This is a genomic window from Parabacteroides sp. B2-S-102 (assembly GCF_023656665.1).
GTDB classification, from domain to species: Bacteria; Bacteroidota; Bacteroidia; order Bacteroidales; family Tannerellaceae; genus Parabacteroides; species Parabacteroides distasonis.
In genome coordinates, this window is sequence record NZ_JAMOKM010000027.1 from 1 (window position 1) to 55,952 (window position 55,952).

A 55,952-nucleotide genomic window follows, 5' to 3' on the forward strand; every position below is an offset into this window, starting at 1 on the left:
TAAATAGAGCTGTAATTTTATTCCAAGATGATAGTCAGATAGTGATTGGATGTTATAGGAGGAAGAAGATAATGAAGGAAAATTATGTTAATTGAAATTTGTTGTTAGTTTCATTAGAACTAAATCAAATTAACATATTTAATTTATTGAGGCATGATGAAAATTTGACTATGTGTTATCGCAAACACCTGAAAAAGTGAGGAACATACTGATTTTTGTTACGTTTTAACTTGTATGTATAGTTATTATATATATATTTGTCTGTCAAAACATGAAAACGACTTAGTTCTAATGATACTACGTTGTTATTATTATTTAAAATATAACCGTTTGATTTTAAATAGAAAGAGATTTTTGTATGAATATAATAATAACTTTAAACAAAAAAGAGTAAATGCCTATGCACTAAAAAAGAAAGAAAAGAGAGCCCGATCTCTCTAAAAAGAGTATGAAAATTAAAAAAGCACAAATGTAGAATCACTTAAATCAAAAACGATTTTTCATGAGAAAGTCATTTATCTTATTATTGGCGTTTTTTCTGTGTGTTACAGGATATGCACAGAAACTAACGATTAGTGGTGTCGTCATTGACAAGGATCTAAATGAACCACTAACAGGAGTGAACGTGTTAGTAAAAGGTACTACAACCGGTACCATTACTGATTTTGATGGAAAATATACCTTAGAGGCTGACGCAAACTCTATTTTGGTATTCTCTTATTTGAGTATGAAAACGATTGAGGAGCCAGTGAATGGCCGTACGAAAATCGATGTTACGATGGTTTCAGACGCAGAGGCTTTGGATGAGGTTGTCGTAACAGCGATGGGTATCAAACGTGAATCAAAGACTTTGACTTATTCCGCACAAACGGTAGGCGGTAAGGACTTGAACGAGATTAAGAATGTGAATATGATCAACTCTTTACAAGGAAAGAGCGCTGGTTTGCAGATTACCCCGAACTCTACGGGTGCGGGTGGTTCTTCTAAGATCTTGTTCCGTGGTAATAAATCTATTAGTGGTAATAATCAGCCGTTGATCGTTGTGGATGGTGTTCCTATGATGATGAATGTCTCGGATTCACAGATTGATGGATCTTATGGTGGTGGTCGTGACGGTGGTGATGCCATGTCTACTATCAACCCGGACGATATCGCTCAGATTACCTTGTTGAAAGGTGCTTCCGCCGCTGCTTTGTATGGTGCGGTCGCTGCCAACGGAGCCATTATGGTTACGACTAAGTCGTCGCAGTCTGGAAAAGTCGCTATAAATGTATCTAGCAATACGACGGTTGAGACTCCGATGGTGTTACCGAAGTTCCAGAATTCTTATGGCGTAAGTAACCAAGGAACGTTTAGCTGGGGCGATAAGCTTGCTTCTTCTTCTCCAAACTATGCGAAGGATTATTATAATCTTGGCTATACGACCAACAACTCTATCTCGTTGGCTGGTGGTAATGATAATATCTCATCTTATTTTTCTTATGCGAATGTATCTTCTAATGGTATCGTTCCGGAGAATACATATATGAGCCATAACTTGCTAGCGAAGGTTGGCTTTAACCTATGGACAAAACTTCATGTAGACGTGTCTGCTCGTTATAATAATCAGCATATTGAAAACCAGCCGACTGCCGGTTATGTAGGTAATCCTACTTTGGGCGCTTACTTGTTTCCAAGAGGAGAGGACTGGGATTATTATAAGAGTAACTATGAGGTGTACGATGGTACAAGAAATATAAATGTACACAATTGGACAAATACCGCTCAAGAGCAGTTCTCCAATCCATACTGGATGTTGAATCGCCAAAAACCGGTTTCTTATCGTAATCGCTATGAGTTTGGCGGTAGTGTCAAGTATGACATAATGGAAGGTCTTTCCGTTACAGGTCGCCTGCGCTATGAACGTGGTGATGAGACATGGAACTTGAATGAATATGCGTCTAGTACGGCAGGCCGTAACTTGCTGGGTACGATGAAAGACACACGCGTGAATAGCGAGCAGACTTATGGTGACTTGTTGGCCCAATATAATAAGACTTGGGAGGATACTTATTCTTTGTCTGTAACTGCAGGTGGAAGCTACCAAAAGACAAAAAGTTCTTCTTTAGAATTGATCGGTTGGGGTGATTCTCAGTTCTCTGTTAACGATGCGGGCGTGATTACAAGTGGTGCTTACTATCCTAATATCTTCTCTCCGGCTAACTATTATAAATTACAGACTACAAAGACTTTGGCCGAGAAACGTTTGAATTCAGTGTTTGCTACTGCCCAATTTGGTTATAAGGAAGGTCTGTTTATCGATGTTAGTGCCCGTAACGACTGGTCCTCAACATTGGCGTTTACAGATGGTGTTTCATTCTTCTATCCGTCTGTTGGAGCAAGTGTTTTGTTGGATAGATTTATTGATTTCGGCAAGAACGTGGATTTATTCAAGTTACGTGCTTCTTATTCTATTGTAGGTAACGATGTGCCTATCGGTGTGACCAACGAGCGTTATACATTAGGAGATCAAGGAGCGTTGAATCCGCCGGAAAAATCATCTTTCCGTACGTTGAAACCAGAAAAGACAAATTCGTTGGAAGTCGGCTTTGATGGTACATTCTTCCAGAATCGTTTCAACGTAAATTTGACCTATTATAAGACAAATACCAAGAATCAATATTTTGACATCTCCGCTCCATGGGAAACTGGTTTGAAGAGCCGTTATATTAATGCTGGTAACGTACAGAATCAAGGTTTCGAGGTTAGTCTAGGTTGGTATAATCAATTTACGGATAATTTCAGCTGGAGCACGAACTTTAACTTCTCTTACAATAATAACAAGATTATAGAGTTGGCCGACGAGCTTTCCGAGTGGAACCTGACAAGTTATTGTACAGGTGCCAAAGTGCTCTTGAAAGAAGGTGGGCATTTCGGAGACCTTTATGTTCGCGACTTACAACGTGATGATAACGGAAAGCCTATTGTCTCTGATACCGGTGCCCCTGTATTAGCTGGATCCGATAATAAAGATCTTGTTTATGCGGGCGATATGAATGCGAAAGTGAACATGGGTTGGACTAATACCTTCCACTATAAAGATTTCACGTTGTCATTCTTAATCGATGCGAAGGTTGGCGGTAAGGTCTTGTCGATGACTGAGGCTACCATGGATGGTTGGGGCGTTTCCGAACGTTCTGGTTTGGCTCGTGACGCAGGTTTTGTAGAGGTCGATGGAGTACAATTTGACCCGCAATTGTATTATTCAACTACCGGTGGTACAAGCTACAACTCTAATATCTTGACTTCCCAGTACGTATATGACGCAACTAATGTTCGTTTGCGTGAGTTATCATTTGGTTATACCTTCCGCAACTTGTTTGGCGCAGGTAAAAACTTGACCGCTTCTATCATTGGACGTAACTTGTTCTTCTTCTATAAGGATGCTCCGATGGATCCGGATGTAGCTGCTGGAACGGGTAATGGCTGGCAGGGTATCGATATGTTTGCGTTGCCGACAACCCGTAGCTTTGGTTTGAACTTAAAACTTAATTTCTAAATCTTACAGGTATTACTTATGAAACTAAATAGAATTCTAAAATATGCGGCTGTATCAGCTTTAGCTTTTAGCACAGGATTAACAACCGTGAGCTGTACAGACGATTTTGAGACATTGAATACCGATCAGTATGAGGTAGACCCGAACACTCTTCCTTTCTCTGCGCAGTTTAAAGAACCGCTGTCTTATGTATATGCTCCGCAACAGAACTTGTTCCAGTACTGCTTTAGTTTGAACGTAGACTTGTTTAGCGGTTATTTCATGACACCACATAATTTCAATGGTTCCGGTAACGTGGATTATGCGTTGAATCGTAGTTTTTGTGGAGGTATGTACGAGAATGTTTATTTGCACATATTCAATAATACACGTCGTTTGATCGCCTCTTGTGACGAACAAGGATTGACAGACTATGCGGGAATGATGCGTGTTGTTCAGGCTTATGCGGTCCAGATGTTGACGGATGTTTACGGCCCGGTAGCTTATACGTCTTGCATCGAAGATCCGACAAATGGTGCTTCGTTCTCTTATGATACACAGCAGAGCATTTATAACTCCATTTTCGAATTGTTAGATAAAGCGCTTCAAGATTTCCAGAGTCCGAAATCCACATTGGAGGAGAGACAGTCATTCGACTATTGGTGTAATGGCGATTTGGATATGTGGATTCAAGTAGCCAATCAATTAAAGCTACGTGCAGCCTTGCGTATCGTGAAGGCCGACCCGACTTTAGCTAAACAAAAAGCTGAAGAGGCTGCCAAGGGCGCTATCTTAAAGCAGGATGTATTGATCAATAAGAGTTTGAGTAATGAGCAAACTCGTATGTTCGAATGGGGAGATAGTGGCATGAACGCTAACTTAACCACGATACTGGAAGGATTCCAAGATCCTCGCTTACCGCTGTATATGACGAAGAACCAAGCTGATGTTGAATGTGAGGATGGGAAGACGATTGCATCCGGTACTCAATATTTAGGTATTCGTGGCGGCTGTGACTTGCCTGCTAAACCGAATCAATGGGGTAACTTCTCGAAGATCGTTTGTTCTTATACAACAGCTTTACCGGTAATGATGGCAGCCGAAGGTTATTTCTTGCGTGCGGAAGGTGCGTTGCGTGGTTGGAGTAACATGGGAGGTACGGCGAAGGAACTGTATGAGCAAGGTATCCGTGTTTCTATTAAGAATCAGTTGGCTTATAAGGGAAGTCTGGCCGGAGTAAGTTCAATTTCAGAAACAGAGATCGATGCCTATATCAGTGGCACGACAACACAAAAGGACTTCGTCGACCCGGTTAATGGTCAAAACAGCATCAAGGCTCAGAATGATATTACGGTTAAGTGGGATGAGAGTGCGACTAATGAGAAGAAATTACAACGTATTATCACACAGAAATGGATTGCGAACTTCCCGTTGTCTTGCGAGGCTTGGGCGGAATTTCGTCGTACAGGTTATCCGAAATTATTCCCGAACCGCGTGAATAAGAGTAATGGGGATATTGATACGAATGAACAGGTTCGTCGTTTATTGTATTCCGATAATGAGGATAATACGAATACCGTGGAATATCAAAAAGGTATCGAGCTGCTGAACCAAGAGAATACGGGTTCGATCTCCGGTGATAAAGGTGGCACTCATGTATGGTGGGATAAGGCTGGTGTAGGTAATTTCTAATCGGCATTAATAGGTTTTATTGTTAAATAATATGTAATGAAAGGGCTTCTTCGAGTTTGCGAAGAGGCCCTTCTGAATTTTGTAGTACTTTAGAAGGATAAATCTAAGATTATATGATGAACAGATGTATTTATTTATTTTGTTGGCTTTGTCTGGCTTGCTGGTTAAAGCCCGTATCAGCAGAGGAGCAAGCCTTGTTGGCGATTCCTGAGCCGGGAGAGAAAACCTTGATTCACTCAGATTGGTATGCCCGGAAAGCGAATGAAGTGAAAATGGATGGGAACCGGTTGAGCGCGGCGCCTTTGGATAAAACAGGATGGTTACCGGCCCGTGTGCCAGGCACGGTATTGACTACACTTTTGGAGAACCATATGTATCCGGCTCCCGAGTTCGGCTTGAATAACAATCTGATACCCGATATACATGAGGTCGGCAATGATTTCTATACTTATTGGTTTACTCGTCAGTTTACTATCAATAATTTACCAGAGGGACGTAATGTCTGGTTAAATTTCCGGGGCATTAATTATAAGGCGGAAATCTTTTTAAATGGTAAGCGGATCAATCGAAATACCCATGAGGGCATGTTCTTGAGGAAGATTTTTAATATAACCCCTTATCTTCGTACGGATGCCCCTAATGTATTAGCGGTATTGGTTTATCCACCTACACATGCCGGAAATCCGAATGGCGGACAAGGTGGCGATGGGCAGATCGCCCGGAATAATACGATGCAATATACGCCGGGTTGGGACTGGATACAACCGGTACGTGACCGGAATACGGGTATTTGGGATGAGGTCTCTATTACGACAACCGGGCCGGTATGCCTCTCTTCTCCTTATGTCGTGACCAAGGTACCCGGCGTACGTGATCCGGAAACGAAAACTCAAAGGGAGGCTTTTGTGAATACCTCTGTCGAGCTAGAGAATACCGGGAGCACTTCCTTAAAAGGACTATTGGTTTGTGAGACGAACGGAACCCGCTTAACCCAGCCAGTTACTTTATCGCCATTCGAGAAGAAAACGGTATCCTTGAATCCTTTAGCGGTAAAGAATCCTCGTTTATGGTGGCCTAGCGGTATCGGTGAGCAGCCTTTATATGATATGAACCTCTCTTTTGAGATTGGGAATCAAGTGAGTGACAGGGAACGGCTGCGTTACGGTATCCGGGAGATTACTTCCGATAAATGCCCGGATAACGGGGGACGCCGTTTCTTCGTGAACGGACAGAAAATATACGTCACGGGTGGTAACTATATTAATTCCGATTGGCTGCTTCGTCTTTCTCCGGAACGTTATCGGGATGAGGTACGTTTCCACGCGGAAATGAATCTGCGTATGATCCGTGTATGGGGAGGTGCGTTGGTGGAACGACCGGAATTCTATAACGCCTGTGATGAGTTCGGTATCTTAGTCTTTCAAGATCTGTGGGGCAGTGGTGATTGCAATGGCGCTTGGGAGGACCCGACCAAAATGGATTCCCGAGAACGTCGTTGGGAATATCCCGATAATCATGATTTATTTATCGCCTCCGTGGAAGATCAAGTGAAAATGATCCGTAACCATCCGAGCCTTTGTTTCTGGTGTGGGGCGAATGAATGGCCTTTAGCGAAAGATATCGATCAATGTTTGAGAAAGGAGGTTTTCCCCCGGTTAGATCCGGAACGTCTTTTCGTGAGTTTCTCTACAGATACGTTGTTTACCCGGAATTATTTGGGGGATAATGGGGATGGTCCTTACGGTATACAAGAGCCGGAATGGTTCTTTAGCTTCCGTTCGCATCCGTTTAATCCGGAAGCCGGATCGGTTGGTTCCCCGGAGGTCGAGAGTATGCGGGAGATGATGACGGAACAGGATTTGGCCGGTTTCCCAAGGAAAGGTTTTACTCGTAATTATACGTGGCGCTATCATAAGGATCTGGGCTATGGCGATCATCTGGAGCGATATGGGGAGGTGAAAGATATCGAGACCTATTGTAAGTATGCCCAAGTCGTGAATTATGACCAATATCGTAGTTTTATGGAAGGCTGGGCCTCTCATATGTGGGATTGGTATACGGGTATCTTGATCTGGAAAACCCAGAATCCATGGACATCCTTGCGGGGGCAAATGTATGATTGGTCTCTCGATGTAAATGCTTCCTTGTACGGAACCCGGAAAGGCTGTGAACCTTTACATGCCTATTATAACCCGGTAACCCGTAAGGCGGGATTGTTGAATACGACCCTGAAAGATTATACGGATTTATCGATTATAGCCCGTATTTATAATCTGGAAGGCAAACTGCTTTGGGAGAAAGAGACGAGAGCGAGCTCCAAGGCGAATACGGTACAGGAATTATTGGATATCCCCGTTCCGGAAGGGATCCAAGGCGCTTATTTCTTACGGCTGGCTTTGAATGCGGACGTTCCCAATATTTATTGGCTGACAACCGAGCCGAAAGACTACACCAGCTTATCTCAACTTCCGAAGTCAAGACCGGATATCAAGACCGAGATCAAGAAGGAAGGCTCGAATTTCGTAGGTACAGTCCGTCTGAGCGCTGATTCGCAGATCTCGTTCTTCAACCGTATCAAGGTCTTTGATAAGGAGACAGGCAAACGAATCTTACCGGTACATTATTCGGATAACTATATTACGCTAATGCCGGGTGACCAACAAGAAATAAGCTTGGAGTTCCCTGCTAATCTGCCGGAGGAGCGAATACAAATCGTGGTGGATAGCTACAATTCTCCTTTGCCTTGACGTACGATCTCGAAATTATCCGTCGTGCAATCTATAACCGTAGAGGCTTCCAATCCTCCGAAACCGCCATCGATTACGATATCCACTTGATGCTCGTATTTCTCGTGTATCAATTCCGGATCTGTCGTATATTCGATCACCTCATCCTCGTCACGGATGGACATGGTTAGGATTGGATTTCCCAAGGATTGTACCAATGTACGGGTAATGTTATTGTCCGGTACACGGATTCCGACTTCTTTCCGGTTCTTGTAAATCTTTGGAAGCTCGCTGCTGGTGGGTAAGATAAAGGTGAAAGGACCGGGCAGATGTTTCTTCATCAGTTTGAAAGCGGCGTTGCTTACCTTGGCGTATTCACTAAGATTAGACAGGTCGTAGCAGATGATAGACAGGTTGCTTTTCTGTGGATTAACTCCTTTCATCTGACATATTTTCTCTACCGCACGCACGTTTAACGCATCGCAACCGATCGCGTAAACCGTGTCGGTAGGATAAACGACAAGGCCGCCGTCCTGCAGGACTTTGACGACCTTGTCTATTTCTTTTTGATTCGGATTCTCCGGATAGATTCTCACTAACATATTAGCCGTAGATAATGTGTCCGTTCTCGTCTGTATATTCCTCTAATCCTTTACTATATTGGTTCATGGCCCGGAGGCTCATACCCATGCTTGAGAAACCACCATCGTGGTATAGGTTCTGCATCGTTACCTTGCGGGTAAAGTCGGAGAACATCATTACGCAATAGTCCGCGCATTCGTCAGCGTTGGCGTTACCCAGTGGACTCATTTTGTTAGAAAAGTCCATCAAGTGTTCCATTCCCTTCACGCCACTACCTGCGGTTGTCATTGTCGGGGATTGGGAGATCGTGTTCACACGTACGCCTTTCTCACGGCCATAGATGTAACCGAAACTACGGGCGATAGATTCCAACAGGCTCTTAGCGTCCGCCATATCGTTGTATCCGAAGAACGTGCGCTGGGCGGCCACATAACTTAATGCCACTACGGAACCATTCTCGGCGATAGCGTCTTGTTTCTTAGCTACCTGTAGCATCTTGTGGAAAGAAATAGCGGAGATATCCAACGTCTTTTCCAGCATTCCATAGTCCAGATCATCGTACGTACGTTTCTTGCGTACGTTCGGACTCATACCGATAGAATGTAAAACGAAATCTATTTTACCACCTAATATTTCCACTGACTTCGCAAATACGGTCTCCAGATCCTCTACGCTGGTTGCGTCCGCCGGGATTACCTGCGCATTCAACTTCTCCGCCAAAGCATCTACCTGACCCATACGAACAGCGATAGGCGTATTGCTTAACGTGATAGTCGCACCTTCCTCTACGGCTCTTTCTGCCACTTTCCAGGCGATAGACATATCGTTCAGAGCACCGAAGATAATGCCTCTCTTGCCTTTCAATAAATTATGACTCATACCTCTTGTTTATTAATTACGGCACAAACATACACAAAATGTGCAACATACGCAAATGAATATCATAGCCTGACATTTGAATATGTGCCTTGATATTAAAACAAGGTAGAGCCATTCTTTGTTGGCGGCTACTTCTTATTCCCGGAAATAAACCCTCTTTACCCGAGGCGAGATAGAGGTTAATATCTCATAAGGGATTGTTTTCAGTTTATCCGAAAGTTCGCTCACCGGTAGTTCGTCGCCGAAAATAATTACGGCGTCGCCTTCTTGCGCATGCGTGTCGGTGACGTCGATCATGCAAGCGTCCATGCAGATGTTGCCGATAATCGGACAGCGTTGTCCATTGATCAAGACTTCCCCACCTCCGTTGCTGAAGTGGCGATCCAGTCCGTCGGCGTATCCGATCGGGATGATAGCGATCCGGGAATCACGTTTCACATAACTCATACGGCTATAACCGATCGAATCCCCTGCGGGTACGTTTTGTATTTGTAAGATCGTTGTCTTCAAGGTGCTGACATTCCGTAAGCCTTTTTGTCCGGATGCGCTTACTCCATATAAACCGATACCTAAACGTACCATATCCATTTGATAAGCGGCGAAACGCTCGATTCCCGCAGAGTTTAGGATATGTTTGATTACCTTATACTCTAACCCGCTTTCTAGTTCCCCTGCGGCTTTGGTGAATTTATCCAATTGTTGATGGGTAAAATCATCGAAGACGTACGAGTCGCTTCCGGCTAAATGAGAGAAGACCGAACGGGCGATAACCCCGGATTGCGCTATCAAGCGTTCACAGATCGCCGGGACATCCTCCGGTTGAAACCCTAGGCGATGCATGCCGGTATCGATCTTGATATGGATAGGGTAAGAGGTGATCCCTCTGCGCTCGGTCTCCCGGATCATGGCATCCAATAGGCGGAAGCTATAGACTTCCGGTTCCAGATGGTTCTCGAACAAGACATTGAAACTGCTGAATTCCGGATTCATGACGATAATGGGGATCGAGATGCCTTCTTTACGCAATTCGGCTCCCTCGTCGGCTACCGCCACGGCCAGATAGTCGCAACGATGTTCTTGAAGGGTCTTCGCCAACTCGTAAGAGCCGGCTCCATAACCAAAAGCTTTTACCATACAAACCATCTTAGTCTCCGGCTTTAGCTTGGAACGATACTGATTGAAGTTGTGTACGATCGCGTCCAGATTTACCTCTAGGATCGTCTCATGCACTTTCTTCTCCAACAACTCGGAGATCTGCTCGAAATGGAAATGGCGGGAACCTTTAATCAAGATCAACTCATCCTTGAATTTCTTGAAGGAAGGAGACTTGATAAATTCCTCGGTGGTTGTGTAAAACTCCTTCTCGATCTCGAAGACGGAAGCATATTCCTTTAAGTCGCGGCCGATACCGATGATACGATCTATCTTCTTACGGCGAACCAAATCGGCGACCTTCTTATATAGAGATTTCGGCAAGGTACCCGATTGAAGGATATCGGAGAGGATTAAAGTGCTCTTTAATTGCTTGCCTACCCGGCGGCTTTGTTGGAAATCGAGCGCGATATCCAAGGAGTTGATATCCGAGTTATAGGTATCATTTATCAACAGGCAATTGTTGATACCTTGCTTTACGTCCAATCGCATAGCCACCGGCTCAAGATGCAAGAATTTTGTTACGTCGTTTACGCTGGTGGGTTTTAGGTAAAGCATAACCGCCATACAATGGATCACGTTCTCGATAGAAGCGTCGTCCGTGAACGGAATGGTAACGACCCGGTTGAAGCCCAGTAAAGTACAGTGAATGATCGTCTCAAACTCTTTCTTATCGATAGACTCGATAAACAAAGGAGCCTCGGAGTCCGTACGGCTCCATGCGATCGCTTTATGGGAAAGGCAAGCCGATTCGATACAATTGGCGATAAATAAATCATCCCCATCATAAATAATGGCTTCGCAATCATTGAAAAGCGTCAGCTTCTCCATACATTTCTGATTGGAGGAGAGGAAATTCTCTTGATGAGCCTCCCCGATATTCGTGATGATACCGATCGTGGGGGCGATAATGGGTTGCAGGCGTTCCATCTCGTCCGGTTGTGAGATACCGGCCTCGAAGATGCCCAGTGTATTTTTCTCGCTCATCTGCCATACCGAGAGAGGAACCCCCAACTGGGAGTTGTAGCTCCGGGGCGAACGTACGATGTTGAACTCGTTATGCAACAGTTGATAGAGGAATTCCTTTACGATCGTCTTTCCGTTGCTACCGGTGATGCCGATCACGGGGATATTGAATTGCTTCCTGTGGTGGGTGGCCAGCTTTTGTAAAGCCCGTAACGTATCTTTTACGATCAGGAAGTTCGCATCCTTCATGCTCTCGAACTCCGGTAGCATATCGCTTACCACGAAGTTGCGAACACGAAGTTTATAGAGTTCCTGTATATATCTATGTCCGTCGTTCGTCTTGGTTTTCAAGGCGAAGAAGAGGCTTTTTTCCGGGAAGGAGAGACGACGGCTATCTGTCAACAGCAAACTGACCGTATCGTCAAGCAATTGGTTTGTTTTAGCACCGATAACTCTTGCTATTTCTTTAATTGCGTATTCCATTCTTTTATTTTAGTTTAGACTTTACTATTTCGATCTCTTTTCTGATATCAAAGGAAGGAATTTTCTCGCTAATTCGTTCCATCTTTAACAAAGTTTGAAGTATAAACCGCTTATAGGCCTCGCTATCCGGTTGAAAGGGCTTATGGTTAATAGCTTTTTGAATATCACCCCATTCTTTAAGGATTGCCGAAGTGTCTGTGGATAAGAAATTTTCGATAAAACGTTGCCAAATATAATCAATGGCCAATGGGGAGGGATGGAGCATATCGTCCGCATAGAAACGATAATCCCGGAGCTCGTCCATAAGGATCTCATAAGCGGGGAAGTAGGCGATTCGGTCGGGATAATCTTTCTGTAAGGCGTCCGTGGCTAGCAATAGGGTAGCTTTGCTGAGTTGGTTCTCGTGCGCCCCGTCTTTCCAGTGGCGGATCGGACTTACGGTAAATAAGATTTTCAAGGCGGGATTTTGTTCCCAAAGGGCTAGTAACAGAGGTTTCCAGTCCTCGACGATCTCTTGCGTGGATAATCGTTGCCGGTCGAACATCTTTTCCGGTAGCTTATGGCAATTCGACACGATTCGCCCGTCGCTCTTGAGGCGGTAGACGAAAGCGGTTCCCAACGTGATTACCAACCGGGTCGCTTTTCGCAGGAAATCGGAGGATTCGGATAAGCGGCTGTTTATATGGCCTAGGCATTCTTCTTCCGAGGGAGCGGAGAAACGGCTATGATGGGTAAAACTATGGTATATGCCCTCATGCTGGAATAAATCGCCGGGAGTGAAACGCTCCGGGCGTAGCAGCATCCTCAATCCTTCCGCTACGGAAGCCGGGTTATACAGAGTACCGAATGGGTTTATATCTACGGAGAACTTATTCTCTTCCAGCTTCCGCCCGATATTCTCGGCGAAGCAGGAGCCCATCATCACGACCCGGTCCTCATACGAGAAAGAGAATCGTGCTTTCGGCAACAGGATTCGGGTATAAAGTTCCATATTTACTTTTTCGCAAAAGTAGATATATGTTTACGGAAATGCAAATAAGGAAGGTGTTTTAGGGGAATAATGTAACAATGCCCATTGTAAGGTTGTTAGGATGGGCAGTATAAGGAGCTTACGATGGGCATTGTTGCGACCTTATAATGCCTATTGGCGGAAGGTCGGGAGTGATACTATAAAAGAACGGCGGTAACTTGTTGAGTGTTACCGCCGTTGGTCGTAGCCTTTGCCGGGGCTACGCTTCATCTCCCATCGTTGCCATATATTCTTTCCATAAGGAGTCTATGTCGTAATCATTGCCGAGCGCGTATTTCACGCCACCATCGAACGACCAAGGAATAACTTCTAATGTGCTTCGGTTGAACTTCCGCAGGAAATCCGGGTTTTTGGTTTGCGTAAGCCATGCGAGGAAGAAGCCTGTCGTGCGGTAACCATCCATATAATGGCCGCCTTTGGGACGATCTTCCAAGGTAAAACCGCCGTTTAGGTATCTTACGGCATCCGCCACACCTTCTATCATGGCCCAGAAAGTCTTATTAGTCCCATAGCTACCTATGCCTTGAGGCTCCAATTGGAAACCATGCGTCAGCTCATGGTATAATACGCCACGGGTCTCGTAATCCACTTTCGCGGTGTCGTTATTGGCAAAACTTTTCTCGATCCATTTCGTGCTGTATACGATACTGATGGAAGGGGGCGCTCCGTCTTTCGCGGATACCCCGTCGTATTCCTTTAATGTATAGTGGATCTCCTCGATGCCCGGGATACTATCTTCCGGAGTGAAATAAAGCGTTTCTACGACCTTGCGGGCGTGCTTGGTAATATAAGCTTCCGGATCAGGGATAACGGCGGCATAGATCGCCGAGCCCTTAGCCTCGGGGGAAAGATTCTCGAAATCAATCTTTCCGATGTAATAATTATCCCAAGGAGTAGGGGGAGCTTCCGCTACGGTAGCCGCCTGTTCCTTTTTGCCGGAGCAAGCGATGCAAGTCCACAGCAGGAAAGCACCGCTGATTAATTGTTTATATCTCATAAGTCTCATCTGTTTTTAGGTGAAAATAGGCTAATCTGTCAGTGAATAAGGACGATCCTCTCCGTTGAACAATCGCTTTTTGTTCGGGCTGGAAGTCATCTCGAAAGTGAGCGTTCCGCCGTTCAAGATGTCATCCTGCGTGATGTATCCTTTGGTATAGGGTTTCCCGTTTAGCTTTACCGCTTTTACATAACGGTTCTTGTCGCTGACTTTATCGGCTTTTACCTCGAAAGTCTTACCATTCTCCAAGCGAACCTTCATATATGGAAGGTAGGGAGCGCCTAATACGTATTGATCCGTACCCGGGCAAACCGGATAGAATCCCATGGCGGAAAGGATATACCAAGCGGACATCTGGCCGCAGTCGTCGTTACCGCAAAGGCCGTCGATATTGTTGCGATACATCTTATTCATGATCTCACGTTGCCAGTATTGGGTTTTCCAAGGCTGGCTGGTCCATGTGTATAAGAATGGGATGTGATGGCTGGGTTCGTTGCCGTGTACATAACCTCCTAGTAATCCTTCTTTGGTTACGTCTTCGGTCTCGGCAAAGAACTCATCAGGAAGATGCATCGTGAATAAGGAATCCATTTTAGTGATGAATGCTTGCTCGCCTCCCATCAACTGAATCATACCATTGACATCTTGAGGGACATAGAAGGAATAATTCAAGGCATTTCCCTCGATAAACCCTTCACCGTGCGTGCTTAACAAACTGAAGTCCTCTTTGAATTTACCATTCGTATAACGGGGACGGGCATATCCGATCGAGGTATCGAATACATTCGCGTAATTGGACGCACGCTTTTTATAGGTATCGGCCACGGATCGGTTTCCCGCTAATAAAGCTGTATTATAGATTGTCCAATCATCATAAGCATACTCCAAAGTCAAGGAGCCTGCGCTACCGTTGCGATCTAAAGGAACATAACCTAATTCCATAAACTCTTTGGTTCCCTCATAATACGGAATCGTAGAACTGCTGATCATCGCTTTTAACGCGGCGTCTTTATCAATCGGTAATCCTTTGGCGATAGCATCCGCCAAGACAGAGACGGAGTGATAACCGATCATGCACCAGTTCTCGTTTGCCATATGGCTCCAGATCGGCAAGGCATGATGAACGCTTTGCTCGCAATGTTTCAACATGGATTTGGCGATATCCGTGTTGACTTGTCGGTTGATGATATTGAACAGGGGATGTAGGGCACGATACGTATCCCATACGGAGAATACGGTATAGTTCGTGAATCCGTCCGCTTGATGGATATTATGGTCGAGTCCGCGGTATTGACCGTCAACGTCTGTGTATACGCAAGGATTGATCATCGTGTGATACAAGGAGGTGTAAAGCATAGCCAATTGGTCATCGCTTCCTTTCGCGTCGATGACGGAGAGCGCCTTATTCCAAGTATCGGAGGCTTTGGCGGCTAATTGGTTGAAGTCCGCACCGGAAGCCTCGGCACGTAGATTTTTTAAGGCTCCCTCGGTGCTGACTCCGGAAAGGGCGACTTTCACTTCCAACTCATCAGACATTTTCGGATCGAAATCAAAATAAGCGACGATCTTACGTCCTCCGATATCCGGGAAGTTCTCTTTCATATTGAACTTGGCATAACCGCCCCGATAATTAACTTTCGCTTTCTCTTCGCATCCGTAATGCGTGATCGGTTTGGAGAAAGACATGGCGAAATAAGTATAGTTGGTACGTGCCCAACCGTTTGTAATACGATAGCCGGTTACCAGCGTATCGTTCTCTACGCGAATATTGGTCCAAAGAACTTTGCCGTCATAGTTATAGATCCCGTGAATCATATCAAGGATAATGCGTTGGTTCTCACTGTTCGTAGGGTATGTGTATTTGTGGATGCCGGCCCGTTGGGTAGTGGTTAGTTGCGCCTTTACGCCATAATCGGCGAGCATCACCTCATAGTATCCGGGACGGGATATCTCGGTGTCATGCGAGAAGCGGGAACGGTAACCGCCATCGGGATTCGTGGCTGTACCGGGATTTAGCTTCAACGTTCCGGTGGTAGGCATAATCAAGATGTCTCCTAGGTCGGAGTGGCCGGTACCGCTGAAGTGGGTGTGGCTGAAACCTACGATGCTGCTATCCTTATGTTGATAGCCGGCGCAATACTCGTAGGAGCGAGGTTGGTATTTACCGTCTACGTTGTGCGGTATGGTATCCGTATCCGGACTGAGTTGCACGAGTCCGAAGGGTACGCAAGCGCCCGGGAATGTATGTCCCATTCCATTTGTCCCGATGATCGGGTTTACAAGATCAACTACATTAGTCTGTGCGATCGCTACTGTTGAGCTGGCTGCCAGAAAAAGGCAACACATCGATTTCTTGAGATTTATCATGTCGTATCAATTAGTTAGAAAAGGATGAAACATAAAAGGCCACCTTTGATAGTTCCAAGGATAACCTTTGATAGTGACAAAGGTAACCTTTTATATTTTCAGATCAATAAGTATAGTAGTCCTCTATCATTGTCAAGTGCTAATTTGTTAATAATGGATTTCTACTATACTTAGTTGATATTTAGAACAATGAGTTAGCCTCGTTCGGAGATAAGTTTGCGTTAGCATCCAATTGTCTTTGCGGAATAGGGAAGATATTACGCTTTGGTTCGTTGGATGCAGTCTTGTCCCACCAAGAAGTGGTTACGAACTTGTTGAAACGAACCAAGTCTGTACGGCGGATTCCTTCGAAAGCAAACTCTCTACCTTTTTCGGCCAAGAACTCATCCATGGTCAGAGTAGCGGTCGTATATTTCGCTTTCTCCCAATCCTCTGCCTTGAAAGAACGTTGACGAACGCTGTTGATCATATCTACCACTTCTTGCGTTGCTTTGCCCCCGTTCTTACGCATCAAGGCCTCCGCTTTGTTATAGATAACCTCGGAATAACGGAACATCACCCAGTCGTTGTTCATATCGCCGGTAGTACCCGGTTGGATCTCATACTTGATAGAGCGAGCACCGCTGTTTTCTTCGCCCTCGGTCATGGACTTAATGTAGTTTACGAATACCAAATCCTGCCCATTGTACTCCTCTGAACCTTTCAAAGGCTCTGCGGTCGTGTCGTAGTAGTAATTACCGTTTTCATCTACTTTGCGAGGATATTGCTTACCGATCAAGAAACCCTCAATTTTTCTCAAGTCGTTGTCAGCGAATGAGTCATAAAAGGTAGGTTGCGTCACCAAGCCGTTCCAAGGACCGGATTGCAAATCCCAGCCAGTTTGGTGTGCGTAATGCAACCAACGTTGATACCAGCCCATTCCTTTGGCATATACTTCATCATACACGATTGACCAGATAATCTCGGTAGATCGCTTGTCGTTATCCGCACGGAAAGTGTCGTTCCACTTCTTATCCAATGCGAAACCTCCCTTAGCTAATTCATCGCAAGCAGCGATACAATCATCCCAGCGTGCTTGTCCAGTATAAATTTCCGCATTCAAATAGAGACGAGCCAGTAATGCGTAAGCCCCCCATTTGGATACACGTCCGTAGGTCTCTGTTTTACTCTCTGACAAAGAAGGAATACTCTCGTTTAACTCTTTTTCGATCCAAGCGAATAACTCTGCGCGAGATTTGGAGGAAGGATTGATTTCACCGATTTTCTCGCAAATTGGAGCCGTACCGAACATATCCATCACATACCAATAACAGTAAGCGCGATATACACGCATCTCCGATTGTGCTTGTGCTTTAGACATTGGAACTTGGAGTGCTTCAAAATCTATATTCTCTGTATCTGTAAGGAAGTTGTTAGCATATCCGATACCTTCAAATAATTTTTTCCAAGCATCCACTACTTGACCATCCGTAGGAATCCATTGATGGCGGTGTAAGCGAATCCAGTCTCCATTGTCATAGCCGTGGCGACCTTTTTGAGGCCATGCGGCACAGTCGGAAGATAACTCGTTACATGACCAAGGCGATTGGGCTACTTGCATGGTTCCACAGAAGTGCCCCCATGGACGCATCATGGCGGCCATTACCTCGCCTGCATTGTTGTAATAATTTTCAGCGATTACCGAGCTATGTATTTCCTCTGTCAGGTCCGTACAAGAGGTAAATGCGGTAGCTCCCAGCAATAATGAAATTGCGCATATATTTTTTAAAGCTTTCATTGTATTGTCTTAAATCTATTGTTACTTAATTAGAATCCAAAATTAACGCCAAACGTGAAGGTACGGGTGGTGGGATAAGATCCGCGCTTCTCTATACCTGCTTGTAGTCCTGTTACGTTTACGTCAGGGGTTAAACCTGAGTATCCTGTAATAGTCGCAAGATTGGTGACATTACCATAAATACGTAAGTTGCGCACATATTTATTATTTTTGAAGTTGAATGTATAACCTAGTGTCACGTTATCGATCTTCAAGAAGTTCCCTTTCTCTAGATAATAAGAAGAGAACAATGGTTGCTCTGTTACCTTGTTCTTCAAGGCATCCTTATATACGTTTGTGCCAGACTGATCGATATTGACAGTCGTTCCGAAATAAATAGCACCCTCGTTCAATACGTCATAATCAAACATACCGCGCAGGAAGAAGCTGAAGTCAAAGTTCTTATAGGTAAACGTGTTCTGCAAACCAGCCTTGAATTTCGGCAAACCGTTACCGATAAAGGTACGGTCAGCGTCAGACAGACCTTCCTTTCCGTCTATGTCGCGAAGATTCCAAGTTCCGTCCGGGTTGATGCCATCGCATACATAACCGAAGAATGATGCGATCGGCTGTCCTTCTTGTAGGCGGTAAGCCTTGCCCGGGTTGCCCGGAGAGGGCAGGTCATATTGATCCTCGTAAGAAGATTTGTACACGTCGTTAGACAAAGATGTCAATTTATTATTCTCGTATGAGAACGTGAAATTAGCCGTGTAAGAGAAATCCTTAGTCTTTACGACCTCTGCGTTTAATGCTAATTCTATACCTCTATTTCTCATCGTGCCTACGTTGGTGGTGATCGTGTTGTAGATCAAAGATGGCTGTTGGGCATTGTAGCTACTGATCAAGTCGCGAGTCGTACGACTATACCAATCGATCGTACCATTTAGGCGTCCACCTAGCAAGCCGAAGTCGAAACCTACGTTCAAGGATTCATTCTTCTCCCATTTCAAATCTGGATTCGGGTTGATATTCGGACCGTAAGTGGCGGTTAGCCATGAACCGGTGTAAGCGTTCCAAGCTCCAGCGCCTGTACCGTAGGTAGCGAGAGACATATACGGATCGGTAGGCAAACTACCCGTGATACCGAAACCGGCACGGAATTTCAATACGTCGAACACTTCTTGGCTCTCCATGAAGTCCTCACGAGAGATCATCCAGCCTGCGCTGACAGAGGGGAACCAAGCCCATTTGTTGTTCGCTCCGAACTTCGTGGAACCTTCACGGCGGATAGAGGCGCTGGCCATGTATTTACCGTCGTAATTATAGTTGGCGCGGGCGAAGAAGGCGATCAGTTTGCTGGTCTCTTTTTTACTCTTCATCTCGGCCTTACCATCTTTTAGGTAACCGCCGGCTTCTAGGTTATTGGTACCGAATACGTCCGTCAAGAAGTTCTTGTTCTCGGCGCTGAATTGCTCGTATTCAAAATCTTGGTAACTGTATCCCAGCAAACCGGTAATATTGTGTACGCCGTTGATGGAAGTATTGTAGTTTGCTGTCCATTCAGTGGTACGGTTGGTATTCTGATAATATTCTTTTTTGGCGCGTCCGTTTGTACCGTCTTTATGTTGGCTATATTCCTCACGCATACTATAATCGTTAGTTAACGCATCGTTCTTCTCCATAGCGAAGAAAGCGGCGGCTGTCAAACCGGGGATAATCTCATATTGAGCCTTGAAGTTCGCCAATAAATTCTTGAATTCCTTTTTCTTGGTACGCTGGTATATGCGGGCTACCGGGTTGAAATCTTCGTAACCGCTGTAAGTTTCCCAGAAGGAGCCGTCTTCCTTATAAATAGGCATCGTCGGGTTGATACGGATAGCCTGGTATAATATGCCGTAATTAGGGATATCTCCTACCTTATCCACATCATCGGAAACTGCGTCCACTTTCACGAAAGAGTTTGCTAGATTGAAAGAAAGCTGTAGTTTATCATCAAACGCACGGTGGTTCACGGCGATAGAGCCATTGATCGTTTCACGGCTGGTGTTACGGATCATACCATCATTCTTTTTGTAATTTAAAGAAGCGCGATAGTTTGTCTTACCATTACCACCTGTAGCGGTCAAGTTGTGTACATGGGTGAAATTACTCTTATTCAATAAAGCGTCGTAATGGTTATCCCGTCCACCAAAGTCGCGGATATTGGCGTTGTTAGTTTCTTTGCCATAAGCGACGAACTCGTCTCCATTTAAGATTTCCGGTCGTTTATAAACCGCCTCGTGCATGATATATCCTGAGTAATCCACTTGAGTAGTTCCGGCTTGCGGACGTCTCGTGGAGACGATGATCACACCGTTATTACCCCGGGTTCCGTAGATAGCGGCTGCGGAACCGTCTTTCAATACGTCGATCGCCTCGATATCCTCGGGTGCGATAGCGTTCAAAGAAGTCATATTACCCGGCATACCGTCAATAATAACGAGAGGCTCATTGCTACCTTTCAGAGATGAGGCACCACGCATCTGTACTTTTACCTCGCCATTAGGGTCGGTGCTACCACGTGATACAGTCAGACCAGCTACACGTCCTTCCACCAATTGCATCGGGTTCACTACCGGTGCCTTGTTAAAGTCGGATGCTTTCACGCTGGTAACGGATGAGGTGATCTCACCTTTCTTTTGGGAACCGTAGCCAACGACTACTACCTCGTCTAGTGTCTCAGAGTCTTCAGCTAAGACTATGTTCAATGTTTTTTGCCCGGTATAACGAACTTCTTGGGGTTTGAAGCCGATGAAGGAAAATACCAATGTGCTGTTATCCGGCACATCCAAGGTGAAATTTCCGTCAAAGTCCGAAGCTGTTCCGTTCGTGGTTCCTTTCACAACAATACTAACGCCAATCAGAGGTTCACCCTTTTGGTCTTTTACTACACCTTTAATGGTTGAACTTTGCTGTGCGATCTGATGAATCTCCATGTTTCCCATTTCAGGAACAGTAGAATCTCCGGCCGCATAAGAGGACTGAAACATTAAAGATAAACAAAGTAACAAAGAGGTTCGTCCACCTAATAAAGTCAGGCATTTCCTCGTCTTACCTTCACTCTTTTTTTCCATAAAAACATTAAATTAAAAGTTAATAATGTGCTTCCCGAAGGAAGAATACACACAAGCGGTTTGCTTTGCTATTCGACAGCAATATTAATAGGTCTTAACGAATTGAAGAGTGCTTTGAAATGCCAAAGAAGTGTCATGAAATGCATATAGCAGATTATGATACTCTTTTGGTAGATTATGACACTATTTAGGAATCAATGATTTATGCCTCTTTTGTGCGGTATTCCTTAGGTGTCATGTTATATTTACGGGCAAATTCCCTATAGAAGTATGATTTGTTAGAAATTCCTACATTATAAATAATTTCCTGAACGCTCATGTTGGTATTCACGAGTAATTGCGCTGCATAGTTTAACCTATAATCCTTTATAAAATCACTCGGCGTCATAGTAGATATTTTCTTGAAACGACGATATAAGATGCGAGTGTTTATATTCAATGCGTCCGCTACCAGCTCGGGACCGAGTCCTTCCTTGCTGACATTTTCTTTGATGATAGAGGTTACGGTGTCAAGGAATTCCTTGTCTTCTTGATGTAATAATTGCCCTTCCGTATATTGATAAGCACTTTCCGGAGAATAGAAATACTCTTTTAATTCTCTTTGGTTAGTCATCAATCGATTCACGACGGATAGGAGAACTGTTGGCGAGAAAGGCTTGGTTAGATAGGCATCCGCTCCGATATTAAGTCCTGCCGCTTGCTCTTGGTCTGATATTTTAGCAGAGATGATAATAAGCGGGATATGGCGGGTATATTTATTTTCTTTGATAAGCGAGATCAATTCTAATCCGTCCATATTAGGCATCATGATATCGGTGATGATAAGGGACGGAGTGTATTGTTTGAGGAATTCCAGAGCCTTTTCCGCATTATAAGCTTCTTGAACCTGATATTCGGAAGAGAGGGTTTCCGTGATTAACCAGACGATGTCTTTATGATCGTCGATAACGAGTATCATCGGTTTATCTTCCGTCTCTTTTTGTGCCGTATGTGAGATTTGCGGCTCTTGTATATCCGTGTTTGGGGAAGGAAGCGATACGGGAATCTCTTCGTCTATCGTGTTGTCTGAGGTCTCCTCTACGATGCCAAAAGGTAAGGTAACTGTAAATTCAGCATATTGGCCGACCTCACTCTCTATGTCGATTTTACCACCTAAGGATTGTACGAGGCTGTGACAGATAAATAAGCCGAGGCCATTCCGTGTCGTATTTTGCCTGTTATCATCGTTATCCATCGTGCCAAGGATACGATATCGGTCGAAAATATTTTGCATGTCTGCCTCCTCGATTCCTTTGCCGGTGTTGTAAACTTTAAGGACGAGGAAGTTCTCCTCCTCATGTAAGGAGATACGAACCGTGCCCCCGTCTTCCGTATACTTAAATGCGTTGGAAATCAGATTTGCTAGGATCTTCTTGAAATAGACGGAATCCGTATTCCAATAAAGCTCTTTGGGAGCATCGATCTTGAATTGGATTTGGTGTTGCTCGGATAGTGGGTAAAACCATTCGAATTGAGTTCGCAAAAGAGAGGATACGGATACTCTCCGGATGTGCGTATGACTGAATCCTGCGTCTTCCGCTTTTCGGAAATCAAGGATTTCTTGGATAAGTCCGTTCAGTTCCTCTACATTTTCCCGGAGGACTGAAGTGTATTTTTCTAATGTCTTGTCTTTTGAGGTGGCGGCATAGGCTTGGATATAATTCTCCACGCCATTGATCAAGGTAAGCGGGGTGCATAGCTCATGCGTAATGTGGGTAAAGAAATTCAGCTTGGACTCGTATAGCTTCTCTTTTTGCTCCTCCTTGATCTTGTCTGCGATCTGCTTCTGTTTCTTTAGTATTTGGTGATGGATACGATAGGTGGCGATGATGAGCAAAACTGTACCGATAAAAAGATACGTGAAAATGGCTAACGAGCTTAGATAAATAGGAGGTAATACCTTGATAGGTAGAGTGTATTCTTTTGCTGACGAATCAATGACATCGTTGCGATAACGGACTTTCAGCAAATATTCCCCGTACGGTAGGTTCATGAAAGTTACCTTGTTTGTCTTTTGCAATTTTTCCCAAGAGGAATTATAGTTGACCAACTGATACGAATACTCGTAATTCTCCCCGTTGATGTAATCCGGAGCGACGAACGCAATCGTTAACGATTGCACATCAGCCGGAACCGTTACACCGTTCCGGCTGATGTCCTTATATAATGGAAGGATTTGTTTATCCATTTGCAACTCGAAGAAACTTAATTCGGGTTGATAGGTATGCTCCGGCTCCGTTTGTTTATTTACCCAGACTAATCCGTTGATGCCTCCAAAGAATAAACGCTCGGAGTATGGGCATTTCCAATAAGCGTCATCAGAGAATTCCGTGACGCTAAAGTAAGGCTGATGATAATTATGGAAAAAGTTGTTCCGGGGATTATATTTGGTGAGACCTTTATTGGTACTAAGCCAGATACAGCTATCGTTCCCCTCATGGATACCATGGATCATGTCGTTTACGATCCCGTCGCTTTTATCGAATTGGCGTAAACGCATCTTTCCCCCTCTGAATTTAATCCGGGTGAGACCGGAGCTGGCGCCTGCATAAAACGTGGAATCTTCGGTCTGGCATACGGAAAGCACATCTCCAATGGCCGGGTTTCTTAAATTGTTGGTTTGCAGGAATTCATATCCTTGATTGAAAATATTGAAACGAATGACTCCGTAACCGCCACGGCTCCCGAGGAACAGGGTAGAGTCGTTGTCATATACCATCGATTGGATTTCTTTACAGATGTTCTTTCCGTTTTTTAACGGGAAGGTTTGTACCTTCCCGATTGTAGGTACGGCTTTATCTATATGTAAGGTAACCTTTTGCAATCCGTTACCCGTTGTCGCTAGCCATAATGTGGAATCATCTACCTCGCAAATAGAGTGGACATAGCGTAGAGGGGTGGTGTCTTCTCGTTGCGGTATCGTTTTTATTCGTTTCTCTTTATACGAATAATAGGTCAGTCCCGGGCCTTCCGTGCCAATCCAGATACATGGATGGTACTCGCTTTTTTGGAAGCAATACACACGGTTGCTGGATAGGCCGTCGGCGGTGGTAAAATGCGTGATAGCGCTTTGTGGGATCATCTTTTTGTTATGGTAAGTGTCATACGCTTGTATCCGGACAATACCGTCTCCTTTTGTCCCGAGCCAAAGGGATTGATCATCGTCTGTATATAAAGAACGTATGGGGTTCTGTATATTAATCGGTAAATCCTTGAGTAAGATAGAGCCGAAAAGATCGGGTTTGTCATAAAACATCCGTATACCTTGCCCGTCTGTTCCCAACCAGAGAATCTCCTGCCTTTTATCGTTCATTAGGCAAAAGATACCGATGCCCATATTTATCGTGTTTTCCGGTTGGCTTAGGTCTAGAATATTGCCGTTACGGAAAACGATATACACATTGGATTGGAAGGTGCATATCTTGATGATGTTACCATATTGTTTTGTCATTTCAGGCAGATCGAACAGGAATTCTTTCCCCTTTCCGTCTACATGCTGTCGATATAATTTATTGTCGGTATCTACTATGAAAATATGATTATTCTCGTAAAATGCGGATAAGATCGGTTTATTATGGAATTGGCGTTCTTCCGATAGCAAATTAAAAGTAGTATCGGAGAAATCCGGAGTCAACTTTTTCAGTATGCCCGAGGCTAATAATAAATAAAAATGTCCGTCCGTCCCGGCGAATAAGGTACGTACGGTTTGAGGGCCTACTCCTTCTCTCGGCAGGTCCCGGAACCCATCGCTAGATGGGGTGTAGCAAGAGATTCTGTTTTCCTTACAAATAGCGAGCGTGATGCCGGATGAATCGGAGGCCAATAGATCGCATTCCATGTATCCGGGGAAAGACTCGGTGACTTTCCGTTCTTTTAGTGAGAATTTATTGATACCTAAAGAGGTTGATATCCATAAAAAGCCGGGTTCTGCGTCGGATATTTTGTGAATGATATTACTACAAAGAGAGTTTTTGTTATTTAATTCGAAACGATATACATACGTATCTTTTCCGTTGTATAAGTTAAGTCCGTCGTAAGTCCCGATCCACAAATAGCCATCCGGATCTTGATGCATGCAAATAATAGCGTTATTTGAGAGATCAACCATAGAAGTTTTATGCAATACGGTTGAGGCAAATAGGTCTGTTTGCGTGATCAATATAAGGAAACTGGTTAACGCTAGAATAAGCCTTGTGAATCTCATGTATTTAAGATTTAGTGTTTGTTTTCAGCGCAAAGATAATATCTTTATGAACGAACAGAAAAGAATTCACTTTTTTGTTTACTTTTGCAAAAAGCAGGGCTTTCGTATAAATTAGAATGTCTGACGTATGATAATACGAAATAAAGTAAGTGACAGATGGAACAATGTGAAGAGAATTCTCAAGAAAATGACGATGTGATAATAGAGAAAGAAATTTCTAAATTAATAGAAGAACAGCGTTTATTTACGGAGAGTATATATGCTTGTCTGCCGGTGGGTATTGAAATTTATGACGCACATGGTGTGCTGCGTAGTATAAACGACCATGCGTTGAGGATGTATGGTGTGGATGACCGGACATCGGTGGTGAATATAGTCAATCTTTACAAAAGTCCATTTGTTGATTCAGAACTTTTAGCTCGGATACAATCGGGTGAAGATATTTCCTTGGAGTTTGAGTATGATTTTGATCGGGTTAATAAGGATGCATATTATTCTTCCCATAATAAAGATACGATGATCTATGGGGTTAAAGTTATCCCGATATGGAGTAGAAAAAAACATCTTATCGGACATATATTACTCGCAAATGATATGACTTCCGTGAAAGAGGTGGAATTCCGTACGGAAGAAAGCAAGAAAAATCTGGAGATGGCCAAGAAAGCGCAGGATCTGATCGCAAAACGTGATCTGGCCATGAAAGTCAGTAATATTGTTCATTGGGATTTTGATGTAAATTCCCAGAAATTCGAATCTTATAATGATCCGATCAACGATTACGTTTCAGATCGGTTATTGACCGTTTCGGAGTATATGGATGTTATATACCCCGAGGACCGGTCTGTTTTTTACGACGCAATGCAATCCCTGATAGCTGGAAAGAATGTCACCATCAATTTTACCTGTCGCATACAAACCAAGTATGATGAGACTTGGCAGTATTGTGATTTTATGGGTGTCCCTTTCGATCAAGATGAAAATGGAGATATAATACGCTATACGGGATTCAGGCAAAACATTCCTAAGATCCAGCAATTGAATCGGGAACTTAAAGAAAGAAATTACAAGATAGAGCTTTCTTTCAAGACGGTTGGTATGTCGTATTGGGGTTTTGATGTAAAAAGCCTGAAATTCAGTGCTTTTAATGATCCTATCAATGATTTTTATTCGGAAAAGACAATCACTCCCGAGGATTATTTGAACGCTACACATCCGGATGATGTGGTTTTTGTGCGGAAATATATGGAGCATATGTTCCGGGGCATAGATAAAGATTTCAACGTTAAATATCGTTCCAAAACCAAATGGGATGACGAGTGGCAGACCTTATTGGTTACTGGAATCCAGGTTGAAAGAGATAAAGAAGGCCATGTGACTCGCTATACCGGTATTACGATCAATAATACGAAGTGGGAGAAGATGATTCAGCAGTTGAAGGAATTAAAGGAGAAAGCGGAACTTTCGGATCGTCTCAAGTCTGCGTTTCTCGCTAATATGAGTCACGAGATACGTACCCCGTTAAACGCTATTGTTGGTTTTTCAGAGTTAATGGTAACTTGTGATGATCCGGAAGAAAAAAAAGAATATATAAATATCATCCAATCCAATAATGAGTTGTTATTGCGATTGATCAACGATATCCTTGATCTTTCCAAGATAGAGTCAGGCATAATTGAACGTAGGAAGGAGAATTTCAATCTGGCTAAGGTTTGTAATGAGTTATTTGTTACGATTCAGGCGAAGATGACAAATCCGAATGTCGAGTTACGTTTAGATGGTCCCAACTCGGAGTGCTGGGTACTTTTGGATAGAAACCGGCTTAAGCAAGTATGGATGAATTTCCTCACTAATGCGGTAAAATGCACCAAATCCGGATATATTAAAATGGGATATGGTATTGAAAGGGAAGGTCTTCGTATCTATGTTGAGGATACGGGAATCGGTATACCGGATGATTTGCATGACAAAGTATTTACCCGTTTTGAGAAATTGAATGAGTTCTCGCAGGGTACCGGACTTGGCTTGACGATCTCCAGAGCTATCGTAGAAGCGGCAGGGGGAGAAGTGGGCTTCACTTCAAAACTTGGTGTCGGATCTACTTTTTGGGCATGGTTGCCTCTTCGCCCTTAGGGCTGACTCCCCATTTATTGGTAATGTCCTTTTAAAATAGTGAAGGATGAGAAGCTTTTTTATCGCAATTTATAGGGATTTTAGAACTGGTGTAGCATATGTGACAGAAATATGACGATAATTCTCCTACCTTTGCGGCGGTAAAAATGTGGTATTAGATAAGATTGTTTATGAAATTTGAGAATGAGTGCTGGGATCACTTTAAGGGTGAGACCTGGAAAAGAGAGATCAATGTAAGAGATTTTATCCAGAGTAACTATACGCCTTATGAAGGGGATGATTCCTTTTTAGTCGCTTCTTCCGAGAAGACCCGTAAGGTCTGGAACAAGCTGACCGAGATGTTTAAGGTCGAGAGGGAAAAGGGAGTTTATGACGCCGAGACAAAATTACCTCAAGGGATCGATGTATATGGCCCGGGCTATATTGATAAGGAGAATGAGGTTATCGTTGGGTTACAAACCGATGCTCCGCTGAAACGTGGTATCTTCCCGAAGGGCGGTATCCGTATGGTCGAGAATAGCTTGGAAGCTTATGGTTATCATTTGGACCCGATGACGAAAGAGATCTTCACGAAGTACCGTAAAACTCATAACGAGGGCGTTTTCTCCGCATATACGGAAGAGATGATTGCCGCACGTCGTTCGGCTATTATCACCGGTCTGCCCGACGCGTATGGTAGAGGACGTATTATTGGTGACTATCGTCGTGTCGCTTTATATGGTACGGCAATCTTGATCGAGGAGAAAAAGCGTTTCTTGAATCGTTTGGATATCCAAGAGATCACGGAAGAGATCATCCAGAGCCGTGAGGAGATTTCCGAACAGATCAAGGCTTTGAAAGCGTTCGAGAAAATGTGCGCTAGCTATGGCTTTGATGTGACTCGTCCGGCACAAAACGCTCGTGAGGCGGTTCAGTTTGTGTACTTAGCTTATCTGGCGGCGGTAAAAGACCAAGATGGCGCGGCGATGTCTATCGGACGTACTTCTACGTTTTTGGATATTTATATCGAGAAAGACATCCGTGAGGGTAAGTTGACCGAAGAGGAGGCGCAAGAATTGGTAGACCAGCTGATCATCAAGTTGCGTATCGTTCGTTTCTTACGTACGCCGGAATACAATGATTTGTTCTCCGGTGATCCGGTTTGGGTAACAGAGTCCTTGGGCGGCCAAGGAGTGGATGGCCGTTCTTTGGTAACAAGAACTTCCTATCGTTATCTCCATACATTATATAATCTAGGTCCGGCACCAGAACCCAATTTGACAGTTCTGTGGTTTAAGAACGCTCCCGAGAACTGGAAACGCTTCTGTGCCAAGGTCTCTATCGATACATCGGCTATCCAATATGAGAACGACGATTTGATGCGTCCGGATTATGGAGATGATTATGGTATCGCTTGTTGCGTTTCTCCTATGAAGATCGGTAAGCAGATGCAGTTCTTCGGAGCCCGTGCGAATTTGGCGAAATGTTTATTATATGCGATCAACGGAGGACGGGATGAGCGCAGCGGCGTACAGGTAGCCCCGATGTTCGAGCCGGTTCGCGGCGAGTATCTGGAATACGATGAGGTGATGGCTAAGTATGAGCAAATGATGCGCTGGTTGGCGAAAGTGTATGTGAACGCCTTGAAGATAATCCATTATATGCATGATAAATACGCATATGAGGCATTCGAGATGTCGCTTCACGATGGAGATGTAGAGCGTATCCGTGCGACAGGTATCGCCGGTCTTTCTATCGTTGCCGATTCGTTGGCTGCTATCCGTGATACGAAAGTACGTGTGATCCGTGACGAGCGTGGCTTGGCGGTTGATTTCGAACGTGAGGGCGAATATGTTCCTTTCGGTAATAACGACGATCGTACGGATAGTATCGCTGTAGAGATCACCGAGAAGTTCATGGAATATTTGCGTCAGCACGAGACCTATCGCCATGCGAAACCTACGCAGTCCATCCTTACGATCACCTCTAATGTGGTATATGGTAAGAAGACTGGTACGACACCGGATGGCCGTATCGGTGGAACTCCTTTCGCTCCGGGCGCGAACCCTATGAACGGTCGTGATACGAAAGGTGCTATCGCTGCGCTAGCTTCGGTAGCGAAGCTTCCATTCCAGCATGCGCACGACGGTATCTCTTATACTTTCGCTGTTTCTCCGGCTACGTTGGGAAAGGAGCGTGAAGTGCAGATCAATAATCTGGTTAGCTTATTGGATGGCTATTTTACTCCGGATGGAGGTCAGCATCTGAATGTTAACGTATTTGATAAGGATTTGTTGATCGACGCTATGGAACATCCTGAGAAATATCCGCAACTTACGATCCGTGTATCCGGATATGCGGTAAACTTCGTGAAACTGACTCGTGAACAACAGTTGGATGTTATTTCAAGAACCATTAACCATTCACTGTAAGTGATAAAAGGTAAGATACATTCATTAGAGAGTTTCGGGACCGTAGATGGTCCCGGAATTCGCTTTGTCGTTTTTATGCAGGGCTGCCCGTTGCGTTGCCTGTATTGCCATAACCCGGATACTTGGAACCCGAAAGGGAAGGTGAAATATCAGATGACTCCCGGCGAGCTATTGACGGAAGTCTTACGGTATAAGAGTTTTATCGCCCGTGGGGGGGTGACTGTTACCGGTGGGGAACCTTTATTGCAACCTGAGTTTCTGAAAGAGTTTTTCCGTTTGTGCCAAGAGCAAGGTCTTCACACAGCTTTGGACACATCTGGTTTCGTATGTACCTCAAAAGCTTGGGAAGTCTTGGATTATGCGGACTTAGTGTTATTGGACATCAAAACCTTAAACCCGGATTTACATCCGTTACTGGCGGGTGTCAAGCAGGATAATACGCTTCTGTTCTTGGATGAATTGGAGAGACGTGGCATAGATACTTGGATTCGCCATGTTATTGTCCCCGGATATACGGATAATGACGAGTGGCTGGAGGCGTTAGCTCGGTATGTCAGTTCATATAAAGTGGTTCGCAAAGTGGAATTATTGCCTTATCATACGATGGGAACCTATAAATATGAGCAATTAGGTCTCGATTATCCGTTAAAGGGGGTGGAACCCTTATCAAAAGAACGTTTAGATAATGCGAAAGCGATATTCTCTCGCTACAAACCAGAAAATAACAAGGCCTGATCTCTCGATCAAGCCTTGCGATTATGCAACAGCTAATCAGGGAAAACAATCTAATCCGATTAGCTTTTAAACGATAGTAATAATTTTTTGCCTAGACTAACCTTGACTATTTAATATGTGTTTGTTTTGTTATATGCAACAAATATCTATTTTTGTAAGGAGATAAAAAATGATATAGATCAGAAAATGATGAATAGTATGAAGACACCACAAGAAATAGCCGAAATGATATCCAAACGTTTTTATCCATTACCCGATGCGGATTTGGATTCTCTGGCCTCGATCATAGAATCAAGTAAGGCTGCGAAAGGAGAATTATTGTTGGATAACGGACAAATATCTAAATATTTATATTATGTGGAATCGGGATTATTACGCCAGTTTTACTATAAGAATAAACGTGATATTACCGAGCATTTCTCCTGTGAGGGAAATATCGTTATTTGTATAGCCAGCACATTCCAAAGAGAACCGACGCGTTTATTAATCGAGGCATTGGAACCGACGGTTTATCACCGGATCTCTTTTTCGGAATTTAGCGATTTATTGAAAACATCTTTAGCTATTAATAGATTGTACCAGAAAATACTGGAGTGGGCTTTGATGCTTTCGCAAGAGAAAGCGGACTCTTGGCGTTTTGAGTCGGCAAGAAAACGTTATCTGCGTTTTCAACAGGAATATCCGGAAGCAGCGAAACGTGCTTCTGTCAATCATATCGCCTCGTATTTATTGATGACACCCGAATCTTTGAGCCGGGTGCGGGCGGGAGTGTTGTAGTCTCTACCTACATTCAGGTATTATTGAGGTGAAAATAGCAATTTGTGGTGATTTCACGGTTCAAGTAATCCATCTATATTTGCGTCAGTTTAAAAAACGTAGAAGCAATGAAAATAGAAAAGATTACAGGACGTGAGATCCTAGATTCAAGAGGTAACCCGACAGTAGAGGTTGATATTTTACTAGAGTCCGGCGTTATGGGCCGTGCGTCTGTGCCTTCCGGTGCGTCCACCGGCGAGAACGAGGCTTTGGAGTTGCGTGATGGCGATAAGAAGCGTTATGGTGGTAAAGGCGTATTGAAAGCGGTTGAGAATATCAATACGATTATCGCTCCGGCATTGAAGGGGATGTCTGCCTTGGATCAGATAGGTATCGATCATGCGATGTTGGCTTTGGACGGTACGAAAACTAAATCGAAACTAGGTGCGAACGCTATCCTTGGCGTTTCTTTAGCTGTAGCGAAAGCTGCCGCAAATTATTTGGATATTCCTTTATATAGATATATTGGTGGAACGAATACCTACGTGATGCCTGTTCCGATGATGAATATAATCAATGGCGGTTCGCATAGCGACGCTCCGATCGCTTTCCAAGAGTTTATGATTCGTCCGGTAGGTGCCGCTTCTTTCAAGGAAGGCTTACGTATGGGCGCTGAGGTATTCCATGCGTTGAAAAAGGTATTGCACGATCGTGGGTTAAGTACCGCTGTTGGTGATGAGGGTGGTTTCGCCCCGAATTTGGAAGGTACGGAAGATGCCTTGAACTCAATTATCGCCGCTATCAAGGCGGCTGGTTATGAACCGGGCAAGGATGTGATGATCGGTATGGATTGCGCTTCTTCTGAGTTTTATAAGGATGGAATCTACGATTACACGAAGTTTGAAGGAGAAAAAGGAGTGAAACGTACTTCCGACGAACAAGTGGATTATCTGGAAAAGCTGATCAACGAATACCCGATCGATTCCATTGAGGATGGTATGAGTGAGAATGATTGGGCTGGTTGGAAGAAACTGACAGATCGTATTGGTAACCATTGCCAATTAGTCGGAGATGATTTGTTCGTGACAAATGTAGAGTTCCTTTCAAGGGGTATTAAAGAAGGTTGCGGTAACTCAATCTTGATCAAGGTAAATCAGATCGGTTCCTTGACGGAGACACTGAACGCTATCGAGATGGCTCACCGTCATGGATACACGACCGTTACTTCACACCGTTCCGGTGAGACGGAAGACGCTACGATCGCCGATATCGCTGTCGCTACCAATAGCGGACAGATCAAGACGGGATCATTAAGTCGTTCGGACCGTATGGCTAAATATAACCAGCTGCTTCGTATCGAGGAGGAATTGGGAGACCGTGCCGTATACGGATACAAAAGAATCAATTAAGTATATAAAGTAAATTATAATCGCTAATTATGTAGTAATCCAAAACCCAAGATATTGAAGGGCTTATCCGTGAGGATAGGCCCTTTTTATTGATTGATAAAGTATTATCTATAACCTCATAAAATATATCGATTAGAAAAATTGTTTTAATGAATAAATATGTTATATTTTTGTATCGGAAATAAAAACAAATAGTATTCATTTAAAAATAGGAACAAGTATGGAACCGATTATTAATTCTCAACTTCCGGAGTTTAAAGTACAAGCTTTTCAAAATGGTAATTTCAAGACTGTAACCAACGAGGACGTCTTGGGTAAGTGGGCTATCTTTTTCTTCTACCCGGCCGATTTTACATTTGTTTGTCCAACAGAGTTGGTCGATATGGCTGAGAAGTATGAGCAGTTTAAATCAATGGGAGTAGAAATTTACTCTGTAAGTACAGACTCTCATTTTGTACATAAAGCTTGGCATGACGCTTCCGAGACTATCCGTAAGATCCAATATCCGATGTTGGCGGATCCCACTGGAGCACTGAGTCGTGCGTTTGGTGTGATGATTGAGGAAGAGGGTATGGCATACCGTGGCACTTTCTTGGTAAATCCGGAAGGAAAGATCAAAGTGGCCGAGATTCATGATAACAATATCGGTCGTGACGCTTCCGAGTTACTTCGTAAAGTTGAAGCCGCTCAGTTTGTCGCTTCACATGATGGTGAGGTTTGTCCCGCTAAATGGAAGAAAGGGGAGGCTACCTTGAAACCTAGCATTGACTTGGTAGGGAAAATCTAAATAATTAAGAGTATAGATCGTGTTAGAATCAACATTAAAAGAACAATTGAAAGGTATATTCGCAGGGTTAAATGCGAATTATACCTTTGATATATCGATCTCTCCTGCGTATGAAAGTAGACAGGAATTGTTGGATTTATTAGGTGATGTTGCCTCTTGTTCGGATAAAATATCTATGCAAGTATCTGATGGGGAGGGATTGGAATTCATTTTGTTAAAGGATGGAGCGAAAACGGGGATTAAGTTTCGTGGAGTACCTAATGGACACGAGTTTACTTCCTTACTGTTGGCGATCTTGAATTCAGATGGGAAAGGCAAGAATTTTCCGGACGAGAGCATTTGTAATCGTGTTAAAGCCTTGAATGGCCCGATACATCTGACGACCTATGTCTCTTTGACTTGTACGAATTGCCCGGATGTGGTACAGGCATTAAACGCTATGACGACTTTAAATCCTCAGATCCATCATGAGATGGTAGATGGGGCTATCAATCAAGCGGAAGTTGATGCCTTGAAGATACAAGGCGTCCCCTCTGTCTTTGCGGATGGAAAACTGATCCATGTAGGACGTGGGGAATTCGGAGAATTGTTATCGAAGCTGGAAGCTCAGTATGGAATCAATGAGAGCCTAACGGAGAAGACGGTAAAACGATATGACGTGGTTGTGGTCGGTGGGGGTCCGGCTGGTGCTTCTGCCGCTATTTATTCCGCACGAAAGGGGCTGAGTGTCGCTGTCGTGGCGGAGCGTATCGGCGGGCAGGTGAAGGAGACGGTAGGAATTGAGAATCTGATTTCAGTTCCGGAGACAACAGGTACCCAGTTGGCTGACAATCTGCGCTTGCATATGCGGCAATATCCGATTGACCTGCTGGAGCATCGTCGTATAGAGAAGGTAACGATAGAAGGAAACGAGAAGGTTTTATCTACGGCTGGAGGTGAGATATTCAAGGCTCCGGCGGTTATTGTCGCTACGGGCGCTAGCTGGCGTAAATTGAATGTACCGGGTGAGGCAGAGTATATAGGGCGTGGAGTGGCTTTTTGTCCTCATTGCGACGGTCCGTTTTATAAGGGAAAACATGTTGCCGTGGTTGGCGGTGGAAATTCCGGTATCGAGGCGGCTATTGATTTGGCGGGGATCTGTTCGAAAGTAACCGTTTTGGAGTTTATGGATGAGTTAAAAGCGGATCAAGTCTTGCAAGAGAAAGCGAAGAGTTTGCCGAATGTCGAGATCTTTGTTAGTTCACAAACAACCGAGGTGGTTGGAAATGGCGACAAGGTAACCGGTATCCGTACAAAGGATCGTAAGACAGGGGAAGAGCGTGTTATTCATTTAGACGGTATTTTTGTTCAAATCGGCTTAGCCGCTAATAGTGGTGTCTTTAAGGAGATTGTCGAAACAAATCGTCCCGGTGAGATCGTGATTGACGCACATTGCCGGACGAATGTCCCGGGTATTTATGCAGCGGGCGACGTTTCCACCGTACCCTTTAAGCAAATCATTATTTCTATGGGAGAAGGAGCCAAAGCGGCCCTTTCGGCCTTTGAAGATCGGGTACGTGGCGTACTTGATTGAGGAAAGTACCTACAAATAGGTAATTTTTGAACAGCGTATCTTTTTTATCGGTTATATTACTATATTTGCGATCGAGAGAAAAGAGATGGATAGATTAAGAAAATATCTGAGGATATTACTCCCTGCGCTGTTCATAGCCTATTTGGGATGTATTATTGCGTTTACTCACGTTCATATTGTCAACGGGGTAACGATCGTCCATTCTCACCCGTTTCATAAAACGGACGATGGTCGTCCGGACCATGAACATGGCTACGCCGAGTTTCAGTTGCTTCATCAGTTATCTGTCTTGCAGATAACAGGTGCGGCTTTCGTCGCTATTCTGCTGGCGGCTTTTTATTCCTTTATCCGTAACTTATCTTTCGCTCCGGTCTATCCGGACTATATCGTTCCCTTCCGGGGAAGACGTACGCTTCGTGCTCCTCCCATATTCTGATATTGTGAGATTAATAACATTGTATTACTTATCAGAATAAATTAAAATGAATAAATTTTTCATCTTTATACTATGCCTGTGCTGTGCCCTAACGGTAGCTCAGGCCATGGGAGAGAACCGTCTAAACGACTCAGACGCAAATGTTTTCGGACATGTATTGGATAAGAAAACAGGGGAACATCTTCCCTTTATCAACGTATTGTTAAAAGGTACCACGATCGGTACGACCACCGATAACTCGGGACATTATTTCCTGAAGAATCTGCCGGAAGGTAAATTTACGCTAGAATATAAAGCGCTCGGGTATAAGACTGTCTCTAAAGAAGTGACCCTAAAGAAAGGAAAAACCTTAGAGATTAATGTAGAACTGGAAGAAGACCAGATCGCCTTGGATGGCGTGGTGGTATCTGCGAATCGTGCGGAAACTTCCCGCCGGTTGGCTCCCACATTAGTGAATGTATTGGATGCGAAGGTTTTTACTACGACTAATGCGGTGAATTTGGCACAGGGACTAAATTTCCAACCGGGTGTACGGGTAGAGACGAATTGCCAGAATTGCGGTTTCCAGCAAGTCCGGATCAATGGATTAGACGGACCTTATACCCAAATACTGATTGATTCACGTCCCATATTCAGCGCTTTATCCGGCGTATATGGGCTTGAGCAAATACCGGCGAATATGATCGAGCGGGTAGAGGTGATGCGAGGAGGGGGATCGGCACTGTTCGGCTCGTCCGCTATCGCCGGGACAATTAATATCATCACGAAGGAGCCCTTGAGAAATTCCGGGGAATTGTCGCATACGTTAACCTCGATCGGTGGGACATCCGCTTTCGATAATAATACGACCCTAAATGCCTCTTTGGTATCGGAAAATGGGAAAGCGGGCTTATATCTTTTTGGCCAGAACCGTCATCGTTCCGGTTTTGATCAGGATGGAGATGGTTTTACGGAGTTGCCTAAATTGAAGAATCAAACGGTTGGTTTCCGTTCGTACCTGAAAACGAGTACTTATAGTAAATTGACATTCGAGTATCATCATATGAATGAATACCGCAGGGGAGGAAATCTGTTGGATCGTCCACCTCATGAAGCGGATATCGCCGAACAGTTGGAGCATTCGATTGATGGAGGAGGTCTGAAATTCGATCTTTTCTCCAAGGATTACAAACATAAATGGAGTGTTTTCACTTCTGCCCAGAATACAGACCGGGATAGTTATTACGGGACGAATCAAGATCCGAACGCTTACGGCAAGACTACGGACCTGACGGTTATGGCCGGTACGCAATATGCTTATAGTTTTGATAAATTCTTATTTATGCCATCGGATTTGACTGCCGGTTTGGAGTATAGTTTCGATCATTTGAAAGACGAGATGATCGGGTATAATCGCTTTACGAATCAGAAGGTGCATATCGAGAGCGCATTTTTGCAGAATGAGTGGAAAAATAAGCGATGGAGCTTCTTGATTGGCGGTCGTTTGGATAAACATAATATGATGGATCATATAATATTCAGCCCTCGTGCGAATATCCGTTTTAACCCGACGGAAGATATCAATATCCGGGCTAGTTATTCCAGTGGTTTCCGTGCCCCGCAAGCGTTCGATGAGGATATGCATATCTCGGCGGTCGGCGGAGAGGTCGCTATGATCCAACGTGCGAAAGATTTATCCGAGGAGAAATCGCGGAGCTTGAGTGCTTCGGTCGATTTTTACCATCGTTTTAAGAATGGTATCCAGTTGAACTTCTTGGTGGAAGGTTTTTACACCAGCTTAAGTGATGTGTTTGTCTTGGAAGATATCGGGAAAGATGAGCAAGGCAATCTGATTAAGGAACGTCGTAACGGTTCCGGGGCGAAAGTGATGGGATTAACCTTGGAAGGGAAGTCGGTGCTAACTTCATGGCTATCTTTGCAAGCGGGCGCTACTTTCCAGCGAAGCCGTTATAAAGAGGCCGAGAAATGGAGCGATGACGAGAATGTACCAGCCGAGACAAGGATGTTCCGTACGCCGGATACCTATGGTTATTTTACGGCTACCCTTACGCCTATCAAACGTTTCACGGCTTCCCTGTCGGGAACTTATACGGGAAGTATGTTGGTGCAGCACTTGGCGGGATATATACCTTTGGATAAGGCGGTGGAGACTCCGGATTTCTTTGATATGAATATCAAGCTTGCGTATGAGTTCCCGCTTTACAAAGAGCTGAAACTAGAAGTAAATGGAGGCGTGCAGAATCTGTTCAACGCTTACCAATCCGACTTTGATCAAGGTAAGAACCGGGATTCCTCCTATATCTATGGCCCGGCTAGCCCGAGAAGTTATTTTGCCGGTGTAAAGATGAGCTTTTAATCATGTAATGCCCTTTGAAAAAACATGTACGTGTTTCGTGAAAAACACGTACGTGTTTCCGAAAAAAGACGTACGTGTTTTTTTGAAGGCAAAATAAACAAAAAGACAGTGTTCCCAAGCGTATGATCGCCCTGCGGAAACACTGCCTTTTTTATGGGATAAATCGGGATGTTTTATTTAACGAACGGAGCGGCTTGCAAATAGGCGGCGCTCTTCTCTACACCCTCGAACTGAGTACGGCCTTTCTTGTCGCCTTCCAGTTCCACGTAGTAGCCGAGGATACCGATCTCGTACGCTTTTTTGAATATATTCGGGAAATTCATCATACCGGAATCACCGATGATCCAACGATCCTTGATGTGCAATAACTTAAAACGATTCGGATAATTCTCCATCCATTCCACGGGATCTTGCTGCCCCATAACGGCCCAATATACATCCAACTCGAACATAACCTTATCCGGATCGGTATTTTTTAGGAATAACTCCTCGATATAAGTACCTTTAGGAGGTGCCCACGGATTCGGGTTCTGTTCCGGTTTCTCGCCGGCTTTCAATACCCGTTTGAACTCATTGCTATGATTATGGTAACCCCATAGGATTCCGGCTTTCTTCGTGATCTCTCCGGCACGGTTGAAGATCTCCGATACTACTTTGGCGTCATCCTCGTTTTCGATACGGGGTAAACTCGGTTGCACCATACAACTAACACCTAGCTCGGCATGGATATCGGTTGCCTTTTTCCAGAACTCGTCGAATTTGGGCATATTCTCTTTCGTGTACTCACGAAGAGAAGGGGTCAGGTGTGAGCTACTGATTCTCAAACCGGCATCATCCACCATTTTCTTATAATCCTTGGAGGCGATGAATGTCGTATTTTTAGGATTATAATCACCGAATTTACCAGTGTCTTCCCTATATCCGAAAATCTCCAGATCGGTATATCCCGCTTTTGCCAATCGGTTCAATCCGTTAGGCATATCTTGCAGTAACTCCTGTCCGAGCGAATAGGTTTGCAATCCCATCTTTTTCCCGGCGGTTGCCGAGGATATCGCATCCGTGGCGGGTATGGATCTGGTGGGATTTGAAGCCATTACTTTTTGGCTGGCTATGCCCCCTAAAGTAAGTAATGAAATGTTTCTCAAAAATGTTCTTCTGTCTGTCATGGTGATAAAGAATTAAAATTAAACATCTGTTTCTCGCAAATATAGTTAACCTTTTTGAAGTTTATTAAGAAAATGTCTCTCAAAAACTTGCGATTGGGTTTAAATAGATTTAAAATTTGACATAACTCAATTTTACGAACTTACTCCATACATCCAATTACCTGAATAAGGGGATTGTTTGGTATACCTCCGTGGATTTTTAATGTGATTTTACCCATTCTTAGGTATTGTGGGGCTGTAGTCTCTGATCGTAACTTTGCAACGTTTTAAATAACATAATTGATTAAATGATGATGAAGAAAATCAGAGGGCTTTTCCTCTCCTTTTTACTGTTGCTTATTTCCATCTCGGCTTTTTCTCAACATAAAACAATGATATCGGGTAAAGTCCTGTCCACGGAAAAAACAACCGTGGATTTCGCTACCGTTTATCTAAAAGGTACGAATTACGGCGGGACTACGAATGAGGAAGGTATCTATCATCTTCAAGCTCCCGCGGGAGAATATACATTAGTAGTATCGGCTATCGGATATAAGACGGTAGAGAAACCCGTGAAACTGATGCGTGGGGAACGGACGAAGATGAATGTGGTAATCAGCCCTCAAGCTACGGAGTTGGATGAGGTGGTTGTCGTTTCTAATGGCGTGACCCGGCTCAAGCGTTCTGCGTTCAATGCCGTGGCCCTCGATACGAAAGCCTTGCAAAATTCAACCCAGAACTTGAGTGAAGCCTTGGCTCAAGCGCCCGGAATGAAGATCCGGGAGTCCGGCGGTGTCGGCTCGGATATGCAACTGATGATGGATGGATTTACTGGCAAGCATATCAAGATCTTTATCGATGGGGTTCCGCAAGAAGGTGTCGGCAGTTCTTTCGGACTGAATAACATTCCGGTGAATTATGCCGAGCGTATAGAGGTCTATAAGGGTGTGGTACCGGTGGGTTTCGGAACAGACGCTATCGGAGGTGTTATCAATATCATCACCAAGAAGAACCGGAACAAATGGTTCTTGGATGCTTCTTATTCATACGGGTCTTTCAATACGCATAAATCTTATGTGAACTTCGGACAGACTTTCCGGAGCGGACTCACGTATGAGATCAACGTTTTCCAGAATTATTCGGATAATAATTACTATGTGGATACTCCGGTGAAGGACTTTACGACCGGAGCGATCAATAAGAAAAAGATCGAGCATGTGAAGCGTTTTCATGATACGTATCATAACGAGGCCGTTATCGGGAAAATCGGTTTCGTGGATAAGAAATGGGCGGATCGTTTGATGTTCGGGTTTACCTATTCACATATGTATAAAGATATACAGACGGGCGTACGCCAAGAAGTGGTGTTTGGCGGCAAATATCGGAAGGGATACTCGATCATGCCGTCGTTGGACTATCGCAAGCGTGATTTCTTCGTTAGGGGCTTGGATGTGGTATTGACGGCGAATTATAATAAGAACATGACGAACAATGTAGATACCTCTTCCTATGAATATAATTGGCGTGGCGAGATGCGTCCGCTCCGGATGCCCGGCGAGCAATCTTATCAGAACACCCGGTCGGATAATAATAACTGGAACGGAACCTTAACAGCTAACTACCGTATCGGTAAGGCGCATACGTTCACGTTCAATCACGTGATCAATGCGTTCCGGCGTTCGAATCAGTCTCTTTTGAACGAGGACTCGGAAGCGAACGCTATCCCGAAGGAAACCCGTAAAAATATCAGCGGTCTTTCGTATCGCTTGATGCCGACGGAACATTGGAACTTGTCTGTGTTCGGTAAATATTACAACCAGTTTATCGCGGGGCCTGTCGCTACTTCCTCGGCTCAAGATGACTATATACGTACGACCAATTCGGTAAGCACGATGGGATATGGGGCCGCGGGAACTTACTTTATCTTGAAAAGCTTGCAAGCGAAATTATCCTATGAGAAAGCCTATCGCCTGCCGACCAATGAGGAGATGTTTGGCGATGAGGACCTTGAGACCGGCGATATTTCCTTGAGACCGGAGAACAGCGATAACGTGAATCTGAATTTAAGCTACAACGAGATATTCGGTAAGCATTCCGTATATGTGGAAGGCGGATTGATCTACCGAAATACGAAAGATTATATCCAACGGAATATATCGGATTTGAGCGGCGGTAAATATGGCGCTACCTATGTGAATCATGGTCGTGTAGAGACCAAGGGTTACAATATCTCGGTTCGCTACGGTTTCGCTAACTGGGTAAGCGTAGGAGGAAACTTTACGCAGATGAATGTGAGGGATAACGTGAAGACGGTTACCAGCGGGACGAACCAAGAGAGCTTGACATATGGCGCACGTATGCCGAATCTTCCTTATCAGTTTGCCAACTCGGATGTGACTTTCTATTGGCGTAATTTGTGGAAGAAAGGCAATACGCTAAGTGTCACTTACGATAATTTATATATGCATAGTTTCCCGCTGTATTCGGAGGCAGTAGGCAGTGAATCCGAATTTGTGGTACCAACTCAATTCTCGCATAACCTGACACTCTCTTATGGTATACAGAACGGGCGTTACAATATCTCTTTCGAGTGCAGGAATCTCACGAACGAGAAATTATACGATAACTTCAGCTTGCAGAAGGCTGGCAGGGCTTTCTATGGTAAGGTGAGGGTTTATTTCGGTAATTAATTTAAAGTGTGACTATCTTTTATTTATCAATAATTAATTCAAAACATAATAGATTAAAACAACATGAAGAAGAATTATTTAATGACAGGTCTTGCCGCCGCGTTATTGGTTGGGGGAGTATTTACTTCTTGTAGTGACGACGATCCTGTAAACCCGGATAACGGAGGCAACGGGAATGGAAATGGCGGAGGATCGACCTCGGAGGTGGTTTCGAGCTATGTAGTCGCCGCTTCTGTCGGTGATGCGAATTACTTGTTGACAGCCGATACGCTGGGTGATGGCTCTATCTCCGCTAAAAACAACGGACTCACTACGGAAAGCGGTACGCAATGGATCTTCTATAAGGATAAATATTTGTATCGTTTGGTTTACAATCAAGGAAATGCCGGTGTTACTTCTTCATACGTACTGAATGCGGAAGGTAAGATTAAAGAGCGTGATAATACTTACGAGATCAAGCGATTTACTTCTTATGGTATCTACGGTGACTATATCATTACATCTTCTACCGGTGATCTGGGTGAGGAATATGCGGACGAGAATGGTTATCTGCCTAAAGGTTTCTTGCTCTCTTATCTGGATGTGGCCAAAGAGACGTTTACGACAAACACGAATACGATCTTGTCGGAGAATTATTTGGGAAATGGCGAGTTTGTTACGTTAGCGGGTATTCTCCAAGCGAACGGCCGGATCTATTCCGCGGCTATCCCGATGGGATTGAGTAAGTACGGCGTGAAAGCGGAGGGAGGTAAATATGTTAAATACCCGGAGCTGGTAAAGACTGAATCCGGAGGAAGCGGTAGTGGCGCTTACGAAAAAGGGGAATTGCAATGGACGCAATATCCGAACGAGGCTTGGGTCGCTATTTATGCGAACGAGAAATTCGAGAACCCGAAACTGATAAAGACGGATAAGATCAGTTATGCTTGCGGACGTAACCGTTCTCAATACTACCAGACCATTTGGACGGCAGACAACGGCGATGTGTATGTGTTCTCGCCCAGCTATGCCAAGACGATGACCGCGGAGGTACAGAAAACGACTTTGCCGGCCGGTGTAGTTCGTATTAAGGCTAATGCGGAGGAGTTTGATCCTGATTATTATTGTAATTTGGAGGCACAGACGGGTGGTAAGGCATTCTTGCGTTGTTGGCATATCACGGAAGATTATTTCTTGTTGTTGATGTATGATCGTCCGTTGACTGAATCCGGATTCGCCGCGAAAGAGTTGGCTATTTATAAAGGAGAGGATAAGAGTCTTACTTACGTGAAGGGGCTGCCTTCCACGGATGTTATTTCCGGATTTGGCAATACTCCGTTCTCGGAGGATGGTATCGCTTATATGGCGGTTACGACTACCGATGGAAGTCAACCTGCCGTGTATCGTATCGATCCGAAGACAGCTACCGCTACAAAAGGTCTTACCGTTGAGGCAGAGCAAATCAGTGGTGTGGGTAAATTGACTGCCGCTCAAGAGTAATAAGCAAGTATGAGTCGGACTCACATTCTTTTAATATTCCTCCTGCTCCCGCTAATCCTGCGGAGCCAGGAGGATATTTGTATAGGAAAGAAACTGGTTTTGTACTCTACCGTATTGCAAGAAGACCGGAGTTATTGGATACACCTGCCGGAGCATTATAATATGGATACGAAACAACGCTATCCGGTTGTTTACCTGCTAGATGGAGATTCTTTTTTTCATTCTCTGGTAGGCATAAGGAAAACGTTGGCATCCGGTAGAGGTAAATATCTACCTCCCTGTATTATTGTCGGGGTATTAAATTCGGATCGGACACGTGATTTTACGCCTACCGCTTCAGCCGCCGGACGGGATGGTAAAATCTCCATAGATGCGATTCCGCAAGGAGGGGGAAGTGAGGCTTTCAGTAAGTTTCTTACGGAAGAACTTCGCCCTGCTATCGATAGTGCCTATCGCACGAACGGCTGGAATATGCTTATCGGTCATTCGTATGCGGGGCTTTTCACCTTGAATACGTTTCTTCGTCATACGGAATTATTTGATACCTATCTAGCGGTCGACCCTAGTTTGTGGTGGGATCAGGGGCGGTTGGTCCGGGAGGCGGAGGCTTTGGTTGCAGGCCGGGATTTTAAAGGGAAAAGCCTGTATATCGGTGTCGCGTCTAAAAAAAGGACGGACCGGGTGGACATTCATCTTGACAAAGTGAGTTATCTTCTTTCGGAGGTTTTGCCACAAGCGGAGAACCTGCGTTTCTTTAGTAAATCATTTCCCGACGAGAACCATGGAACGGTAGCGGTTCCGGGTATATATGACGGGATTAAACAATTATTCGGAAAATGAGAAAATTCTTTGCGAAAGTACATTTATGGCTATCGATACCTTTTGGCATTATTATTGCGATTGTCTGCCTGACCGGGGCGATTCTCGTCTTTGAGACAGAGATATTAGAATTAGGCTACCCTTCCCGTTATTTTGTAAAGGAAGTAAAAGGGGAACCTCTCTCGCCTGCCGCCATGATAGAATCGGCACGCCAACAATTACCCGATTCGGTTCGAATAAACGGTATTCGGGTATCGTCTGACCCGAGACGAACTTATCAACTGGTATTACCGGGGAAAAAGGCCGCGGGTTTTATTGATCCCTACACCGGGGAGGTGACCGGGATGGATGACGGACAAGGTTTTTTCCTGAAAATGATGCGTCTTCATCGTTGGTTACTTGATGAGTATAAACGGGATGGAAGTTTTTCTTGGGGAAAATCAATAGTTGGCTATGCGACTTTGGTCTTGGCGATTATTATTATAAGTGGAATCGTAATTTGGTATCCCCGTAATAAAAAAGTATTGAGAAACCGGTTGAAAGTAAAGACCAAGGCTGGTTGGTTCCGTTTCTTCTATGATTTACATGTCTCCGGGGGATTCTATGCGGCATTGCTCCTGCTTATCTTAGCGTTAACCGGATTAACATGGTCGTTTGGTTGGTATCGAAATGCCTTTTATAGTGTCTTCGGTATTAGTGCAAACCCGCCTCAAGCGCATCATGCTCCAGCTTCTTCCGGCGCGAAGAAACCCGCGAAGAAAAAGACGGATTACACACAATGGGCTGAGGTGTTATCGGCATTGAAAAGCCATTATCCGGACTTTAACTCAATCACGATCCAAGATGGCTCCGCTACGGTTTCTACGGCCCGTTATGGAAATACAAGAGGAAGCGACCGTTACTCCTTTGATCCTGCTACGGGTGAGATTACGGAAGTCCAATTATATAAAGATCTCCCAAAATCGGGGAAGATAAGAGGATGGATTTATTCCGTACACGTCGGCTCGTGGGGGGGAATGACTACCCGTATATTGACTTGCTTAGTTTCCTTGTTGGGGACGATCTTCGCGATAACCGGCTATTATTTTTGGATAAAGAAACAATTCAGGAAACTGAGATGAAAAGAAAGAGGTATGTTTGACCCACATACCTCTTCATAAATCTAAACCAATCAAGTTGAATACGCAAACGTTGTAATATTAAGGTTAAACAGTTATGTATGTAAAAGTGTGCGTCTATTCAATTCCTTCTTTCCTTATAGATGCCAACCACTGGTCGATCCGCCCTTCTGTTTGATCGTCTTCATTCATTTCATCCAGAGGAAGTCCGACGAACATACCGTTTATGCAGGCGGTGGAACTGTCAAATGAATATCCCGAGGCATCTACAGCGCCGATGAACTTGCAACCTGTATTTCGCAGGTCGGAATAGATCGTACCGATGGCGTCACAGAAAGTGTCGCTAAAAGAGGCTGAGTCTCCGCAACCGAATAATGCGACGGTTTTCTCACTTAAGTCCAGCTTTTTCAGCTTCCCTAGATAACTATCCCAATCATCTTGCAAATCTCCGGCGCCCCAAGTGGAACAGCCCAATAACAAGATTTCATAAGGCGCTACATCAGCGGGAGAAGCGTTAGATACGTCATGAATATCTTTGTCTTCCACACCCAGCTTCTCTGCGATACGTTTCGCGATCCCTTCCGTCGTTCCTGTAGACGAGCCGTAGAATATTCCTATAGTCTTCATTTCTATTTGTTTTTATAGTTTAATAACGAAGACAAATATCCGATATCTTATTAGTCTCGGCAATACCTACAAATATGTATTTTGAGGGTTGCGAATACCCACGAATGGCCAGCGATGGTTGAGGGAATAAAGGTTTTGATAAAATTGTGTATATTTTGAATTGTTTTTTTATAAATTTGCCATCGTATTGGTTCGCCTACCCTATTCAGGTACGGCGATTAAAAGGGAATCAGGTGAGAAACCTGGACAGTCCCGCTGCTGTAAGCTCCAAAAAAGCTTTAGACATCAACTCATTGCCACTGTTTCCGGAAGGAACGGGAAGGAAGTTCTAAAGTGGAGTAAGTCAGAAGACCTGCCAATGCCGGATAACCGCCGCAATTTTACGCTACCGGGGTTTAGCGTATGATTCAAATATGGAATACAGAGAACATTGCTCTAAAGAGGTAATTTTGATAGGGTAAGTTATGCCGTAGTTTGTGGGGAACTATGGGTAATTTATTTTGTGTTAACCTGTTAAAGCCATGTCTTTTTATATCATTCAGTGTATTTGTTTTTTGGAGTTTTACATTAATATTATGCTTATGAGAAAGTTTTTATCTTTTTTCTTTGTAATGGCTTTTTACGTAGTTGGAGCCTATGCGCAAGTATTGGTCCAAGGTCAACCGCATCCTTCCGCAAGGAATATCTCAACAAAGCAGGAGTCTCAGTTAAGAGCTGATGCCAGTTTTACTTTCGATGACATCCAATATTGGGTTGGTAACGGTAGCAATAAAGCCGCTTTAGTGATTGAATGGCATGATGGGAATCGCCCGGATGCCATGGTTTGGGGATATCGCTGGGATGGCGAGGCAACCGGACATGATATGATCGTGGCGATTGCTCAAGCAGATCCTCGATTGGTATTGCTCACCCAATACACTGGCTGGATGGGATATACGATCGATGGAATCGGGTATGGTGAAAGTAGACTTAATATTTCTTATGATCTAGAGGGAGCGAAGTCTGAGCCTAAAAATGCGTTTAAATTTGAACCTCCTATCACAAATCCGCTGTTGGGGCAAACTTCTCATCCAGAGCATCCGGCAGAGGATGTTGCGGCCGCCATTCGGCAAGGGGTTCAAACAGGAGTTATTTATCACCCGATAAATGCGGAAAGATATGGATATCCATCTTATGACTATGACTATTGGAGTTGTAGCAATGGCATTCATTGGCAAGCCGGTTGGTATTATGGCTATTGGAGTTATTTTGTGAGAAGTAGCCAAACCTCTAATTTTAGCTATTCTGGTTTAGGTGCGACAAGCCGTGTATTGACGGATGGTTGTTGGGATGCGTGGAGCTGGAATGGAAATATGAATACATCAGAAGGAACTCAGCCCGGGGATGTCTTTGTCGCTGCGACAATACCCTCTGGAGGTGGAGGGGATGAACCCGAGATCCCGGTGATACACGTAACATCCATTTCTCTCAATAAGTCTTCTTTGCGTTTACAAGCAGGAGCAAACGCAACCCTTGTAGCTAGTATCTCTCCTGTAAACGCTGATAATAAGCAGGTTATTTGGAGTAGTTCCGATACAGGCATAGCAACCGTAGAAAATGGGGTCGTAACAGGTGTCAAGCCCGGTGTGGTGAAAATAACAGCCCAATCGGTAGATGGCGGATATACCGCTGTTTGCGAGGTAACGATAACGGAAGTTGTTATTCCGGAAATAGATTTCAATGGTCTTGATGCTGTTTTAACTTTTCCGAAAGTAGAGGAAGCCACCTCTTATGAAGTTCGTGTTTATAGAAATGAGGATAGTGGTCATAAAAGAATCGCTACTTATGTAATCGATGCCGAAGGTAATATAATCACAGAATTAAGAGCGGTGAGCTTACAAGGCTCTTCTGGGAAAATTTTGGTTCCATTGAAAAATTTAGACATAGACGGTGTTTATACGATAGAGATACAGGTGCTGAATGGGTTGGATATAATAGATACCTATACAGTAGAAAAAATATCGAATCCAGTAAGTAATGAATATTTATCCGCAAGTGGTAGTCGGGTAATTTATCAAAATGGGACATTGTCTTTGGAGCATTTGGATGGATATCATTTTTATTTAATGACAATGGAAGGAAAAATATTGAGAACCTTTATAACTCGAGTTCCCCACAAACTTTATCCTATATCGCTTCCCTCCGGGAATTATCTGTTGACAGGAGAAAAGGATGGAGACCGGAAGGTCTTTAAATTCCGTATTAATTAATAATTAAATTCATTTACATGAAAAGAACACTTTACTTAAGTATGGTTTGCTTACTATCGGCCTTTTCGGCTGTGGGGCAAACCGGTTTGCGGGGGCTGAATCCGATAGAGAAGCAGAAACTGCAAATGCCTGAACTTCCGGCTTCGCAAAGCCGAGTCACGCTACTACGTTCAAGTGAAAACGTAGATTATACACAGGGAGTCTTTATTTTGAACGAGGACTGGTTTGGTCATAACAACAGTACTATTAATTTTATGACTTCTTCTGGTGATTTTGCTTATAGGATTTTCCAGACAGCAAACCCTGGTAAAGAATTAGGTTGTACATCTCAGTTTGGTACTATTTTTGGAGATAATATGTTTATTACTTCTAAACAGCCAAAGGATGGTGGAGCCAGTATTGAAGGAGGTCGCCTGAATGTGGTGGATGCCAAGACAATGAAAGTGAAAGCTCAATTTACGGATATAGGCGGAGGCGATGGGCGTGCTTTTTTAGGCGTGAATGACTCTGTTGGCTATATTGGCGCTTCAAACGGTATTTTTTTGTTTGATATAAAGAACTTGACGGTTGGAGACCAATTGAAAGGTGCCTCAAATTCCGGGGGACTTTATAATGGTCAAGTAGGAATGATGGTCCGGACAAAAACATATGTGTTTGCGGTTCAGCAAAGTAAAGGCGTTTTAGTGATAGATCCTCTAAAACATGAGATTATCAAATTGATAGAAGGAAGTTTCAGCACTTTGACACAAAGTAAGGATGGCAGTGTTTGGGTAGGTGCTGGATCACGCCTGTTATGTATTGATCCGGAGACTTTGGAAGAAACTTATCTATCATTACCCGATGGCTTGACTATACCGGATTCATGGTATGCTTGGACTGCGGGTGTTCTTTGTGCAAGTACGCAAGAAAATGCTATTTATTGGACAAAGGGAGGTGGTTTTAGCAGTGGTAATGAGATTTATCGTTATGAGATCGGTAATCCTTCTTCTATGGATAAACCGTTTTATACCATTCCGGAGAAGGGACGCGTATTGTATGTGGGTGCCGGTTTACGTGTAAGTCCAGATGACAAATTGTATATTTCCGCTTTTGAGAATTTTGGCTCTATAAACTATTGGCAATATGTTGTAGATGCTAAAACTGGCCGTCAATTAGGGTGTTATCCGCTAGAACCCAGCTATTGGTTCCCTGCCATGCATATCTTCCCTGATAATGAGGCTCCGGTTGTTAAAGATTTTACTTCGATAGAGGCTGGTATTAATGATGCGCCTATAACTGTATCTTTAAAAGATATGGCTACGGATAAAGACAATATAGCTGAAGCTATCTATAAATCCGTTAAATCAGTATCGAATGAGAGTCTGTTATCTGCATCTATTTTAGGTGATAATCTGACTCTAACATTGAAGCCGGATCAAACAGGAGAAGCTACCGTCTCCGTTAATTTCGATTCGAATGGAAAGATTGTCACAAAGGATTTGAAAGTGACGGTGAAAGGAAAAGCAGTTTATTTAGATAAGCATGAGTTATCTCAGAATGTGGGTGAAAAATCCACATTAAAGGTGACTGTTCCCGAAGGTGTTTCTGCCGTATGGACTTCTTCGAACAGCAATGTGGCGAGTGTGGTAAATGGAGAAATAACCGCTGTTGCTCAAGGTTCTGCCAAAATTATCGTGTCAGCAGGTAATGAGAAGGACACTTGTCTTGTAAATGTTTCTCTTTCAGTCCAAAGTTTGACTTTAGATGTCGAGAGTGATACGACCCGTGTACAGCGTGATGGTACACTCCAGTTAAAAGTTAAATTACATCCTGAAGGAGCGGTTCTACCTGAATTGCTTTGGAACTCCTCGAACACAAAGGTCGCTCATGTGAATAATAAGGGATTGGTTACGGCTTTTGCGGATGGACTAGCTGTTATTAAGGTTATGAGTGCAGATTCATCCAAAATGGATAGCTGTGTTATCAAGGTTCTAGCCAATATTCAATCCGTGAGTTTACCGGAATCAATATCCCTAAATACGAATTCGAATGGAAAGCAACATACTTATACATTGAAACCTACGTTTATACCTGCTAAGCCTACAAATACGGTTGTTAGTTGGAAATCTTCGAATGAGGATATTGTCACGGTTTCAGAGAAAGGCTTAATTACGGCTATTAAAGCAGGTGAAGCTACCATTACGGTGACTACGGAGGATGGATCGAAAACTGCGGAATGTAAAGTGAATTGTGTACAATGGCCGGATGCGGTTAAATTGGATTTGACATTTGTTTCTATGAAACCGGGTAACACGCAGCAATTGACGATAACGACAACACCAGATTCGATAGGTGCCGTACCAATGAAGTATGTTTCTGATACGCCGGATGTTGTTACGGTTGATAAGAATGGTGTATTGACCGCAAAAAAATATGGTGAGGCAATCATTACGGTGTCTCCGTTAAGTGGTGCGGATGTAAAAGCGACTTGTAAAGTTGCGGTTGAGATTCCTGTAACGAGCATCCAATTGGATAAAGATACGATTTGCCAGAAACCGAACACTTTCGCTCAATTGACCGCAACTATTAATCCGGGGGATGCTACATTCCAAGAACTGACATGGAAGTCTACCAGTATGAGCCCCGTGCGCGTGTCTAGCGATGGCAAGGTTTCTTTCGTTCGTCCGGGTAAATCAAATGTCGTCGTTACTTCAAAATACGGAGGAATAACCGATACTTGCGTAATAATCGTTGATTCAATCCATGTGGAATCTTTTGAATTAAAACAGCATGAGATGACAATCGATATCTCGAAGTCTGGTCGCTTAGAATGGATTTATGCGCCTGATGACGCATCTCAGACAATGCCCGATATAACGGCCGCTGATGAAGATATATTATATATTTATTATGATGGACGTATTCGTGGAGAAAAGGCGGGCTCTACTTGGGTCTATGCGAATATGGAAAATGGCAAGTTTGTCGATTCTTGTTTAGTCCATGTCGTATGTGATATAGATACTGTAACGTTGAATAAGAATCAAGCTACGATAGAACTAGGTCGTACGATAACGTTAACTCCGACAGTTAAAGTAAAACCAACCGTAGAGAATCCGGAAGAAGTGGATCAAACAGTTTATTGGAAAAGTGATAATAAGGAGATCGCTACCGTTGTGGACGGTGTAGTGACCGCTATTTCAGGAGGTTCTACTCGCATTTGGGTATATACGAATTACGGAGATATTCCTGCCTATTGTGATGTCACGGTAGTTCCGGTTACGGAGGCTCCTTCCTCTTCAGTTACAGGGGTTTCTTTAAATGCTTCTTCTTTGTCTTTAGATAAGGGCGAGACGGCTGTTTTAGCTGCGATTGTCACTCCTTCAAATGCGGAAAATAAATCCGTGTCATGGAGTAGCTCGGATATTACTGTTGCTTCTGTAGCCGACGATGGTACGGTTACCGCCGGAATTGCCGGTGTCGTTACGATAACCGTAACAACGGATGACGGTGGTTATACGGCCACTTGCGAGGTTACGGTAACCGACCCAGACTTGGATAAACCTGTGGTTGAGGCCGCTGATTCCACGGCTACGCTGACCTTCCCGAAAGTGCCAGAGGCTACCTTCTATGAGGTCTCCGTATACAAATATGTGAATGAGGTTCCCGTATTGTTTGGTGTTTACACGATGGATGCGGACGGGAATATCCTCACCAGCTTGCGAAGCGATCTGCGTTTAGGTACTCCGGATAAGATCGCTATATCCTTGCGGGATTTGGATGAAGATTCTGATTATATCGTGAAAATTACGGCTGTTAAAGAGAAAGACGGAAAGAAAGAGGTGGTAGGCACATTCTATAGTGAACCGTTCTCTACCTCTTCCGGGACGGTCAGCAATGAGACGATAGGTGCGGGTGAGGCCCGTATCTATTATTACGCCGGCTATCTGCATTTGAATAATCTGGAAGGCTATCGTTGCTATATCGTAGGATTCAACGGTACGGTATTGGATGCTTTTGAGGTGACCGATTTGAATGAGAGCCGTTTGATGAGTTTTTCCAAAGGATCTTATATCATCACTGCCATCAATGGCAATGATCGGATAACGAGGAAGTTCGTAATCAAGTAATATCGAAACAAGGTGAAGGAGAGTCAAAAGGCTCTCCTTCCTATCGTTATAACAATGTGATATGAATGACATTTTAAATTAATTAGCTTATGAGAAAATTTTGTTGTTTATTTCTATCTTAGTACCCCGTTATTGAGCAATTTTAAGCATGAAAAGATTCATAGTTCCCGCATTGCCGGACGAAACCTCTGAGGAAGAGGATGTTTACGAGCTAACGCATATCGATCACTTGTTTATAAGAGACCGGATCGAGATTCCGGGATTCAGTAATTACGAGACGTTAAAATGTGACTTTCATACCCATACGGTATTCTCCGACGGCTTGGTATGGCCCGATGCCCGGATATATGAGGCTTGGCAGGAGGGATTGGATGCGATAGCGATTACTGACCATATCGAGCACCGGATCAACAAGGTTATTTTGAAAGGAGATTTAAACGAATCTTACAAAATCGCTAAAAAAGCCGCTGACGACATGGACTTTATCGTGATTCCCGGAGCGGAAATAACACGTTCCAAGCCCTTGGGACACCTAAACGCCTTGTTTGTACAAGATGTCAATCTTATGGAGAAAGAAAATCCTGTGGAATCTATTGCCGAGGCAAAAAGGCAAGGGGCATTTATTGTGTGGAATCATCCCGGCTGGCCGAATCATAAGGCCACTTTATATCCCATACATGAAAAACTGATTCAAGAGAACATGATCGATGGTATAGAAGTCATGTCTTACAAGGACTTTTACCCGATTGCATTAGAATGGTGTTCCGGTTTTAAGAAAGCGTTTATGGCAAGTAGCGACGCTCATTGTGTTCTTTCCGGGATATACAGGAAAGGACTACGTCCCCTGACGCTGGTATTCTCGGAAGAAAGAAGTGAGAAAAGGATACGGGAGGCATTGTTCGCCGGTCGTACGGCCGCGTTATTCGATGGGAAAATCGCGGGAGAAGAAAAATACTTGGCCCCATTGGTCAAGGCCTGTATCCGGGTTAAGCGAATGAGGAATACGTGTTTGGAGGTAACCAATATATCTGATATTCCTTTCATTATATATTGCGAAAACAATTTATACCTGCTCCCGGAAAGAAAAACGATTATAATGATGAATCCTAAGGAAAATAGTTGGATAATGAAAAACTGTTTTATCGGCAGGAATAAGAACCTATCGATTTATTTCGATGATTTTTCGGTATGAGTCAATTTTCATCCAGCTCAGAGACCGGGCCCTAATGCGGCATATTACGTCTCTACAACTAGATATAAATTTCTCGGAAGGGCTAAACTTTTCGATCCGTAATTTCTCTAGTGCTTCCGACAATCCTCTGGCGGTAGCACGCTCATCGATCTCCCCTGTTTTCATCCGAACTGATCATGTGGGTATCTATATTAAATCGGATTACTATTGATAGTAACCGCATTTTTTATGGATAGTAGTCGGTATTTCCCTCGTCCTTATTTTTTAATTTATACAATATGCAGTATAGTCAAAAAAAAGCATTTAATAATATTGTGTATATTTTGAATTGTTTTTTATAAATTTGCTGCCGTATTGGTTCGCCTACTTTATTCAGGGTACGGCGATTAAAAGGGAATCAGGTGAGAAACCTGGACAGTCCCGCTGCTGTAAGCTCCAAAAAAGCTTTAGACATCAACTCATTGCCACTGTTTCCGGAAGGAACGGGAAGGAAGTTCTAAAGTGGAGTAAGTCAGAAGACCTGCCAATGCCGGATAACCGCCGCGATTTTACGCTACCGGGGTTTAGCGTAGGATTCAAAAAGGGGAAATATACGAAGTGAATATTGCTTTACATGAAGGATTGATCGGGTGAATCGTGACTTAGTACCTCCCGGACTATGGAAATATTCATGATTATTTGATCTTTCTTTTATATTCCCTCTTGATCGTTTTTTGGAGTTTTACATTTAATATAAAAGCTTATGAGAAAAATTCTATCTCTTTTCTTTGTAATGGCTTTGTGTGTAGTAGGTCTTTCGGCGCAAGGATTGGTTCAAGGGCAACCACATCCCTCGGCTCCGAATGTGCTGGCGAAAACAAAGTCCCAGTTAAGGGCTGACGCCAGCTTTTCTTTTGACGACATCCAGTTTTGGGTAGGAAGCGGCAGCAAGAGAGCCGCTTTAGTGATCGAATGGCATGATGGGAATCGACCGGATGCTATGGTTTGGGGATATCGCTGGGATGGCGAGGCTACCGGACACGATATGATCGTGGCGATAGCGAAGGCCGATCAGAAACTTCTTTTATTAACCCAATATACGGGTTGGATGGGTTATACGATCGATGGTATTGGATATGGGGATAATCTGGACGTCCGATATGATTTGGATGTGGCCAAGAATGAACCGAATAATGCTTTCAAATTTGAACCTCCCATTACGAATCCTTTGTTGGGGCAGACTGGTTTTCCTGAAAATCCGGCGGGGGACGTAGCGGCGGCTATTCGACAAGGCGTACAAACCGGGGTTATCTATCACCCGATAAATGCGGAAAGATATGGATATCCATCTTATGACTATGACCATTGGAGTTGTAGCAATGGCATTCATTGGCAAGCCGGTTGGTATTATGGTTATTGGAGTTATTTTGTGAGAAGTAGTCAAACCTCGAATTTTAGTTATTCAGGTTTAGGTGCTACAAGCCGTGTATTGACGGATGGTTGTTGGGATGCGTGGAGTTGGAATGGAAATATGAATACATCAGAAGGAACTCAGCCCGGAGATGTCTTTGTCGCAGCGACAATACCCTCTGGAGGTGGAGGGGATGAACCCGAGATCCCGGTGATACACGTAACATCCATTTCTCTCAATAAGTCTTCTTTGCGTTTACAAGCAGGAGCAAATGCAATCCTTGCAGCTAGTATCTCTCCTGTAAACGCTGATAATAAGCAGGTTACTTGGAGTAGTTCCGATACAGGTATAGCAACGGTAGAAGATGGGGTCGTAACAGGTGCCAAGCCCGGTGTGGTGAAAATAACAGCCCGATCGGTAGATGGCGGATATACCGCTGTTTGCGAGGTGACGGTAACGGAGACGGTTACTCCTGAGATCGATTTTGAAGGGACCGGGGCGGTTATCTCATTCCCTAAAGTGGAGGAAGCCACCTCCTATGAGGTTCGTGTCTACAGATATGAGAATGGAAGTTATAAAAAGATAGGCACTTACGTAGCGGATGCGGAAGGCAATATCATTACTGAACTACTGACGAAAGGCTTACGGGCTACTTCCGGCACTATATCCGTCCCACTGAAGAACCTAGGGAGGGATGACGCTTATCGGATAGAGATCCAAGTCATGAATGGCTTGGACGTGATCGATACCTATATGGTAGAAAAATCTTCTGATCCGGTGAGCAATGAGACTATGGCTCCCGTTATCCCAAAGGTTTCCTATCAGAATGGAGCGTTGCGCTTTGAGCATTTAGCCGGATATCAAATCTATTTAATGCAGATAAACGGGAAAATGTTGGAACGTTTTGTGATTCAAGTTCGGGAGGAACTTCATCCAATATCTCTTCCATCCGGGAATTATCTACTGATAGGCGAAAAGGATGGCGATAAAAAGACATTTAAAATTCATATTACTCAATAATTAAATTTATTAACATGAGAC

The 55,952-nt window shown here is 44.0% G+C and carries 31 protein-coding genes and 2 riboswitches; of the genes, 20 read left to right on the plus strand and 11 right to left on the minus strand.

The window, feature by feature from the left end; translation table 11 throughout:
- Positions 1–502: 502 nt before the first annotated feature.
- The 3 genes from NBH07_RS20780 (at position 503) to NBH07_RS20790 (ending at position 7,956) form a co-directional block, all read left to right on the plus strand.
- The gene (locus NBH07_RS20780; protein WP_005867376.1) at positions 503–3,538 is read left to right on the plus strand and encodes a SusC/RagA family TonB-linked outer membrane protein; all 3,036 of its coding nucleotides are present in this window, start codon (positions 503–505) and stop codon (positions 3,536–3,538) included.
- Between the two features lie 18 nt (positions 3,539–3,556).
- On the plus strand, positions 3,557–5,209 hold the full coding sequence (locus NBH07_RS20785; protein WP_009016813.1) for a SusD/RagB family nutrient-binding outer membrane lipoprotein: 1,653 nt from the start codon (positions 3,557–3,559) through the stop codon (positions 5,207–5,209).
- A 113-nt stretch (positions 5,210–5,322) separates the two neighbouring features.
- A complete protein-coding gene (locus NBH07_RS20790; protein WP_009016814.1) occupies positions 5,323–7,956 on the plus strand; it encodes a glycoside hydrolase family 2 protein in 2,634 nt (877 codons plus the stop codon).
- On the opposite strand, the gene NBH07_RS20795 is transcribed toward NBH07_RS20790, so the two are convergent.
- The 9 genes from NBH07_RS20795 to NBH07_RS20835 form a co-directional block, all read right to left on the minus strand.
- Entirely contained in the window at positions 7,935–8,537 is a 603-nt protein-coding gene (locus NBH07_RS20795) for an L-threonylcarbamoyladenylate synthase (RefSeq protein ID WP_005867379.1), read from the minus strand. The genes NBH07_RS20790 and NBH07_RS20795 overlap by 22 nt on opposite strands.
- 1 nt (position 8,538) lies before the next feature.
- Positions 8,539–9,396, minus strand: coding sequence for an enoyl-ACP reductase FabI (locus NBH07_RS20800; RefSeq protein ID WP_005859732.1), 858 nt, complete (start codon positions 9,394–9,396; stop codon positions 8,539–8,541).
- 135 nt (positions 9,397–9,531) lie between these two features.
- Positions 9,532–11,997 carry a bifunctional UDP-N-acetylmuramoyl-tripeptide:D-alanyl-D-alanine ligase/alanine racemase gene (locus tag NBH07_RS20805; RefSeq protein ID WP_009016815.1) on the minus strand — a complete coding sequence of 822 codons (2,466 nt, stop codon included), beginning with the start codon at positions 11,995–11,997 and terminating at the stop codon, positions 9,532–9,534.
- A 4-nt stretch (positions 11,998–12,001) separates the two neighbouring features.
- On the minus strand, positions 12,002–12,988 hold the full coding sequence (locus NBH07_RS20810; protein ID WP_008779137.1) for a GSCFA domain-containing protein: 987 nt from the start codon (positions 12,986–12,988) through the stop codon (positions 12,002–12,004).
- A gap of 238 nt (positions 12,989–13,226) precedes the next feature.
- Entirely contained in the window at positions 13,227–14,024 is a 798-nt protein-coding gene (locus NBH07_RS20815; RefSeq protein ID WP_009016816.1) for a basic secretory family protein, read from the minus strand.
- A 30-nt stretch (positions 14,025–14,054) separates the two neighbouring features.
- Positions 14,055–16,391: a GH92 family glycosyl hydrolase gene (locus NBH07_RS20820; RefSeq protein ID WP_009016817.1), complete on the minus strand. Its 2,337-nt coding sequence runs from the start codon at positions 16,389–16,391 to the stop codon at positions 14,055–14,057.
- Between the two features lie 181 nt (positions 16,392–16,572).
- The gene (locus NBH07_RS20825; protein ID WP_009016818.1) at positions 16,573–18,168 is read right to left on the minus strand and encodes a RagB/SusD family nutrient uptake outer membrane protein; all 1,596 of its coding nucleotides are present in this window, start codon (positions 18,166–18,168) and stop codon (positions 16,573–16,575) included.
- 29 nt (positions 18,169–18,197) lie between these two features.
- The gene (locus NBH07_RS20830; RefSeq protein ID WP_009016819.1) at positions 18,198–21,260 is read right to left on the minus strand and encodes a SusC/RagA family TonB-linked outer membrane protein; all 3,063 of its coding nucleotides are present in this window, start codon (positions 21,258–21,260) and stop codon (positions 18,198–18,200) included.
- Between the two features lie 202 nt (positions 21,261–21,462).
- Positions 21,463–25,503, minus strand: a complete 4,041-nt coding sequence (locus NBH07_RS20835; protein ID WP_039848532.1) for a hybrid sensor histidine kinase/response regulator transcription factor — start codon at positions 25,501–25,503, stop codon at positions 21,463–21,465.
- A gap of 156 nt (positions 25,504–25,659) precedes the next feature.
- Here NBH07_RS20835 and NBH07_RS20840 point away from each other — a divergent pair, with 156 nt between their 5' ends.
- The 9 genes from NBH07_RS20840 to NBH07_RS20880 all read left to right on the plus strand — a co-directional run bounded on the left by NBH07_RS20840 (position 25,660) and on the right by NBH07_RS20880 (position 38,096).
- Positions 25,660–27,633: a PAS domain-containing sensor histidine kinase gene (locus tag NBH07_RS20840; protein ID WP_009016821.1), complete on the plus strand. Its 1,974-nt coding sequence runs from the start codon at positions 25,660–25,662 to the stop codon at positions 27,631–27,633.
- 170 nt (positions 27,634–27,803) lie between these two features.
- Positions 27,804–30,044: a formate C-acetyltransferase gene (pflB, locus tag NBH07_RS20845; protein WP_008772883.1), complete on the plus strand. Its 2,241-nt coding sequence runs from the start codon at positions 27,804–27,806 to the stop codon at positions 30,042–30,044.
- Complete coding sequence (gene pflA / locus NBH07_RS20850) at positions 30,045–30,779, plus strand: pyruvate formate-lyase-activating protein (protein WP_005867396.1); 735 nt, start codon at positions 30,045–30,047, stop codon at positions 30,777–30,779.
- 186 nt (positions 30,780–30,965) lie between these two features.
- A complete protein-coding gene (locus NBH07_RS20855) occupies positions 30,966–31,556 on the plus strand; it encodes a Crp/Fnr family transcriptional regulator (protein ID WP_008777750.1) in 591 nt (196 codons plus the stop codon).
- Between the two features lie 107 nt (positions 31,557–31,663).
- The gene (gene eno, locus NBH07_RS20860) at positions 31,664–32,944 is read left to right on the plus strand and encodes a phosphopyruvate hydratase (protein WP_005867398.1); all 1,281 of its coding nucleotides are present in this window, start codon (positions 31,664–31,666) and stop codon (positions 32,942–32,944) included.
- Between the two features lie 220 nt (positions 32,945–33,164).
- Positions 33,165–33,731 (plus strand): alkyl hydroperoxide reductase subunit C, encoded by a 567-nt coding sequence (gene ahpC, locus NBH07_RS20865; RefSeq protein ID WP_005867400.1) that lies wholly within the window; start codon positions 33,165–33,167, stop codon positions 33,729–33,731.
- 19 nt (positions 33,732–33,750) lie between these two features.
- Entirely contained in the window at positions 33,751–35,304 is a 1,554-nt protein-coding gene (gene ahpF, locus NBH07_RS20870; protein ID WP_005867401.1) for an alkyl hydroperoxide reductase subunit F, read from the plus strand.
- Between the two features lie 85 nt (positions 35,305–35,389).
- Entirely contained in the window at positions 35,390–35,740 is a 351-nt protein-coding gene (locus NBH07_RS20875; RefSeq protein WP_009016823.1) for a DUF8478 family putative metalloprotein, read from the plus strand.
- A gap of 46 nt (positions 35,741–35,786) precedes the next feature.
- Positions 35,787–38,096, plus strand: a complete 2,310-nt coding sequence (locus NBH07_RS20880; RefSeq protein ID WP_009016824.1) for a TonB-dependent receptor — start codon at positions 35,787–35,789, stop codon at positions 38,094–38,096.
- Between the two features lie 173 nt (positions 38,097–38,269).
- Here NBH07_RS20880 and NBH07_RS20885 read toward each other — a convergent pair whose 3' ends face one another.
- Positions 38,270–39,262 (minus strand): sugar phosphate isomerase/epimerase family protein, encoded by a 993-nt coding sequence (locus NBH07_RS20885; protein ID WP_005859698.1) that lies wholly within the window; start codon positions 39,260–39,262, stop codon positions 38,270–38,272.
- Between the two features lie 287 nt (positions 39,263–39,549).
- On the opposite strand from NBH07_RS20885, the gene NBH07_RS20890 reads away from it, so the two are divergent.
- The 4 genes from NBH07_RS20890 to NBH07_RS20905 all read left to right on the plus strand — a co-directional run bounded on the left by NBH07_RS20890 (position 39,550) and on the right by NBH07_RS20905 (position 45,350).
- Positions 39,550–41,931, plus strand: coding sequence for a TonB-dependent receptor (locus NBH07_RS20890; RefSeq protein ID WP_009016825.1), 2,382 nt, complete (start codon positions 39,550–39,552; stop codon positions 41,929–41,931).
- A gap of 63 nt (positions 41,932–41,994) precedes the next feature.
- Positions 41,995–43,410: a DUF4374 domain-containing protein gene (locus NBH07_RS20895; RefSeq protein WP_009016826.1), complete on the plus strand. Its 1,416-nt coding sequence runs from the start codon at positions 41,995–41,997 to the stop codon at positions 43,408–43,410.
- 9 nt (positions 43,411–43,419) lie between these two features.
- Positions 43,420–44,250 (plus strand): alpha/beta hydrolase, encoded by an 831-nt coding sequence (locus NBH07_RS20900; RefSeq protein WP_009016827.1) that lies wholly within the window; start codon positions 43,420–43,422, stop codon positions 44,248–44,250.
- Positions 44,247–45,350, plus strand: a complete 1,104-nt coding sequence (locus NBH07_RS20905; protein WP_009016828.1) for a PepSY-associated TM helix domain-containing protein — start codon at positions 44,247–44,249, stop codon at positions 45,348–45,350. The genes NBH07_RS20900 and NBH07_RS20905 overlap by 4 nt, the downstream gene beginning before the upstream one ends.
- A 114-nt stretch (positions 45,351–45,464) precedes the next feature.
- On the opposite strand, the gene fldA is transcribed toward NBH07_RS20905, so the two are convergent.
- Positions 45,465–45,974: a flavodoxin FldA gene (gene fldA / locus NBH07_RS20910; RefSeq protein WP_005859688.1), complete on the minus strand. Its 510-nt coding sequence runs from the start codon at positions 45,972–45,974 to the stop codon at positions 45,465–45,467.
- Positions 45,975–46,145: 171 nt separating this feature from the next.
- A riboswitch (cobalamin riboswitch) is annotated at positions 46,146–46,348 on the plus strand.
- A gap of 207 nt (positions 46,349–46,555) precedes the next feature.
- Between fldA and NBH07_RS20915 the strand changes: the two genes are divergently transcribed.
- The 4 genes from NBH07_RS20915 (at position 46,556) to NBH07_RS20930 (ending at position 55,931) form a co-directional block, all read left to right on the plus strand.
- Positions 46,556–48,223 (plus strand): Ig-like domain-containing protein, encoded by a 1,668-nt coding sequence (locus NBH07_RS20915; protein WP_229045734.1) that lies wholly within the window; start codon positions 46,556–46,558, stop codon positions 48,221–48,223.
- Between the two features lie 17 nt (positions 48,224–48,240).
- Positions 48,241–52,329, plus strand: coding sequence for a DUF5074 domain-containing protein (locus NBH07_RS20920; RefSeq protein WP_009016830.1), 4,089 nt, complete (start codon positions 48,241–48,243; stop codon positions 52,327–52,329).
- Positions 52,330–52,477: 148 nt separating this feature from the next.
- Positions 52,478–53,521, plus strand: a complete 1,044-nt coding sequence (locus NBH07_RS20925; protein WP_009016831.1) for a PHP domain-containing protein — start codon at positions 52,478–52,480, stop codon at positions 53,519–53,521.
- Positions 53,522–53,859: 338 nt separating this feature from the next.
- Positions 53,860–54,063, plus strand: a riboswitch (cobalamin riboswitch).
- A 200-nt stretch (positions 54,064–54,263) separates the two neighbouring features.
- Entirely contained in the window at positions 54,264–55,931 is a 1,668-nt protein-coding gene (locus NBH07_RS20930) for an Ig-like domain-containing protein (RefSeq protein ID WP_009016832.1), read from the plus strand.
- The last annotated feature ends 21 nt before the right edge of the window (positions 55,932–55,952 follow it).

Bases quoted from the DNA above. Each gene is read 5' to 3' on its own strand.
- NBH07_RS20810 (WP_008779137.1), bottom strand. From the start codon at position 12,988: ATGGAACTTTATACCCGAATCCTGTTGCCGAAAGCACGATTCTCTTTC.
- NBH07_RS20900 (WP_009016827.1), top strand. From the start codon at position 43,420: ATGAGTCGGACTCACATTCTTTTAATATTCCTCCTGCTCCCGCTAATC.
- pflB (WP_008772883.1), top strand. From the start codon at position 27,804: ATGAAATTTGAGAATGAGTGCTGGGATCACTTTAAGGGTGAGACCTGG.
- NBH07_RS20855 (WP_008777750.1), top strand. From the start codon at position 30,966: ATGATGAATAGTATGAAGACACCACAAGAAATAGCCGAAATGATATCC.
- NBH07_RS20875 (WP_009016823.1), top strand. From the start codon at position 35,390: ATGGATAGATTAAGAAAATATCTGAGGATATTACTCCCTGCGCTGTTC.
- NBH07_RS20915 (WP_229045734.1), top strand. From the start codon at position 46,556: ATGAGAAAGTTTTTATCTTTTTTCTTTGTAATGGCTTTTTACGTAGTT.
- NBH07_RS20830 (WP_009016819.1), bottom strand. From the start codon at position 21,260: ATGGAAAAAAAGAGTGAAGGTAAGACGAGGAAATGCCTGACTTTATTA.
- NBH07_RS20835 (WP_039848532.1), bottom strand. From the start codon at position 25,503: ATGAGATTCACAAGGCTTATTCTAGCGTTAACCAGTTTCCTTATATTG.
- eno (WP_005867398.1), top strand. From the start codon at position 31,664: ATGAAAATAGAAAAGATTACAGGACGTGAGATCCTAGATTCAAGAGGT.
- NBH07_RS20925 (WP_009016831.1), top strand. From the start codon at position 52,478: ATGAAAAGATTCATAGTTCCCGCATTGCCGGACGAAACCTCTGAGGAA.
- NBH07_RS20780 (WP_005867376.1), top strand. From the start codon at position 503: ATGAGAAAGTCATTTATCTTATTATTGGCGTTTTTTCTGTGTGTTACA.
- fldA (WP_005859688.1), bottom strand. From the start codon at position 45,974: ATGAAGACTATAGGAATATTCTACGGCTCGTCTACAGGAACGACGGAA.
- NBH07_RS20790 (WP_009016814.1), top strand. From the start codon at position 5,323: ATGATGAACAGATGTATTTATTTATTTTGTTGGCTTTGTCTGGCTTGC.
- NBH07_RS20820 (WP_009016817.1), bottom strand. From the start codon at position 16,391: ATGATAAATCTCAAGAAATCGATGTGTTGCCTTTTTCTGGCAGCCAGC.
- NBH07_RS20890 (WP_009016825.1), top strand. From the start codon at position 39,550: ATGATGATGAAGAAAATCAGAGGGCTTTTCCTCTCCTTTTTACTGTTG.
- NBH07_RS20930 (WP_009016832.1), top strand. From the start codon at position 54,264: ATGAGAAAAATTCTATCTCTTTTCTTTGTAATGGCTTTGTGTGTAGTA.
- NBH07_RS20825 (WP_009016818.1), bottom strand. From the start codon at position 18,168: ATGAAAGCTTTAAAAAATATATGCGCAATTTCATTATTGCTGGGAGCT.
- NBH07_RS20800 (WP_005859732.1), bottom strand. From the start codon at position 9,396: ATGAGTCATAATTTATTGAAAGGCAAGAGAGGCATTATCTTCGGTGCT.
- NBH07_RS20880 (WP_009016824.1), top strand. From the start codon at position 35,787: ATGAATAAATTTTTCATCTTTATACTATGCCTGTGCTGTGCCCTAACG.
- NBH07_RS20840 (WP_009016821.1), top strand. From the start codon at position 25,660: ATGGAACAATGTGAAGAGAATTCTCAAGAAAATGACGATGTGATAATA.
- NBH07_RS20795 (WP_005867379.1), bottom strand. From the start codon at position 8,537: ATGTTAGTGAGAATCTATCCGGAGAATCCGAATCAAAAAGAAATAGAC.
- NBH07_RS20920 (WP_009016830.1), top strand. From the start codon at position 48,241: ATGAAAAGAACACTTTACTTAAGTATGGTTTGCTTACTATCGGCCTTT.
- NBH07_RS20895 (WP_009016826.1), top strand. From the start codon at position 41,995: ATGAAGAAGAATTATTTAATGACAGGTCTTGCCGCCGCGTTATTGGTT.
- NBH07_RS20785 (WP_009016813.1), top strand. From the start codon at position 3,557: ATGAAACTAAATAGAATTCTAAAATATGCGGCTGTATCAGCTTTAGCT.
- NBH07_RS20805 (WP_009016815.1), bottom strand. From the start codon at position 11,997: ATGGAATACGCAATTAAAGAAATAGCAAGAGTTATCGGTGCTAAAACA.
- ahpC (WP_005867400.1), top strand. From the start codon at position 33,165: ATGGAACCGATTATTAATTCTCAACTTCCGGAGTTTAAAGTACAAGCT.
- NBH07_RS20885 (WP_005859698.1), bottom strand. From the start codon at position 39,262: ATGACAGACAGAAGAACATTTTTGAGAAACATTTCATTACTTACTTTA.
- NBH07_RS20905 (WP_009016828.1), top strand. From the start codon at position 44,247: ATGAGAAAATTCTTTGCGAAAGTACATTTATGGCTATCGATACCTTTT.
- NBH07_RS20815 (WP_009016816.1), bottom strand. From the start codon at position 14,024: ATGAGATATAAACAATTAATCAGCGGTGCTTTCCTGCTGTGGACTTGC.